Origin of the sequence: Enterococcus sp. DIV0187, from assembly GCF_051713785.1 — a bacterium.
In the GTDB taxonomy this organism is placed as follows: domain Bacteria; phylum Bacillota; class Bacilli; order Lactobacillales; family Enterococcaceae; genus Enterococcus_A; species Enterococcus_A avium.
Window position 1 is genome coordinate 922747 of sequence record NZ_JBIOQO010000002.1, and the last position, 57671, is coordinate 980417.

General features: G+C 39.8%; 55 protein-coding genes (2 of these 55 only partly in view). 46 read left to right on the forward strand and 9 right to left on the reverse strand.

Going from position 1 to position 57671, the window contains the following annotated elements; all coding sequences use genetic code 11:
- Together IGI52_RS24430 and IGI52_RS24435 are read right to left on the reverse strand one after the other, a co-directional pair.
- Positions 1-92, reverse strand: partial view of a helix-turn-helix domain-containing protein gene (locus IGI52_RS24430; protein WP_369905759.1) — the 5' portion only. Its footprint begins 88 nt before the window's first position; only the first 92 of its 180 coding nucleotides appear in the window; its start codon is at positions 90-92; the stop codon falls past the left edge of the window.
- Positions 89-976, reverse strand: coding sequence for an AraC family transcriptional regulator (locus tag IGI52_RS24435; RefSeq protein ID WP_438782622.1), 888 nt, complete (start codon positions 974-976; stop codon positions 89-91). Before IGI52_RS24435 ends, IGI52_RS24430 begins: the two co-directional genes overlap by 4 nt.
- Positions 977-1137: 161 nt before the next feature.
- On the opposite strand from IGI52_RS24435, the gene rhaB reads away from it, so the two are divergent.
- From rhaB to IGI52_RS24520, 17 genes are all read left to right on the forward strand, one after another.
- Positions 1138-2607, forward strand: coding sequence for a rhamnulokinase (gene rhaB, locus IGI52_RS24440; protein WP_438782623.1), 1470 nt, complete (start codon positions 1138-1140; stop codon positions 2605-2607).
- Positions 2600-3853: an L-rhamnose isomerase gene (gene rhaA / locus IGI52_RS24445; protein WP_438782624.1), complete on the forward strand. Its 1254-nt coding sequence runs from the start codon at positions 2600-2602 to the stop codon at positions 3851-3853. The genes rhaB and rhaA overlap by 8 nt, the downstream gene beginning before the upstream one ends.
- A gap of 10 nt (positions 3854-3863) precedes the next feature.
- Positions 3864-4688, forward strand: coding sequence for a rhamnulose-1-phosphate aldolase (rhaD, locus tag IGI52_RS24450; RefSeq protein WP_102866665.1), 825 nt, complete (start codon positions 3864-3866; stop codon positions 4686-4688).
- Positions 4689-4762: 74 nt separating this feature from the next.
- On the forward strand, positions 4763-5917 hold the full coding sequence (gene fucO / locus IGI52_RS24455) for a lactaldehyde reductase (RefSeq protein ID WP_438782625.1): 1155 nt from the start codon (positions 4763-4765) through the stop codon (positions 5915-5917).
- A gap of 538 nt (positions 5918-6455) precedes the next feature.
- Positions 6456-7238 (forward strand): glutamate 5-kinase, encoded by a 783-nt coding sequence (gene proB, locus IGI52_RS24460; protein WP_016178682.1) that lies wholly within the window; start codon positions 6456-6458, stop codon positions 7236-7238.
- A 12-nt stretch (positions 7239-7250) separates the two neighbouring features.
- Entirely contained in the window at positions 7251-10490 is a 3240-nt protein-coding gene (locus IGI52_RS24465; protein WP_438782626.1) for a M14 family metallopeptidase, read from the forward strand.
- Between the two features lie 126 nt (positions 10491-10616).
- Positions 10617-11297: a 5-oxoproline transporter, DUF969 family subunit gene (locus IGI52_RS24470; protein ID WP_137439081.1), complete on the forward strand. Its 681-nt coding sequence runs from the start codon at positions 10617-10619 to the stop codon at positions 11295-11297.
- A gap of 12 nt (positions 11298-11309) precedes the next feature.
- On the forward strand, positions 11310-12254 hold the full coding sequence (locus tag IGI52_RS24475) for a DUF979 domain-containing protein (protein ID WP_016178679.1): 945 nt from the start codon (positions 11310-11312) through the stop codon (positions 12252-12254).
- 23 nt (positions 12255-12277) lie between these two features.
- Entirely contained in the window at positions 12278-12922 is a 645-nt protein-coding gene (gene pcp, locus IGI52_RS24480) for a pyroglutamyl-peptidase I (RefSeq protein WP_016178678.1), read from the forward strand.
- A gap of 509 nt (positions 12923-13431) precedes the next feature.
- On the forward strand, positions 13432-15483 hold the full coding sequence (locus tag IGI52_RS24485) for a BglG family transcription antiterminator (RefSeq protein WP_438782627.1): 2052 nt from the start codon (positions 13432-13434) through the stop codon (positions 15481-15483).
- Positions 15483-15764 (forward strand): PTS sugar transporter subunit IIB, encoded by a 282-nt coding sequence (locus IGI52_RS24490; protein WP_438782701.1) that lies wholly within the window; start codon positions 15483-15485, stop codon positions 15762-15764. Before IGI52_RS24485 ends, IGI52_RS24490 begins: the two co-directional genes overlap by 1 nt.
- Positions 15765-15807: 43 nt before the next feature.
- Positions 15808-17172, forward strand: coding sequence for a PTS ascorbate transporter subunit IIC (locus IGI52_RS24495; protein WP_048719847.1), 1365 nt, complete (start codon positions 15808-15810; stop codon positions 17170-17172).
- An 18-nt stretch (positions 17173-17190) separates the two neighbouring features.
- A complete protein-coding gene (locus tag IGI52_RS24500) occupies positions 17191-18042 on the forward strand; it encodes a transketolase (RefSeq protein ID WP_438782628.1) in 852 nt (283 codons plus the stop codon).
- Positions 18043-18990: a transketolase family protein gene (locus IGI52_RS24505; RefSeq protein WP_438782629.1), complete on the forward strand. Its 948-nt coding sequence runs from the start codon at positions 18043-18045 to the stop codon at positions 18988-18990.
- 248 nt (positions 18991-19238) lie between these two features.
- Positions 19239-20027 (forward strand): DUF4931 domain-containing protein, encoded by a 789-nt coding sequence (locus tag IGI52_RS24510; RefSeq protein WP_438782630.1) that lies wholly within the window; start codon positions 19239-19241, stop codon positions 20025-20027.
- 334 nt (positions 20028-20361) lie between these two features.
- Positions 20362-20631 (forward strand): DUF2187 family protein, encoded by a 270-nt coding sequence (locus tag IGI52_RS24515; RefSeq protein WP_438782631.1) that lies wholly within the window; start codon positions 20362-20364, stop codon positions 20629-20631.
- Positions 20624-20839, forward strand: a complete 216-nt coding sequence (locus tag IGI52_RS24520; RefSeq protein ID WP_102872979.1) for a hypothetical protein — start codon at positions 20624-20626, stop codon at positions 20837-20839. The genes IGI52_RS24515 and IGI52_RS24520 overlap by 8 nt, the downstream gene beginning before the upstream one ends.
- Before the next feature lie 127 nt (positions 20840-20966).
- On the opposite strand, the gene IGI52_RS24525 is transcribed toward IGI52_RS24520, so the two are convergent.
- Positions 20967-21182 carry a DUF3955 domain-containing protein gene (locus tag IGI52_RS24525; RefSeq protein WP_438782632.1) on the reverse strand — a complete coding sequence of 72 codons (216 nt, stop codon included), beginning with the start codon at positions 21180-21182 and terminating at the stop codon, positions 20967-20969.
- A gap of 126 nt (positions 21183-21308) precedes the next feature.
- On the opposite strand from IGI52_RS24525, the gene IGI52_RS24530 reads away from it, so the two are divergent.
- The 9 genes from IGI52_RS24530 to IGI52_RS24570 all read left to right on the forward strand — a co-directional run bounded on the left by IGI52_RS24530 (position 21309) and on the right by IGI52_RS24570 (position 31557).
- Complete coding sequence (locus IGI52_RS24530; RefSeq protein WP_438782633.1) at positions 21309-21734, forward strand: PRD domain-containing protein; 426 nt, start codon at positions 21309-21311, stop codon at positions 21732-21734.
- 321 nt (positions 21735-22055) lie between these two features.
- Positions 22056-24674, forward strand: coding sequence for a sigma 54-interacting transcriptional regulator (locus IGI52_RS24535; protein ID WP_438782634.1), 2619 nt, complete (start codon positions 22056-22058; stop codon positions 24672-24674).
- 143 nt (positions 24675-24817) lie between these two features.
- Positions 24818-25240 carry a PTS sugar transporter subunit IIA gene (locus tag IGI52_RS24540; protein WP_227655675.1) on the forward strand — a complete coding sequence of 141 codons (423 nt, stop codon included), beginning with the start codon at positions 24818-24820 and terminating at the stop codon, positions 25238-25240.
- Positions 25241-25251: 11 nt separating this feature from the next.
- Positions 25252-25746, forward strand: a complete 495-nt coding sequence (locus tag IGI52_RS24545) for a PTS sugar transporter subunit IIB (RefSeq protein WP_102872976.1) — start codon at positions 25252-25254, stop codon at positions 25744-25746.
- Between the two features lie 20 nt (positions 25747-25766).
- On the forward strand, positions 25767-26576 hold the full coding sequence (locus IGI52_RS24550) for a PTS sugar transporter subunit IIC (protein ID WP_127979842.1): 810 nt from the start codon (positions 25767-25769) through the stop codon (positions 26574-26576).
- Positions 26573-27394 (forward strand): PTS system mannose/fructose/sorbose family transporter subunit IID, encoded by an 822-nt coding sequence (locus IGI52_RS24555; RefSeq protein ID WP_438782635.1) that lies wholly within the window; start codon positions 26573-26575, stop codon positions 27392-27394. The genes IGI52_RS24550 and IGI52_RS24555 overlap by 4 nt, the downstream gene beginning before the upstream one ends.
- A gap of 49 nt (positions 27395-27443) precedes the next feature.
- Positions 27444-29543: a glycoside hydrolase gene (locus IGI52_RS24560; protein ID WP_438782636.1), complete on the forward strand. Its 2100-nt coding sequence runs from the start codon at positions 27444-27446 to the stop codon at positions 29541-29543.
- Positions 29540-30658, forward strand: coding sequence for a glycoside hydrolase family 172 protein (locus tag IGI52_RS24565; RefSeq protein ID WP_002287020.1), 1119 nt, complete (start codon positions 29540-29542; stop codon positions 30656-30658). The genes IGI52_RS24560 and IGI52_RS24565 overlap by 4 nt, the downstream gene beginning before the upstream one ends.
- A gap of 38 nt (positions 30659-30696) precedes the next feature.
- Positions 30697-31557, forward strand: a complete 861-nt coding sequence (locus IGI52_RS24570) for an ROK family protein (protein WP_048719570.1) — start codon at positions 30697-30699, stop codon at positions 31555-31557.
- Positions 31558-31718: 161 nt separating this feature from the next.
- Here the strand turns inward: IGI52_RS24570 and IGI52_RS24575 are convergent, their stop codons facing one another.
- The gene (locus IGI52_RS24575) at positions 31719-32666 is read right to left on the reverse strand and encodes an alpha/beta hydrolase (protein WP_048719568.1); all 948 of its coding nucleotides are present in this window, start codon (positions 32664-32666) and stop codon (positions 31719-31721) included.
- Positions 32667-32862: 196 nt separating this feature from the next.
- Here IGI52_RS24575 and IGI52_RS24580 point away from each other — a divergent pair, with 196 nt between their 5' ends.
- Positions 32863-33582, forward strand: coding sequence for a hypothetical protein (locus IGI52_RS24580; RefSeq protein ID WP_438782637.1), 720 nt, complete (start codon positions 32863-32865; stop codon positions 33580-33582).
- A gap of 151 nt (positions 33583-33733) precedes the next feature.
- Positions 33734-35059: a replication-associated recombination protein A gene (locus tag IGI52_RS24585; protein ID WP_438782638.1), complete on the forward strand. Its 1326-nt coding sequence runs from the start codon at positions 33734-33736 to the stop codon at positions 35057-35059.
- A gap of 278 nt (positions 35060-35337) precedes the next feature.
- Here the strand turns inward: IGI52_RS24585 and IGI52_RS24590 are convergent, their stop codons facing one another.
- The 3 genes from IGI52_RS24590 to IGI52_RS24600 form a co-directional block, all read right to left on the reverse strand.
- Positions 35338-35973, reverse strand: a complete 636-nt coding sequence (locus IGI52_RS24590; protein WP_016178661.1) for a PepSY domain-containing protein — start codon at positions 35971-35973, stop codon at positions 35338-35340.
- A gap of 116 nt (positions 35974-36089) precedes the next feature.
- Positions 36090-37442, reverse strand: coding sequence for a sensor histidine kinase (locus IGI52_RS24595; RefSeq protein WP_016178660.1), 1353 nt, complete (start codon positions 37440-37442; stop codon positions 36090-36092).
- The gene (locus tag IGI52_RS24600) at positions 37432-38139 is read right to left on the reverse strand and encodes a response regulator transcription factor (protein ID WP_048719563.1); all 708 of its coding nucleotides are present in this window, start codon (positions 38137-38139) and stop codon (positions 37432-37434) included. The genes IGI52_RS24595 and IGI52_RS24600 overlap by 11 nt, the downstream gene beginning before the upstream one ends.
- A 330-nt stretch (positions 38140-38469) precedes the next feature.
- Here IGI52_RS24600 and cysK point away from each other — a divergent pair, with 330 nt between their 5' ends.
- The 4 genes from cysK to IGI52_RS24620 all read left to right on the forward strand — a co-directional run bounded on the left by cysK (position 38470) and on the right by IGI52_RS24620 (position 43497).
- Positions 38470-39399, forward strand: a complete 930-nt coding sequence (cysK, locus tag IGI52_RS24605) for a cysteine synthase A (RefSeq protein WP_438782639.1) — start codon at positions 38470-38472, stop codon at positions 39397-39399.
- 296 nt (positions 39400-39695) lie between these two features.
- Entirely contained in the window at positions 39696-41249 is a 1554-nt protein-coding gene (locus IGI52_RS24610) for a PTS transporter subunit EIIC (protein ID WP_438782640.1), read from the forward strand.
- A 35-nt stretch (positions 41250-41284) separates the two neighbouring features.
- Positions 41285-42622, forward strand: a complete 1338-nt coding sequence (locus IGI52_RS24615) for a 6-phospho-alpha-glucosidase (protein WP_438782641.1) — start codon at positions 41285-41287, stop codon at positions 42620-42622.
- 104 nt (positions 42623-42726) lie between these two features.
- Complete coding sequence (locus IGI52_RS24620) at positions 42727-43497, forward strand: MurR/RpiR family transcriptional regulator (RefSeq protein ID WP_016178655.1); 771 nt, start codon at positions 42727-42729, stop codon at positions 43495-43497.
- 156 nt (positions 43498-43653) lie between these two features.
- Here IGI52_RS24620 and IGI52_RS24625 read toward each other — a convergent pair whose 3' ends face one another.
- A complete protein-coding gene (locus IGI52_RS24625; RefSeq protein ID WP_438782642.1) occupies positions 43654-44412 on the reverse strand; it encodes a GntR family transcriptional regulator in 759 nt (252 codons plus the stop codon).
- A gap of 147 nt (positions 44413-44559) precedes the next feature.
- Between IGI52_RS24625 and IGI52_RS24630 the strand changes: the two genes are divergently transcribed.
- Both IGI52_RS24630 and IGI52_RS24635 read left to right on the forward strand, forming a co-directional pair.
- Positions 44560-45603 (forward strand): zinc-dependent alcohol dehydrogenase, encoded by a 1044-nt coding sequence (locus IGI52_RS24630; protein ID WP_438782643.1) that lies wholly within the window; start codon positions 44560-44562, stop codon positions 45601-45603.
- Positions 45600-46583, forward strand: coding sequence for a Gfo/Idh/MocA family protein (locus IGI52_RS24635; RefSeq protein ID WP_438782644.1), 984 nt, complete (start codon positions 45600-45602; stop codon positions 46581-46583). Before IGI52_RS24630 ends, IGI52_RS24635 begins: the two co-directional genes overlap by 4 nt.
- A 356-nt stretch (positions 46584-46939) precedes the next feature.
- Here IGI52_RS24635 and IGI52_RS24640 read toward each other — a convergent pair whose 3' ends face one another.
- Entirely contained in the window at positions 46940-47134 is a 195-nt protein-coding gene (locus IGI52_RS24640; protein ID WP_438782645.1) for a hypothetical protein, read from the reverse strand.
- Positions 47135-47678: 544 nt separating this feature from the next.
- On the opposite strand from IGI52_RS24640, the gene IGI52_RS24645 reads away from it, so the two are divergent.
- The 12 genes from IGI52_RS24645 to IGI52_RS24700 all read left to right on the forward strand — a co-directional run.
- Positions 47679-48524, forward strand: a complete 846-nt coding sequence (locus IGI52_RS24645; protein WP_127979827.1) for a MerR family transcriptional regulator — start codon at positions 47679-47681, stop codon at positions 48522-48524.
- Positions 48525-49079: 555 nt separating this feature from the next.
- Complete coding sequence (gene eutM, locus IGI52_RS24650; protein ID WP_016178649.1) at positions 49080-49364, forward strand: ethanolamine utilization microcompartment protein EutM; 285 nt, start codon at positions 49080-49082, stop codon at positions 49362-49364.
- A gap of 11 nt (positions 49365-49375) precedes the next feature.
- On the forward strand, positions 49376-50386 hold the full coding sequence (locus tag IGI52_RS24655; protein WP_102866471.1) for a DMT family transporter: 1011 nt from the start codon (positions 49376-49378) through the stop codon (positions 50384-50386).
- 1 nt (position 50387) lies between these two features.
- Positions 50388-50672 (forward strand): hypothetical protein, encoded by a 285-nt coding sequence (locus IGI52_RS24660; protein WP_016178647.1) that lies wholly within the window; start codon positions 50388-50390, stop codon positions 50670-50672.
- Between the two features lie 12 nt (positions 50673-50684).
- Entirely contained in the window at positions 50685-50981 is a 297-nt protein-coding gene (locus tag IGI52_RS24665) for a BMC domain-containing protein (RefSeq protein ID WP_016178646.1), read from the forward strand.
- Between the two features lie 15 nt (positions 50982-50996).
- Positions 50997-51302 carry a BMC domain-containing protein gene (locus IGI52_RS24670; protein ID WP_102866474.1) on the forward strand — a complete coding sequence of 102 codons (306 nt, stop codon included), beginning with the start codon at positions 50997-50999 and terminating at the stop codon, positions 51300-51302.
- 13 nt (positions 51303-51315) lie between these two features.
- A complete protein-coding gene (locus IGI52_RS24675; protein WP_438782646.1) occupies positions 51316-52734 on the forward strand; it encodes an aldehyde dehydrogenase family protein in 1419 nt (472 codons plus the stop codon).
- Between the two features lie 14 nt (positions 52735-52748).
- Entirely contained in the window at positions 52749-55289 is a 2541-nt protein-coding gene (gene cutC / locus IGI52_RS24680) for a choline trimethylamine-lyase (RefSeq protein WP_438782647.1), read from the forward strand.
- Positions 55290-55313: 24 nt separating this feature from the next.
- The gene (gene cutD, locus IGI52_RS24685) at positions 55314-56264 is read left to right on the forward strand and encodes a choline TMA-lyase-activating enzyme (protein WP_102872965.1); all 951 of its coding nucleotides are present in this window, start codon (positions 55314-55316) and stop codon (positions 56262-56264) included.
- Between the two features lie 12 nt (positions 56265-56276).
- The gene (locus tag IGI52_RS24690; protein ID WP_137439046.1) at positions 56277-56621 is read left to right on the forward strand and encodes a BMC domain-containing protein; all 345 of its coding nucleotides are present in this window, start codon (positions 56277-56279) and stop codon (positions 56619-56621) included.
- Positions 56618-57070, forward strand: coding sequence for a EutP/PduV family microcompartment system protein (locus tag IGI52_RS24695; protein ID WP_438782648.1), 453 nt, complete (start codon positions 56618-56620; stop codon positions 57068-57070). The genes IGI52_RS24690 and IGI52_RS24695 overlap by 4 nt, the downstream gene beginning before the upstream one ends.
- Positions 57057-57671 carry the 5' portion of a 1-propanol dehydrogenase PduQ gene (locus IGI52_RS24700; RefSeq protein ID WP_185937629.1) on the forward strand. Its footprint extends 525 nt past the window's final position, so the window shows 615 of its 1140 coding nt (coding positions 1-615); its start codon is at positions 57057-57059; the stop codon falls past the right edge of the window. Before IGI52_RS24695 ends, IGI52_RS24700 begins: the two co-directional genes overlap by 14 nt.

The window sequence follows — 57671 nt, forward strand, 5'->3', positions numbered from 1 at the left end:
ACCATCTCTGAAATCTCAGAGATGGTTTTTGAGGTTTCTGAGAGATATTTTTCTATTTTTGAAATGTATTTACAAATAACTTGCCAACCTATTCCTTAATAACTCGATCTGTTCGGCGGTATTCACTAGGCGAAATCCCGGTCTTTTTTTTGAAGAGGCGACTAAAGTAAGCAAAATTGTCCAGACCTGCTTCTAATGAGATCTCCTTAATTGAAAGATTGGAATACCGAAGCAAATCCTTCGCATAGGAAATTTTGCAGCTTATTTGATAATCCACTGGAGGCTGCCCCATGAATTTCGAAAAGTCTTTGACGATTTGATATTTATTTAGATGGAATTGTTTTTCTAAATCTTCCAGGGTAATGCCCTGGCGATAATTTTCGTCGATATAGCTTTTCACATGCAGGATGTATTCAGGAATTTCGCTGTCGGCAAAGTCCATTTGGTATTTTTGCAGAATCAGCTCATTTAATAATTCATGCACTAAAACGGAGGATTCAAAGTCTGTTTTGGCATTTGGTTCCTTTTGCAGCTGTAATAATTTCTCCATGAGTAAATGGATCTGGTTATTTCGCGCGTTTTCTGAGTTCGTGTGAAACACATTCGAGCCATTTTTGATGAATTCGTGATAGAAGTTTTCAGTGTTTCCACCAGAAAAGTGAACCCAATCCATCTCCCAGGGTTCGCTGCTGATGGTTTTGTAATACTGATAGTTCTTACAATCAATGAAAAAAATATCCCCCGCTTTTAGAGTATAGACCTCGTCTTGATAATGCAGCTCCCCAGTACCAGACAAGGTAAATTTCATCAAATAGGAGGGAAGGTTTTCTCGTTCGGTAAAATAAGGTTTATTTGCCTTGAAATATCCGATTTCTTGAATGTAATAAAATAAATCGCGGCTCTTTTGCTTTGGAGTAAGAATAAATCTAGTTGAATCAGCGGTCCATGAATGGTTGGCTTTTTCCCAATAAGTCATTGTAAGTTTCCTTTCGCCAAGATAATGCAAGTATACATCAAAATCGTGTAATGTAAAAGCTTACATGTGGTTGTAGAATAACATCGTAAGTTGAAAATACGAGATTGAGTCATCAATTCTCAGTTTTTAAAATACTATCAATAAAGTGAAAGGAGCAGGTGATGAAAACATATATTGCTATTGATATTGGCGCTTCTAGTGGTCGCTTGATGAAAAGTGAACTGATTGATGGACAGCTGACCTTGACCGAAGTTCATCGTTTCAAAAACGGGTTTAGAATGCTGAATGGTTTTCAACGTTGGGATATTAACTATTTGATTCAGGAGATCGTCGTTGGCTTAGAAAAAATAAAGCAAAACGGCATTGAACATTGCTACGTCGGCATTGATACTTGGGCAGTTGATTATTGTCTTGTGGATAAGGATGGCACTCTTTTAGGCGATCCGATTGCTTACCGAGACAGTCGAACGAAAAATGCGATCGAAAAGTTTCAAAAACTAATGAGCTTAGAAACGTTGTATGAGAAAACCGGGATACAAATCCAATCCTTTAATACAATTTTCCAGCTGCTGGTTGAACAAAGAGAACTGCTAGAGAAAACCGATAAATTGCTATTGATTCCAGATTACCTTGGTTATGCCTTTACCAATCAAGCCGTAACGGAGAAAACGAATGCTTCGACCATGCAACTGCTAAATCCCGCCAATGATACGTGGGATGAAGAGCTGTTAGATTTAGTCGGAATTCGTAAAGAGCAGCTGCCGCCGTTAGTGGACGCTGGAACCATTCTAGGCTCGCTTGTGAAGGAGAAATTTCCTGATTTTGATTTACCTGAGGCGACCTTTGTTTCCGTGGCTAGTCATGATACCGCCTCGGCGATTCTCGGAACACCGGGACAGGGTCGAGATTGGGGCTATATTTCAAGTGGGACTTGGTCGCTTTTAGGAGTCGAAACGAAAGTAGCGAACGTCAGTCGAGAAGCCTTTAATGAAAACTACACGAATGAATGGGGCGCTCATAACACGATTCGCTTTTTAAAAAATATTATGGGCATGTGGCTGATCCAAGAAGTCGCTCGAATGCAGAACTATCAATATAGTTTTCCTGAGCTAGCTGAAATGGCCGCAAAGGAAGCACCTTTTCAACAATTTATTGATGTGAATCATGAGAGCTTTTTAAATCCAGAAAACATGATCGTCGCTATTCAAGATTATTGTCAAAAAACCGGACAGACGATACCTGAAACACCAGGCGCGATTGCCCGCTGTATTTATGACAATTTAGCCCTCTGCTATGCCAGTGAATTAGAGAAGCTGGAAAAAATGACCGGAACCAATGGCAAGCTCAGTAAGCTGCACATCGTTGGTGGCGGCTCCAACAATAAGTTCCTTAATCAGCTTACCGCCGATGTCGCACAAATTGAAATCAGTGCAGGACCGGGAGAGGCGACAGCAATCGGAAATATTCTGATGCAGATGGTTGCTACAAAAGAATTTGAGTCGATTGAAGCTGGACGCCAATGTATCTTGGATTCCTTCACATTTAGCAAGCATTTACCACAAGCCTGTGATCACGAGATATTAGAAAAATATAAAAAATTTATCGAAAAAAGGAGCAAAGAAAATGAGTGAAGTAACTCAAAAATATCAAGCTGCTAAGGCGGCCTATGAAAAAGTGAACGTTGATACAGATGCGGTATTAAAGCAATTGGCCGAGGTAAAGATCTCGATGCACGTTTGGCAGGGAGACGATGTGAAAGGCTTTTTGAGCGATGATGAGCTTTCTGGCGGAATCTCAGTTACAGGAAATTATCCAGGGGGCGCTCGCACACCGGAAGAATTACGCTCAGACTTAGAAAAAGCTTACTCCTTAATTCCTGGTAATCATAAATTGAATCTGCATGCGATTTACTTAGATACAGATGAAAAAGTCGATCTAAATGAACTTGAGCCGAAGCATTTTGAAAAATGGGTTGATTGGGCTAAAAATCAAGGCTTAGGCTTAGATTTTAATCCGACCTTTTTCTCACATCCTATGTTTAAAGACGGTTTTACTTTGGCCTCACCGGATTCTGAGGTTCGCGAATTTTGGATCGAACACGGCAAGCGTTCTCGTAAGATCGCTGAATATTTCGGAAAGGAAACCGGTCAGGTATGTGTCAATAATTTTTGGGTACCAGATGGGTACAAAGACAATCCAATCGATCGCTATACACCGAGAGAACGCTTGATGACAGCATTGGATGAGATTTTTTCAGAGAAGCTGGATCCTAGCTACACATTAGATGCAGTGGAAAGTAAATTATTTGGACTTGGTGCCGAGGCATATACTGTTGGTTCCCATGAGTTCTATATGGGTTATGGATTGACTCGCGATAAATTGATTTGTTTAGACGCAGGTCATTTCCATCCAACCGAAGTCATTTCAAACAAATTATCTTCATTAGGCTTGTTCAGTGATGGGATTTTACTCCATGTTAGTCGCCCAGTTCGTTGGGATAGTGATCATGTGGTAATCATGGACGATGAATTACAGGAAATTGGACGTGAATTGGTTCGCAACGATTTGCTTAAGAAAACACATATTGGCTTGGACTTCTTTGACGCGACGATCAATCGTGTAGCCGCGTGGGTGATTGGTACTCGTAATACACAAAAGGCACTGTTAAAAGCAATGCTTGAACCAATTGATACGCTTAAGGAAATCGAATTGTCTGGCGATTACACGACTCGCCTAGCAATGATCGAGGAGCTGAAGGACTTTCCATTTGCGGATGTTTGGAATTACTTCTGCGAAATCAACAATGTACCGGTTGGTCTGGATTGGTTAACAGAGGTTAAGCACTATGAAAAAGATGTTTTAAGCTTAAGAAAGTAGGGAAAACGTGTTGAAAAAGAACAATATATTAAATGCAAACTATGTACAAGAAATGATCGAGGTAACCACTAATTTATACCGACTAGGCTGGGATGAGCGCAATGGCGGAAATATCAGCTATTTGTTGGAGGAAAATGAAGTATTGCCGTTTTTAAATCCGACTGAAGTCATTCGGGAAATTCCGATGATCTTTGATGCTGCTTCGTTAGCAGGGAAATATTTTATCGTGACCGGCTCTGGCAAGTACTTTAAAAATGTTCAAGCGAACCCAGCGGAAAATTTAGGAATCATCCGTGTAAAAGAGGATGGGAAAACCTTACAGCTGCTATGGGGATTGGAAAATGGCGCGGTTCCTACTAGCGAACTGCCAAGTCACTTCATGAGTCATATGGCACGACTAGAGGTTGATCCTGAAAATCGTATCATTATGCATAATCATGCGACACATTTATTGGCCATGAGCTTTACCCACGATTTAGATGAAAAAGCCTTTACTCGTACATTATGGCAAATGTGTACGGAATGCTTAGTGGTCTTTCCAGAGGGCGTCTCCATTCTTCCGTGGATTGTTCCTGGAACAACCGAAATAGGCGAGGCGACAGCTGCCAAAATGAAGGAAACTCGCTTAGTTTTATGGCCGCAGCATGGGATCTATGGTGCAGGAAAAGACATGGATGAGGTATTTGGTTTGATCGAAACGGCTGAAAAGGCGGCAGAAGTTTATACTTATGTGTGCGCTCAAGGCGGAATCAAGCAAACCATCAGCGATGAAAACTTACGTTTATTAGCCGACAGCTTTTGTGTAACCCCTAGAGAAGGTTATCTAAACAGCTAAATGAATCGGAGGGGCAACCCTCCAATTTGTTAAATAATATTGTGAAAATAAACACATTAGATGGAGGAAAACAAATGACAGTAAACAGAATGATCTTGAATGAAACATCTTATTTTGGCAAAGGTGCGATTGAAAACATCGTTCCTGAAATTGAAAAGCGCGGCTTTAAAAAAGTCGTTGTGGTTACAGATAAAGGATTAATTGATTTTAAAGTGGCAACCAAAGTAACTGAAATGCTGGATCAAGCGAATGTTTCTTATGACATTTATGATGGGATCGTTCCTAATCCAACAGTTCAAAATGTGAAGGATGGCGTAGCCTTCGTTGGAGCCTCAAATGCAGATGCGATTGTCGCAATCGGTGGTGGCTCACCGATTGATACGGCCAAAGCGATCGGCATCATTATGACAAATCCAGAATTTTCCGATGTAGTAAGCTTAGAAGGAACCGCAACGACAAAAAATCCTTCCTTGCCAATTCTAGCCGTACCTACAACTTCGGGAACAGCCGCAGAGGTAACGATCAACTATGTTATTACGGATGAAACGAATCATCGCAAGTTTGTCTGTGTGGACCCGAATGATATTCCAATTGTCGCTTTCGTTGATAGTGACATGATGATGGGCATGCCGAAAAATTTGGCTGCTTCGACGGGGATGGATGCCATGACTCATGCCATTGAAGGCTTCATTACCAAAGGTGCGTGGGAATTAACTGATATGCTGCATCTTAAAGCGATCGAAATCATTGGACGCTCATTGAGAGATTCAGTGAACAAAAAACAGTCAGCTCGTGAAGAAATGGCGTTAGGACAATACATTGCTGGGATGGGCTTTTCAAATGTTGGCTTAGGACTGGTTCATGGAATGGCTCACCCGTTGAGCGCTTGGTACAATATTCCTCATGGTGTAGCCTGTGCCGCACTTTTACCGACAGTAATGAAATTCAATAAGGATTTCACTGGAGAAAAATACCGGAAAATCTCCGAAGTATTACAGGTAGAAGCGATTGAAACAATGAGTATTGAAGAAGCTAGAACCGCGGCTTGTGAGGCGATCGATCAGTTGAGTAAGGATGTCGGGATTCCAGCGACTATTTCTGAGTTAGGTGTGAAATCAGAGGATCTTCCTAAAATCGCGGAAGATGCCTTCAAGGATGTTTGCACGCCTGGGAATCCTCGTGAAGCTAGTGTTTCTGAGATTATTGAGTTGTATCAAAGCTTAATGTAAGACGATTTAGAGTAGAGCTTTCTTTACGGAAGATACATGAATCGATTTTAATAATGGATCAACGAAATTTTTGCTTAGCAATTTTTTGTTGGTCCATTATTTGATCGTTTTCTTAGATGCCTTAAAAGAAGATTCCATCTTTTCTTTTAAATGATTTAATGTGTTTACCTTTTGGAAGAATGAAAATAATCTTGGACGTTTGATTATTTCGAATAGAAAATTTGAACAATTTACCTTATTAAATTATTTATTATAAATTTAGATGATATTTAATTGCTCTATTTTTATGAAAAAATATTTTATATTAAGCTTATAATATAACGTTCGTTTTGTAACAGGATATTCCAATCGCATAAAAACAAAGAAAAAACCGCTTTTATAAACTCAGAATGAATGAGATAAAAGTGGGCGATTAAAAATAAAATATTTTCATGTAGATATCTTTGTGATATGATTAGCACAAAATAAAAGAATTGTAATGGTCGGTTGATGTTTTATATAGTTTAATCGTCTGTTTTTTATAGTTAAGGTGTATTTGATGAGAGAAGATATAAAAAAGGCAGATATCATAGTTATAAAGGTTGGAACAAGTTTATTAGTGTCACCGGAAACAGGAATAATTGAATCAGCTATCTCAAAATTAGCCAGTGTCTTGGCCCAATTAATGAGATCAGGGAAGAAAATTATTTTAGTATCGTCAGGGGCTGTTGGTGCTGGGACAGTCCAATTAGGTGAAGTATCAAAATATGCAGCTGCGGCGGTTGGTCAAGGTATCCTAACCGGCTTATACGAAGCTGAATTTAAGAAGCACGATCAGAAAATCGGACAGCTATTATTAAGTAGAGATATTTTAACAGTTCCTGAAAATCGTCAGGCTTTTGATCAAACGATTCAGGAGCTTTTGGCCCGCCGAATTTTACCAATTGTGAATGAAAATGACGCGGTGACGGTCGATGAAGGAGAACACAGAACAAAATTTGAAGACAATGATGAATTATCTCTATTGATCGCTGAGGCAGTTGATGCTGATTTATTAATCATGTTGACCGATGTGAATGGCCTGTATTCGGAAAATCCAACAATCAACGAAGAAGCACAAATGATTCGACATTTAAGTAAAATTGATCAACGCTTATTTGAAGCCTCTGATCCCAGCTTAGGAAAATTAAGCCGCGGCGGGATTCGTAGTAAGCTGAAAACAGCGACTGGGGCTTTAACGGCGAATATCTCGATGGTTCTAGCAAATGGCAGAGATCCACATGTCTTATATGATATTTTAGCTGGACGTGAGATTGGGACATTGTTTAAAAAACAGCAGTAGGGAGGAAATGATGTGCTAAAAGTAGAAGGACAGTTGGCTTTTCTTGAACAACGGCAGACCATTCAAGCAGCTTTGATTTCAGGATTTATGTGCGAACATTCAACTTTTCCAATTGCTAGTACGAGTACGGGTGAGGCTACGCCAACTGAACAAGAGTTAATGAAACAGCTTGTACAAAAGCAGAAGCATGAAAGACCGCCAGAGGATTATCAAGCAACAAACCAATATGCTGAGAAGGTCATTGATTTTGAATGGCGAAAAGTGACCGGCTTAGAGAAATTATTCAGTACGGGCCCGCTTTTACAAGATCGAAACCATGATTTTTTACCTGATAAACTAGCAGCTAAGATGATCGTACCCGAAAAGTGCAGTGCTTCAATGATGGCTGCGGCCAGCAATATTGCTTTTCGTTTTGGCATGGAGACCACAGCAATAACGGATTGGCTGCTTAGCCAGAGCTATGAGAGTGGTCCAGCAATCTTATTCCGAGAAGCAGAAGAATGTCAAATTTTCAAACAGGGTGAACAAATTATTATAGAAGGAACTGGTACAGAGCTGGAGGAATTTTCGGCGATTTTGTGCGAACAGTTTCCAAAGCTTTCCGCTTTTGAGACTTGGAGCAGCTATCTTCAAAAGTTGGTAGATAGCTTTTCAATGAAAAACCTCGATGGTCAATTGGCTTATGCCGCGAGCTTGCCAGCTGAGGAGAAGCTGGTGTATGCATCACCTGAAATTACGCAACGACAGGAAGAAATTGAACAGGCATTTCCTGATTTAACCTTTGTCAATCATCGTTCTATGATCGAAGCCTACGAGAAGACCTTTGATTTAACCTGGGAGGTTGATGAGTTTTTAGAAAAAGTAGCTTCTGTTTATCCTAAAATTCATGAAGGTGATCGTGTAGAAATCACAGGTGTGCTTAGTGAGGATCGGCAAGTACGTGAGACGCTTCAACAAAGGATTCACAAGGAACTGACAGCTCGTCAGGCAGATGGAAAGATTGAACTGGTTTGCGCCCATAAGCAAGGGTATTCCTGGATCAATGACATCATCATACCTAAATTGAAAAGTCAGAAAATTGAGAATGTTACAATAGCTTTTAAGCCCTTTTTACCAGAAGGTGTAACGGAATGGACAGAGGAATCTGGTGCGACACCGACCTATAATAATGTAGATGGTCGTGATCCGGAAAAATGGAATGATCTGCCGATTCGTTATCTGCAAGAGCTTTATCCGATTCAAGATAATCTGATGAAGGCCTTCAATCTGTCGGCGGATCAGATAGCGTTTGCTACTTATTCCGGCTCAGAAGAGCTGACCTATGAATTGATAGTGAAAACAGAGACGGAGGAGAAACGCTGGACTTATCAAGCCAGCTATTCTGAAAGACCGTATCTAACTGCTTATCCAGGTATGGGAAAGGTTCATCCGCCAACTGGAAGACTGCGAGTGAAAATTAATGACGCGACTGTTTTAGAAGAGCGCGTTGAAACAGACATTGAAAAAATTTGGACACTTTATCAGGAAGAGGTGCTGCCAAGTTGCCGTTCATGGATTGAAGAACGGACAAATAGCAAGCCAACTAAGGCACAGCAGCCATTTTTCGCGCAGATGCAATTAGAGATTACTGCAAGTGAGCCAGATGAACGTTTGGCAAGCCGTAATGATCTTTTGTCCAGTTTAGATGCGTTGCATGAAGACCTCTATTTTGCAGGAGCAGATTATTTCAAAAATTATGGCTTGGACGTTCATGGTGAGATGTTTGAGGAGCCAGGGTTGATTTTACCGATTGTTCAGAAAAAAGCAGGAAAACCTCAATTTAAAGTCACACTTCTTGAACAAATGAAGAAAGAGCCTCAAATCGTGGTGAAGGGCAAACAAGCCGTCTATCCACCTGAACGCAGGAAAATCAATTGTTACCTTCAGTCCATTCATTATGGATCACAGAGGTTAGCTGCAACAATTCAGATCGAGGGTGTGCAGGCGGAGGTAGTAGAAGCATACGCAAGTCTCTTTGGTAAAGGATTAGTTGGTCAAGATTATGATTTTCATTTGTACAAACAATTAATCTTTCAAGCTGAGGGGCAGCGTTTTATGGTTGACGTCCCTCAAAAGACGCCAGAGGCAGTTCAGGATTTAACGATTGATCAGATTGATTTATATCCTGAGCAAGTCATTGGTTACGAAGAATATCTGTCGATTATTCAGCAGTTAAAACGCGTGCCGCAGATTTCAGTCTACAAGATCGCGACATCCTATTTAGGGCGAGAAATATATGCGATCGAATTATTACCAAAAGCTGCCGATTCTGGTTATTTGTCGAGAACCAAGCGTTTGACCAATTATCCATCAGAAATAATCAATGCGCGGCATCACGCGAATGAAGTGTCAGGTACCAACGGAGCTTTCCTACTATTGAAGGAATTGCTAACCGATCCGAAGTATCAGGATGTTGCAGAGCACCTGAATTTAGTGATCGTTCCCTTGGAAAATGTCGATGGCGCAGCCATTCACTACGAGCTGCAAAAAAAGACACCTGAATGGAAGCTTCATGTCGCTCGTTTTAACGGAGTAGGAAAAGAATTCTATTATGAATACTTCAATTTGGAAACACAGCATACCGAAGCGCTAGGAATGACGCGACTTTATGAACGATTTGTACCAGATGTCATGGTGGATAATCATGGTGTGCCTACTCATGAATGGGAGCAGCCGTTTTCTGGTTATACATCGCCTTCATATAAAGGCTTTTGGCTTCCACGTTCATTATTGTATGGCTATTTTTGGGTCCCTACAAATGAAGAATATCGTTCGAACATCGTCTTAAATAAAAAAATCGAAGATGTGATTGCAGAGGCGATTGGCTCTGTTCCAGAAATGAAAAAGTGGAATGAAGAGTGGGCACAGCAGTTTGAAACCTATGCACATAAATGGCTGCCTAAGCTATTTCCAGCAGAGTATTATAAGGAAATGATCAATTATTGGATCGGCTTTGCGGCAGATACAACGCATCGCTATCCGTCAATTCGTTTTCCGTGGTTGACTTCAGTCGCCTATACAAGTGAAGTGGCAGACGAAACGGCTCAAGGAGAATATTTAAGATTGTGCGCTCAAGCTCACGTTGTGCATGATCTGGCAACGATTGATTTATTGCTAGAGGCAACATCGCTTTACCAAACCTCTGCGGTGTTTACATCAGAGGAAATAAACATTAGCTATACTCGGCTTCGTCCGATTATTGCATCATCATAAGGATGTCAGTTGCGCGTTCTACTCATACGTTAATATTAGTAGAATCGTAGACCAATGGTGATAATAAGAAAATTTGTTTCAAACTTTTACATCATTTTGAAATGAATAAGGGAGGAAAAGTTTTACATGGAATTAGTTAAATTAATAGGAATTTTGATCGTTATTATTGGTTTTGCATTGAAGCTAGATTCAATTCTGATCATTTTAGTGGCGGCAATCGTTACAGCAATCACTGGTGGTCTAGGTGTTGAAGGCTTATTAACGACGTTAGGAACAAGCTTTGTTTCAAATCGTTCGATGGCTATTTTTATTCTGATCATGCTGGTTACAGGAACTTTGGAACGAAATGGTCTGAAGGAGTCTGCGGCAAAATTAATTGGGAAAATTAAGAATGCTTCCGCTGGTGCAGTCATTGGGGCCTACGGTGTCATGCGGTCAATCTTTGCGGCATTCAATATTAGCTTTGGCGGGGTAGCCGGTTTTGTCCGTCCGATCATTATGCCAATGGTGATTGGTTCAATTGAAGCAAAAGGAAAAGAACCAGAAGAAGATTATGTCGAAGAGCTTAAGGGAATGTCCTCAGGGATGGAAAATATTGCATGGTTTTTCTTCCAAGTATTATTTGTTGGTGGTCCTGGAGCCTTGCTAGTTCAAGCGACATTGAAGGATTTAGGTTACGAAACAAGCTTGCTTGATTTAGCGAAGGTTGAGATTCCAGTGGCGTTATTTGCGGTCATCGTAGCAATCGTATACTACTTCTTAAAAGACCGAAAATTATACAAAAAATACTACGGCAACGATAAATAGGGAGGAACATACATGTCATTTTTTCTAAGTCAAGATGTTTTATTATCTGAAAAGCTACTTGAAATTATTTATATTATTATGGGTGCAGTTGCTGTTTATACCGGGATTAAAAATGCCCGAGATAAAGCAAATCCAACACCGATCGGTACTGCAGTTTTCTGGTGTGCACTAGGTGTAGTCATGATGTTTGGTCGCTGGATTCCACCGATGGCTAATGGCGTGATCGTTATTATTATGACATTGCCGCCAATTTTCAAAAAGGTCAGCAAAGGCAAAGAAAGTGCACCGACTGAGGCTGTTACGAAGAAAATGGCTGATAAGATTGGGATGAAAATTTTTATCCCAGCGTTATCAATGGGGATTTTTGCAATTATTTTTGCCGTATTTACGCAATTAGGGGCATTAGTTGGTGTCGGAGTCGGCGTATTGGTTGCGATTATTGTATTAATGGTTTATTCTCATTCAAATAAGCCAAAAGTATTCTTGGATGATGCGGAACGTATGTTGTCTACGGTGGGCCCATTAAGTATGCTGCCGATGCTATTAGCTAGTTTAGGTGCGATTTTTACGGCCGCTGGAGTTGGAGAAGTAATCTCTGATCTGGTAGCGAAGGTGATTCCAAAAGGAAATGTCAACTTGGGAATTATCGTCTTTGCGATCGGCATGATGTTGTTTACGATGATCATGGGAAATGCCTTTGCTGCTATTACGGTAATGACTGTCGGAATTGGAGCACCGTTTGTTCTTGCTTACGGAGCTGATCCTGTCTTAATCGGTATGGTCGCATTAACCTGTGGCTACTGTGGAACCTTGTGTACACCAATGGCCGCAAACTTCAACATCGTTCCTGTGGCGATGCTGGAAATGAAGGATCGTTTTGGCGTAATCAAAAATCAAGCGGTCTTAGCAGTAATCTTTTTGGTTTTCCAAATCTGCTATATGATTTTATTTAAATAGAAAGAAAAGGAATGGTGAAAGAAATGAACGTTTTAATTACCGGTTTTGATCCCTTTGGCGGCGCAGCAATTAATCCTGCGTTTGAAGCAGTAAAATTATTACCTGATACAATTGAAGGCGCAAAAATCCATAAACTGGAAATCCCCACAGTCTTTAAAAAGGATGGCGAAGTTCTGGCAAAGGCGATTGAGGAACAAAATCCTGATATCGTCATTTGCGTCGGACAAGCGGGCGGACGTTCAGATATTTCTGTTGAAAAAGTTGCTATCAATCTGATGGAGGCTCGTATTCCAGATAATGAAGAACAACAGCCATTGAACCAAGTCATTTATGAAGATGGTGAAACAGCCTATTTTGCAACACTTCCAGTCAAAGCGATGGTCAGCAAAGTAAAAGAAGCGGGAATTCCATCCAGCGTTTCTTACACCGCTGGAACATTTGTTTGTAACGATATTATGTATCGTTTGCTGTATTTAGCAGATAAAGAAGGAAAGAATCTCAAAGGCGGATTCATCCATGTGCCTTACTTGCCTGAGCAAGTCATAGATTTACCTGTAGGAACACCGAGCTTATCTGTTGAAACAATCGCTAAAGGTTTAGAAGCAGCTGTTGCTGCTGCGGTCATCAATGATGAAGATCAAAACGTAGCAATGGGAACGATTATGTAATAGTTAAAAAGGAAGGATCGAGCATTTTTAGATGCTCGATTCTTTTTTTGCGTCGAATAGCGATAATTAACGATTGTTTATAGGATTTTTTGTTTCTGATAGAGCATTAGTAAAAAGGAGTTTGTATTTTTTGCGGACTCGATTTAGTCGTATCTAGGAACAATCGGCAATGGAGAATGGAATGTTGCTATAATGATTTGTAAGAGGATCGAACGGAATCAACTCTTATTTCAAGATAATTTTTTCGTTCAAAGGTGGAAAAATAACGAACGGAACAATTACATAAAAAGCCCGCTTAGTTTTTTATTAAGAATGTGTAAGTCTAGTAACTGAGTATAGAGGCTGTATTGGAAAGCTTTTGACTTAGAAAAACAAATCGTTGTTTTATGTTCTTTTTTCGCAGGGTAAAAACATCGGTACACTGTTTGGGAAAAAATGAAAACAGGTTGTGCCGAAGAATTGTAGCGCTTTCTTTGATCTGGATATATAGTATAAGTGGGGGTAGGGATATGATAGATTATCGGTTAAGTTATCTTATTGGAGATTCAAAAGAAAAATATTTGCTTGATCAAGCAGCTGAAATGACAAAAATGAGGAAAATGGACCTGCTTTTGGCAATCGAAAAGGTCAATGAAGTGGCGTCTGACTTATTTGAAACAGAAATTTTAATAACAGAAACAGAAATTGAAATTCCTAAAATGATTACGCGGAATTGGATTGATCTCTTTTTTAATCAAAAGCGGGAGGAAGTTGTTTTTCTTGAAGAAGAACGGCAGGCAATGATTTTCTTGCTGACTTTTGCACAATTTGAAGAACTATCTGTCTACTACTTCCAAGACTTCCTGTTCGTCAGTAAAAATACGATTTTAAAGGATTTGAAAAAGCTTCGAGCAGCACTTGCTGAACGTGGAGTAACCCTAGAATATTCTAGAAAAATTGGTTTTTTTCTTAATGGAGCTGAAGCTTCGATCCGCGGAGCCGCTTTTTATTTGCTAGGTATTTTAGCCGCCAGTCCCAATGGCAATCGTTTGTTGTATGAAGGTCTATCATTAAAATCCCCAAACCTGTATACAGATGTTCGCTTAAATTTTTCAATGACGATTGAAGAATTTGATCTAGTGTTTGTCCCTAGTCGTTTTGAAGAAATGGTGTATTTCATTTCCTATTTGATTTGCCGAACGGAAAACTATGAGATCGACTTTTCGCAAGAGGATCAAGCGCTTTTAGCGCCACTGATTGCACACAAGGCGAGCAATCAGTTCTTAGCGCATTTTTCGAAAATTAAAAACAGCAGCATGGAATCCTATTACTTCACAGTTATTTTCATGACGGTTCTTCAAGGGGAAATTCAAGATACTTCGCTAGAGTTTTTGTTGGAATGCTCCAGTGAGATCATTCATGAAATAGAACGCCTTTCTGCGATTGAATTCAAAAATTATCGCAAGCTGCTCCTGGATCTTTTCTATCATTTGGTTCCGGCTTATTTTCGAATCAAATTTGATTTTAAATTGAGCAATGTATTAATTGACGAAATAAAAATGCAATACCATGAGATTTTTGAATTGACCAAATTAGCGTTATTTCCATTAAGGAAGCTCGTTCAAAAGGACATTCCTGACGAAGAGATTGGCTACTTCACGATTCTCTTTGGCGGCGAAATCAGCAATCAACGACAAAAGAAGAGAAATGCCCAGTTAAGGGCGCTGATTCTTTGTCCTAGCGGTATTAGTTCATCTTTGATTATGAAGTCTGAGCTACAGGAATTGTTTCCTCAGATTGATTTTTCCGAAACAAGTTCCTTCGAACAATTCAATCATCAAGGGCTGGATAGTGCATTTGATCTTATTTTCTCTAGTGTTCCAGTGAAGACAGATAAGAAGCTCTATGTGATCAATCCAATCATGACACAACTAGAAAAGAACGCATTAATGAGAAGAGTTCAGGAAGATTTTCTCTTTCCGAAGGTGTTGATTCCATCGGTGAATGAAATTCTAGATATTTTAATCCCTCATATTGAATTAAAGAATGGTATTACAAAAGAAAAGCTCTACAACATTGTGCAAAAAAAAATGAACAAGGAAATGAAAAGAAGGGAAGATGATCGACCGATGTTATCAGAATTATTAACAGCTGACATGATTCAATTGACAGACCGTAAGATGGGCTGGGAAGAGGCGATTGATACAGCTGCTGACCCGTTAAAGAAGAAAGAAAAAATCAATCAAACCTATATAGAAGCAATGATTAACAAAGTGAAGGATTACGGACCATTTATCCATATTGGTAAAGGTGTGGCACTGCCTCACGCACGTCCAGAAGATGGGGTCAATGAGTTAGGAATGTCACTGCTGAAGGTGGATACGCCTGTGCTGCTTTCAGATGATGAAAAGCATCCGATTCAAATTTTTATTTGTCTAGCAGCCATTGATAATGAAATGCACTTAAAGGCGCTGGCGAGCTTAACAAGAATTTTGTCGAATAAAGAGAAATTAGATACTTTACTAAATGCTTCAACAAAAGAAGAAATTTTAGAAATTATGACTGAAGGAGAAGATGAATGATGAAATTTGCGGCGGTATGTGGATCAGGCTTGGGTTCAAGCTTTATGGTAGAAATGAATATTCAATCTGTACTTAAAGATTTAGGAGTAGAAGGCGTAGAGGTTGCTCATTATGATATGGGCAGTGCAGCCCCAGAATTAGCAGACACATTTTTTGTCGGCGGTGATTTAGCAGATAGCGCCCAGCATCTAGGCAATGTGATTGTGTTAAATAGCATCATTGATATGGACGAGCTAAAGGGAAAGGTTCAAGCAGAATGTGTGAAACAAGGACTGCTATAGGATGCGATGTCTGGAAGGAAAGAAAAAGTAGGAGGATTAAAAAATGAACGGTATTTTAAGTATATTAATTGATATTGCCAGTACGCCAGCGCTATTAGTAGCTCTGATTGCTATTTTAGGAAATATCTTACAAAAGAAAGATACGGCTTCAATCGTTAAAGGCGGAATTAAGACATTTGTGGGCTTCTTAGTAGTAACAGCTGGAGCAGGTGTAATTGAAGGCTCATTGGCACCTTTCGGAGAAATGTTCCAAGCGGCCTTCAATATGCAGGGCGTTGTTCCGAATAATGAAGCGATTGTTGCTTTGGCACTTAATAAATTTGGTACGTACACAGCACTTATTATGTTAGTCGGAATGGCCTTTAATATTTTGATCGCGCGGATTACTCGGTTTAAATACATTTATTTAACTGGACATGCCACACTTTACATGGCGTGTATGATCGCGGTGATTTTGAGCGTGACTGGTATGGGAACTGTTCCCTTGGTATTGTTTGGCGGCTTGGCATTGGGCTTAGCCAACACGATCTTCCCAGCTATCGCACAGCCATTTACTCGCCAAATTACGAAGAACGATACGGTTGCTTTAGGACATACAGGGAATTTTGGGTATGCGCTGAGCGGTCTGATCGGTAAATTTGTAGGAAATAAAGAAAAATCGACTGAAGATATCAACTTCCCGAAAGGTTTGTCCTTCTTACGCGATTCCACAGTTAGTATTACGATTACAATGGCAGTCGTTTATGTGATTGTTGCATTATTTGCGGGAAATACTTTTGTAGCAGAAAACTTAAGCGGTGGCACAAACTATATTATTTATTCGCTGCAGCAGGCTGGCTCATTTGCGGCGGGGGTATTCGTTATCTTGGCAGGTGTTCGTTTGATCTTAGCAGAAATTGTTCCGGCATTTAAAGGAATCTCGGAGAAATTAGTTCCAAATTCGATTCCAGCATTGGATTGTCCAATCGTTTTCCCTTATGCCCCCAATGCCGTATTGATCGGCTTTTTAACCAGCTTTGTTGGTGGAATTGTGAGCTTAGTGATCATGGTCTTAACCGGAACGACGGTAATTATTCCAGGGGTTGTGCCTCATTTCTTCTGTGGAGCAACTGCCGGTGTTTACGGAAACGCGACTGGCGGACTGCGAGGAGCGGTAGTCGGATCTTTTGTTCATGGTGTTATTATCAGCTTTATGCCGATTCTCTTAATGCCTGTTATGGGTGAACTAGGCTTCCAGGGTTCAACCTTCTCTGACACAGATTATGGAGTAACCGGAATTTTCTTAGGAAATCTTGCCAATTTTGGTGGACAGATCGCTGCGATTATTGGAATTTTAGCAGTATTAGGAATCTTGATCGTTTTGACAGCTGTTACCAAAGGGAAAAAATCACGTGCGGTTTCTGAATAATTCAAGGGAGAAGATAGTGTGGAAGAAGTAACGCTTAAAAAGTTAGAAGTTTTAGCCACGAACATTCGCATCGATACGATCGAGGCGATCAGGAAGGTTGGGGCCGGACATATCGGCGGCTCGTTATCCATTGTGGAATTATTAGCAGTGCTCTACGGAAAACAATTGAACTATGATCCAAAGAATCCTCAGTGGGAGGAGCGTGATCGAGTTGTTTTATCCAAGGGACATGCAGGAACTGCTTGGTATAGTGCGTTAGCAGAAGTTGGTTTCTTTGAGAAAAACTGGCTGATGACCTTGAATGAAGGCGGCACAAGACTGCCTTCTCATCCAGATCGGACAAAAACACCCGGAGTGGATGCAACGACAGGCTCTTTAGGTCAAGGAACCTCGGTCGCAGCTGGGATCGCTACGGGTTTGAAGCTGCAGAAAAAAGACAGTTACGTCTATTTAATTGTTGGTGACGGCGAATTAAATGAAGGACAATGCTGGGAGGCCTTTCAGTATTTGGCTCATTTCAAGCTGAATAATTGCATTGTAATCATTGATGAAAATAAAAAGCAGCTGGATGGAACAACAAAAGAAATTTTGAATCCTTTTAATATTGAGGAAAAGATGCGAGCATTTGGTTTTAAAACAGTGAAGGCCAAAGGAGATGATATATCAGCCATTGATCAGGCGATCACTGAGTGTAAAGCTATCAAAGATCAAGCGGTTTGTATCATTCTTGATTCTGTCAAAGGTCAAGGAGTACCTTTTTTTGAAGAAATGGCGGCTAATCACTCAGTAAAATTTGACAATGAGAAAACATTGGCACAGACAGAGAGTATCCTGGCTGATTTGCGAGAACGAATAAAGGAGTGTGGCTAGATGTTTACATTAGCAGATACTAGAGAAGTTGGAAAAGAACTTCGTGTTGCAGTGGTCGATGCTCTGAAAGAAACGATGGAAAACAACGAGAAGGTGATTGCTCTGGATGCCGACTTAGGCGCTGCCAGCAAATGGACGGATATAATCAAGACTAATCCCGATCGTTTCATCAATGTCGGAATCGCTGAAGCCAATATGGTGGGTGTCGCTGCAGGATTAAATCTTACTGGATACATTCCTTTCGTCCATACCTTCGGGCCATTCGCAACACGCCGCGTATTGGATCAAGTTTTTCTATCAGGTGCCTATTCTAAAAATACGATCAATATTTTTGGTTCAGATCCTGGATTTGCGGCTGGGCATAACGGCGGAACCCATACAACTTGGGAGGACGTGGCATTATTACGCGCGATACCTGATGTGGTCATCTGTGATGCAGCTGACGCCGTTCAAATGGAGTGGATCATTAAAGAATTTAGCCGATTGACTGGGGTGCATTATGTTCGGGGCAATCGTAAAGGCGTTCGCGATGTTTATGCTAAAGGATCAAGCTTTACGTTAGGTAAAGGCAACCTGTTGAAAGAAGGTTCAGATTATCTAATCGTTGCGGCCGGGCAATTAGTTTCGGAGGCTTTGGATGTGGCGGAGCATCTTGAAGAAAGAGGTATTACGGTAGATGTGATCGATATGTTTACGATTAAGCCGCTAGACAAGAATTTATTATTGGAGCGATTAATTGGTAAGAAAATGGTCATTACCATTGAAAATCACTCGATCACTGGCGGTCTAGGCAGTGCGGTAGCAGAAGTTTTAGCAGATAACGGCCTTGCTATTCCGCTGAAACGCATCGGTGTCGATGAACGTTTTGGACAGGTGGGAACGCCAGCCTTTTTACAGGAAGAATTTGGCTTGACTGCGGAAAAAATTATCGAACAAATCGACGGATGATCTAAAAAGAAAAAATAATTTATAGGTGTTCAAGGGATCTGTAAGGATCTTTTGGGCACCTTTTTTCAGCAGTTCATCTGAGCTACTGACCTATTTGATTGAAGAATTTGTTGTCATTTCTTATCCCAAATCATGCTATGATTGGATTAATCGGTTGAAAACTACGAAGTAAGTCTATTTTAGCAGACTTTACTGGGCACTATGTGTGTAATAGACCGTGATTTTTTTCAGATGGGAGCTACAGAGCTATGAAGCATAAGAAAGAAGCAGACTTAATTTTTTTACCGCTGGCTGCCAATGGAAAGCCGCAACATTTGGGATCAGAAAAGACGGGGTGTCCCTTCTGTGAGTACACAGAAAAAGAGAATATCTTGAGAAGAGAAGAAGACATGCTTTGGGTGCTCAATAAATATCAAACATTGCAGGACACCTTTCAAACGATCATTATAGAACATGCAGACCATAACAAGGATATTTCAACTTATACAATCGAAGAGAATCGAAAATTATTTACTTTCGCCTTTGATTGCTGGACAAAAACCAAAAAAGACCCACAATTTAAATCCGTCCTTTTTTATAAGAATCATGGCCCATTATCGGGCGGTAGTTTAAAGCATCCGCACATGCAAATCGTCGGATTAAAGGAAATTGACGGAGAGGCTCAAATCGAACCGGAGAATTTTAAGGGAATCACTGTTCTGTCTGAGAACAACGTTGTTATCAATTTTTCTAGTAGGCCGATTATGGGATTTTTAGAAATCAATATTATTGTTGATTCTCAGATCACAGAGGCGATTCATCGTTTGGCTGACTACGTGCAAAAGACGGTTAATTATATTTTAACTACGTATCACTATGGACGCTGCGAAAGCTATAATCTATTTTTCTTTGAGAAAGAAGGAAAGTACATCGTTAAGCTAACCCCACGTTTTATCGTTTCCCCATACTTCGTTGGTTATAAGCTGACCCAGAATTTTTCTGAAGAGCATTTGCTTTTACTAAGGGAGGAATTTCGGAAGAGTTTGTTGGAGAAATAAAAGAACATCAAAGCAGTTTATTTTTTTGAAAAAGTGTCCAAATGAGTTCGAAAGAAAATATGGATTGAACTTTTGAATAAGGCACGATTAATATATATAAATCAAATGTTAAGTACTTAGATTACCATTACAAAATGGCATTCGGGTACTTTTTTGTTTCCTAATTAACAAAAAGATGAAAGTCCCTCTATAAATATTAAATTTTAATTAAGAATATCCGAGTGTATAGGCTATAGTCAGCTAAAATAGGTAGTAAACAGGCTTCTTTACAAAAAAGTAACACAATATGGTTTGTTGTTTTACATGTGAAATAGGCCAAGGAGAGTGAAAATAATTGAATAACGGAAGTCATGCGATGCCAGGTTCTATGATGGAGCTTCGCGAGAATGCCTATAATTTGCAGTATTTGGTAGAAGATAGGATTGATTTTTTATTTCATGGGGGACAGCTTAATCTCTCGGGGATAGCGATAAAAAAGTACACTCACAGCTGTTTAGTCGATATTAGCCAAGATACTGGGCTTACTCGGGATGAAATTGATCTATATAATCAGAAGGTTGTTGTGAATTACAAACAAATCAAAGGGGTGGTTCATTGTGGATGATGCAGCATTCGAAGATTTAGAACTTCATGTATTGACGTTAGCTTTTCAAATAGAAGGATTAAAGAAAAATGCTACGACTAACAAGCAAAGGAACTCATTGAAAATGATTGAAGAGGATTATCGGTATTACAAAAGACAATATGACCAGCAGGTGAAAAAAATGGAGAAGGAAATTCCGAAAAAAGTTTCTTTTGGCGATTGGGATTAATTGTTGGTAACGAACAAAAAAAGGATGGCGATGCAGACGCTTGATGTCTACATCACCATCTTTTTTAATACTCGAAAGTTCGTTGTTGAAAAAACTAACTTTTCTTCAACAGAGGATTTACTGCGAATCAATCCGAGTATTTCTTCAATATTCTTTGTTTGACGAAACTGTATAAGGAAGTAAAGAAAGCAAGTCCTAATGTTAAGTAGCCCAACGGAACACAAAAGAACGCTGGTTCAATCAGCATTCCACTTGAATCGAGGTAAGAACCGACTAGGGCGGAAGTCGAAAATAACAAAATACTCAAGAAAAGAAATATACAAGGAATAATGAATTTTTTCATGGTGTCTCCTTCGTTGTTTTTCTAAATTATATAGAATAGAACTTAAGAAAAAATAAGTGTGACAAAATTGTTAGTTGTGAAAGGCATTGAGATATCAACCATCTTTGTCTTTTGGAGTATGCTATTGTGATTAATGAGATGGAGGATGTGGGACTGGATGAAACAGAATCAACGGCAATTGCTATGCATTTCATCAGTAGTGGAAGCAATTATGATTCGATTCAACAGGCGATGAACGTCACAAAAATTATTTCGGAGATCATTTCCATTATCCAATATCATTTTCAAATCAAAATCGACCAGAACTCGATAAATTTTTCTCGCTTAGTCTCCCACCTTCAATATTTCTTGATTCGCCAGGTAAAGGGGATCAAAATGATGGATATGAGTGAAGAAATGATACGCATTGTCCTCGATCAATATCAGTCTTCCTTTCAATGTGCAGAAAAAGTAATCAGTTATTTGAACAAGGTCCATAACGTGAAACCGCCTTTAGAGGAGGAAGTGTACTTGACGATGCACATAGAAAGAGTTCGTCAGGTGGAGATGTGAATATTTGTATGTAATAAGTGTTAATCTGAACTACCTTCAAATATTAGATTTTCTAGTATTTGAAGGTGGTTTTTTTATATTCGAAAGTAACTGTAAAAAAGATAAACAATCGGCAGTTATTCTTTCGCCTAAGTAGGTTGGATGCTGGTGAGAGAAGCTAGTCGTATGAGGGGGAGATTGTTAATCTAATTATGGTTTTATAATCAGTTTAAGCTCGCTTATTTGTGTTTCAACGTAAAAATAGGAATTCAAATATGGAATAGACACATTGGAACGGATAGTTTATTATGCTTTTAGACACATCGGATTGGTGGGGAGAAAATGAAAAAAAGTGCAAAAGATCGAGTTTTTGATGAGCTGATACGACTAGCCGGGAATAAATCTTCGGTCACTGCCGAGACAATTTCGAAGAATCTAGGCATCTCTCGTCAAAATGCCAGTCATTATTTGACGAGATTAGTGGAAGATAAAAAGGTCGAAAAATTACCGGGAAAGCCTGTTTTGTGGAAGCCTTTAGATGAATATGCGGTTGTAGATAATACGGAGCAAATAAATGAAGCCTTTCATTCTGTGGTTGGTCATGACGGAAGTCTGAGAGAGGTCATTCAAAAATGTATTGCAGCTGTCAAATATCCGCCTAACGGACTCAGTGTATTAATAAATGGGGCCACGGGTGTTGGGAAAAGTTTTTTAGCCACAAAAATTTTTGAATACGCTATCCATGAGCAAATTATTGAAGAAGATGCACCATTTGCTATTTTAAATTGTGCCGATTATGCGGACAATCCCGAACTGCTTTCGGCAACACTGTTTGGATACAAGAAGGGGGCTTTTACGGGGGCTGAAAAGGATACCGATGGATTATTGGCAACGGCCAACAACGGCTATCTTTTTCTTGATGAGGTCCATCGTCTATCGAAAGAAAATCAAGAAAAGCTCTTTCTATTTATTGATACTGGAAACTATCGTCCAGTCGGTGAAAATGTAAACTGGCATTCTGCCAAGGTTCGTTTTATCTTCGCCACGACGGAAAAGAGTGAAGATTATTTATTAGATACATTTGATCGACGTATTCAAATCAGTGTTATGTTGCCAACTTTTGAAGATCGCCCAATTCGAGAACGATTAGAGCTGATTCAACTATTCTTTCAAAATGAAGCGGATATTTTACAAAAAGATATTATTGTTTCAAGAGAAGCCTTGTCTTTAATGTTATCTCATCCCTTTAGTGGGAATATTGGTAGGCTGAAGAATATCATTAAAATCAGTTGTGCGGATGTTTACAGTCGAACACAAGAAGAACCATTAACGATTGGGAAAAATGAGATTTTGATTCAGTTAGATATGCTGGAATCCGAAGTAGAAAGCTTGCCAATTACTAGTTTATTGATAAAGAAAAATCAAAAGATAAAAACGGATCGAATCAAACCGTTTGATTATGATTCGATTTTGGAAAAAATTACTCAGCTGATAAATGAAGGTAATTTCAATGAAAATTTTTCTTCGTTAAAGAATGAAGTACAGCATTTGGTGCATCACGTTGATAAGGAGTCTTTTTTATCGATGAGTAGAAGGTTGATGATTCAGATGTTTAGAAAAGTTTGGGTATCCGTTTTAGGAAAAACGTACGGATTAACGACGAGTGGACCTGTTGCAGAAATTATCAGCAGATCCTATGTCATTTCCCCAAGCTATAAGACAGACTTAACTGGGATAAATCGTACATTAGCTGCAAATCTACCTCGGACGACTTATTTATGTAATCAGTTCTTGGAGCATTTACCACCGCTCTCAGAAAAGGACGAGAACTTTCTAAGACTGCTTATTGTCGTGACTTTATCTGATTATGTAGATGAATCCATTGAGCTGAAGGGCCTGTTGCTTGCTCACGGAGATAGTACGGCTAGCAGTATTCAAGCAGTAGTGAATCAATTATGCGGTAATTATGTTTTTGAAGCGTTGGATATGCCGGTAGAGAGTAATGTGTCAGAGATTGTCGAATCGACAAGGAATTTCGTGAAACGGCAAGTGAATACAGATAGTCTAGTGTTGATCGTAGATATGGGCTCTTTAAATCAAATCTACACACAGATCAAGAACGATTTAAAAGGAGAATTACTTCTTCTGAATAATTTGACGACCTCCATTGCACTTGATATTGGCCTGAAGCTGACGATGAATGCGCCATTTAAACAGATTGCGGAGGATGCAGCAGACAAATATTCAATCAATGTTCAATACTTTGAAGGCTTTTCTCAAAGTAGCAACATTATCATTTCTTGCATGTCGGGATTGGGGATTTCGGACAAACTGAAGGATGTTTTTCGCCATCATTTATCGGATGAATCTATCGAAGTTTTCACGAAGGACTACAGAGAACTACGTGAATTAATCGACCAAAATGATGAAACTTATTTTGACAAGACAAAATTGGTCATTACGACTTCGGATCTTCCGCGTTCCTTTTCAATTCCTAATATTAATATTTATGACATCTTAGATGGTGATGGAGCAGCTAATTTAGAAAATATTTTGAGTCCAGAAATGAAGCCGGCAGAATTTAACCGCTTGATTCAGGAGCTAGTAAAATTCTTTTCATTGGAAGGAATTGCGGACCGTTTAAACTTTCTGAACCCAACAATCGTGATGAGTGAAGTGGAAACAGTTATTTCTAAATATGAAAATTACTATCATTTCACTTTAAATGGCCGCGTAAAACTAAATCTTTATATGCATACGGCATTGATGATGGAACGTTTATTCTTGGCGCGGACAGAAAAATCTGAAGAACCGAATTATGATTTGAAACCAGATGAAGATGAATTTTATTATGTTTCTAGAAGTATTTTTCAATCAATGGAGATGAAATATAATTTTAAAGTCAATGCCTATGAGCTTTCTCTACTCTATGAATTATTAGGACCCTATATTCAAAAATAAAATGTCTAAAAAAGTGTCTAATCTTATTTTTTCAGGTTAGACACTTTTATTTAGTAGGAATTAAATTGATTGAACCAACGTTTATAAAAGTTGGCACAGGAATTGCTTATATAAAAGTGAACAGAAAGAAAGGAATTAACCATATGAAGAAAATTCTAATAGCGACTCACGGTCACTTGGCTTCAGGCTTTCTTAGTAGTATTCAATTACTAACGGGGCAGGTTCAAGAGATCACGGTGATTAATGCTTATGTGGATGAGTGTGATTTTGAACAGGAGTTGAATATATTTGTAAACCAGGTGAATGAGCAGGATCAAATTTTTGTTTTTACCGATTTATTTGGCGGAAGTGTCAATCAGAAGATTACCAAAACCTTTTTGGAGAAAGAGATTGCTGTAACTGTTTTGTCTGGTTTTAATCTGCCAATTTTGCTCGAAATAGTATTGGCAACCAAAGAACTAACAACAGAGGATATTCAGGAACTGGTAAATAAATGCCAACAGGAATTAAAGATGACCATTCTTGATGAGGTACATGTAGTAAATGAAGTGGAAGATTTTTTTTAGGAGGAAGAGAAATGATTAAAGCAGTGCGAATTGATGAACGATTAATTCATGGACAAGTAGCGATGACTTGGACAAAGAGTCTAAATTTGACCGGGTTAGTAGTAGCCAGCGATGAGGCGGCTACCAACGATATTCAAAAGATGACGTTAAAGATGGCTGCACCATCGAATGTCAAAGTCATTATTAAAACAGTTGATGATGCGATTCATTTGTTAAAGGATCCGCGGGCGAAGGACATGCGCTTGATGGTTTTAGTTCCTAATGTCAAAGATGCGGTAAAAGTTGCGAAAGCTTTCCCAACGGAAATCGAGTTAATGAATGTGGGAAATGCTGGGAAAATGACACCGCCATCGGAGGATAAGAAAACCTTATCGAAGGAAGTGATGTTAACGACGTCAGAAATTCAAGACTTAAAAGAATTAGTTGGACTTTATCCAGATACCGTTTTTCAGCCTACACCGGCGATGGAAAAACGTTCAGCTACTTCTATTTTGAGTGATTTTTAGAAAAAGGAAGGAGAAAAATTATGTATGATGCATTTGTAGTCGCTTTAGCCGTTTTTATTGGAGTAGCTGGACATGAAATGTTTGGAATGTCTATGTTGAGTCGTCCGATTGTTGTTGCTCCGTTAGCAGGAGCTTTGATGGGGGATTTACAGACGGGATTGATTGTCGGGGCGTCACTAGAAGCAATCTTTATGGGTGTCGTCAATATTGGAATCTCTAGTACGGCGGAGCCTTCTTTGGCTGCTGGGCTGGCTACAGCGTTCGCAATCAAAATGGGAGGAAACGTGGATGCGGTTATTCCAATCGTCTTTCCACTAGCAGTATTAGGATTACAGTTAATGAATATGATTTTTTCTTTTGTATGTGGACCGATGGCTGCTAAATTTTTCAAATTTGCAAAATCTGGTGATCAAAAAGGAATCATCAATCTGCACTTCTTTATGTGGTTTGTCCACTATGCGCTTTATGCTCTTATTCCATTCTTTGCCGTTTTATTTGGAGCAGATGTTGTCAAAAGCGTCTTGGATAATATTCCAGAGGTCATCATGAACGGATTAACAGTCGCTGGAAATCTGCTGCCGGCAGTTGGGATGGCGATGCTGTTACGGATGCTTTGGAGTAAAAATATTGCTGTGTGGTTTTTCTTTGGGGCCGTTGTTATGGCGTATCTCGAGTTACCATTGATTGCAATTGCCGCAGTTGGAACGATTATTGCAATTGTTATAGCCCAAAGAGATCTACAACTAAAAAATATATCTGTTCATGCAGTTCAAAGCGATGCTGCTGTAAATGCAACGCTTGACCAAGAAGAGGAGGATTTCTTTCAATGAAATTAGCTGATGGAATTTCTAAAGATGAGAAAAAATTGGTTCGGAAGATGTTTTGGCGCTCGATGACCATGTATGCTTCGGTGAATCCGGTGACGATGGGCGGCGGTGGTTTCGCCTATTCTATGATGCCCTTCATTAATCATTTCTACAAAAGTGAAGAAGATCGAGCTGCGGCGCTGGAGCGTCATACACAGTATTTTTCGACGACCATTCCTTGCGCGTCCTTTGTCATGGGGATTGCGGCATCGATGGAGAAGGAAAATTCTGAAAAAGCTGGTTTTGACGTGGAAAGTATCAACGCGATCAAAACGAGTTTGATGGGACCATTGGCTGGAATTGGCGATTCATTGTTCTGGGGAGTTTGGCGTGTCGTTACCGCGGGACTAGCGATCAACTTAGCCAATGCCGGAAATATTTTGGCACCAATTATCTTTTTAGTTATGTTCAATATACCTAATTACTTGATGCGATACTATGGCGGCGTTTTAGGCTATTCATTAGGCTCTAAATATATTGAAAAGCTGTATGCGAACGGGTTAATTGAAATTCTGACAGAAGCTGCTAGTATCTTGGGTCTGATCATGGTAGGCGCAATGACGATCAGTATGGTCAAATTCAATACCGTTTTGAGCTTTTCAATGAAGGGCGAAGAGCTAATGAATGTCCAAGAAATCCTCGATAGTATTTTTAAAGGAATTGTACCTTTATTGGTAACATTGGGCTGTTTCAAATTACTAGATAAAAAAGTCGGCGTCATCAAAATTATTTTTGGAATGGTCGTGTTGGGAATTTTATTGTCATTACTTGGAATCGCATAGTAGAAAGCTGCAGCTACTAGGCTGCAGTTTTTTAGCAAGGAGGGAAAAGATGACTATTAATGAAGTAATTCATTCTCCAAAGCATCCATTGTTTAATACCGAGTTAAACGACGGAATTGTGACTACCTCAAACGAATACAGCTACTATCGAAATATCCCTGATGTAAAGGGATTGACCTTTGATGTAAGTAATCAAAAGACATTAGCAAACCTTGATATTTGTGGGATGATTCAAACGTTGACTTTTTATCGAGAAAATTTACTAACTGAGGAAAAACCAGGTGTTTGGGTCAACAAACAGCTCTCTCAAACCAATTCGTTATCCTTAAAAGTTGAAGTAAATGGGATTGTCTACCATTTATCAGAACCGGATCATCGTATTGAAGTCGATGTGATTCAAGACTGTTTGCCTAGATATATCCATCATTATTCGACGTTTAAGGTCATTGTAGTATCCTTTGCTCCCATACTGACTAATAAGCGTTTAAGTATGCTTGTTCAACAGGTTTACATTGTGAATGAAACACACGAAAGCCTTCAAGTTTCAGTGAAAGATATGCCTTTGTATCAAGAGAAGTATTCGGATCAGCAAAATGTGTTGATTTCTCAAAAAGGAAATAAGGACACGATCGCACAACAGGAAATGGCAAGCTTCGCAATTGCGTTTGTAGACCCAAATGCATGTGAAGAAGTAATGGCTTTTCAGGAATCTGATATCGAAAAATGGCTGAAGGAAACAATGAACTATTTTGCTCAGCTATTTGGGCAGCTGTCAATGCCAGACGATAGAGTTGTCCATCTCTATCGTCGTGCACTTTATCAAAGTTTTTCTAGTTTTGGTATGAATCGACAGGGACAGGTCATCGGCAGTAATTGGGGCAGCTATCCTGCTACTAATAGAGTTTGGAATAAGGATATGTATTACGCATCATTGCCATTCACCATGTTTGAACCGGAGTTATGTCAAAAAACGGTTCTATGGTTTGATCAATATGGCGTTAAGTTTCCTGGTTCTAAATTTACCGGAGGGATCAATCATTCTCTGAGTAATTCGTTATCCAGTGCGTTACTCGCCAGTCTTTATTTTGAACATACAGGGGATACAAAATTCTTTGAGCGGCATCCGCAGGTTCTACTGAATGCTTCGAAGATTATTGAGGACATAGTAGCTCAACATCAGTCAGAGGAACCAATGCTTTTTCCATCTATCTGGTTATCAGATGCCTTTGCTCTTGGAAAGTATCATACCGGCAGCAATCATTGTCTTTGGAAGGCCTGTAGTGGACTTGCAGAAATTTTTGAAGCCCTAGAACAACTGAGTCTTAGCGAGCGATACAAAAACATCGCCTGTAAACTAAAGGAATCAATTTGTAAACAAATGACCATAGATGGTCCTTTTGGGGAGCAATTTTTGGAGGGGATCGGTGATGAGGAGAAAACAACCTATTCAGTGAAGCACTATCAAAAACCGATTCTTGAGCAAGGGTTAATCTTTTTAAGTGATGTGATTGTGGATGGGAAAATCAATTTATTGATGCATGATGGAGAAGAATCAGACACTACGTTGATGCCTTTTTATCAATTTTTAGATAATAAAGATCCTTTATATCAGAACACCATGACCTTTTCTGCTAGTTCTTTCAATCCAACCTATAGCGAGGAAATCAAAGGCATCACTTGGGGATTAGAATCCGGCGCCACTTTTCCTGGCTTTATCACTGTTTTAATGAGTGACCTGCACAACCATCAAGCCTTCGTAACCCGATTAGAGGAGCTGATTTGTTTGGCAGATTTAGACGGTTCATGGTGGTGGTGGCCGTATCGCTTAGAGGCTAAACAAGGAGAAGTTGTGCGAGACTTTGGCTGCGGAAAATGCGGCTGGGCATCGGGGCTTTTTGTCAGTCTAATGATCAGTCAATATTTCGGATTGAAATTCAAAAAAGGAGTATTGCAAATTGATCCTGTTGATAATTTAACGTTTTCTTGGAAAAATTTGAAGTTCGGTCAAGCCTTCATTTCGATTGAATGTACGCAATCCGAGTTGAGTATTTCAAATTTGTCAGAAAAGCCATTGGAAATAAGTGATACGAAAAAAATTCTTCACGTAGAAAAGGGAAAAACGATTCACATTCAAAGGAGAAAAAGATGAGTATACTAAAAAATATTACCCAATTTAAAAAAATCCAGAGTCGAGCAATCACTCCCGAAAATCCAACGGGCGAGAAAGGTAAAGCTGCGATGTTGCCAAGCGAGCTAGGACCAAGCCGCAAAGGTCGTGGCGCAATTCCGCTGACTTCTGGTGAAGAAACTGTGATTGCGGATATTACTGGAACGGGAATAATTCGTCATATGTGGATGACGATTCGTGATCGAACAGAATTTGGCAGTTTTGTTTTACGTGATTTAATCTTAAGAATTTATTGGGATGGGTCGGATAGCCCTGCTGTTGAAAGTCCTTTAGGGGATTTCTTTTGTAATGGGTTTGGAGAGCGTTGCGAGGTGAACTCGTTGCCGATAGTGGTTAATCCTACGGGGGGCTTTAATTCCTATTTCGAAATGCCTTTCCAAACATCCGCTAAAATTACGATCGAGAATTTACATCCGAAGGATATGTCCTCATTTTTTTATACGATAAATTACGCTTTGGTGGACGAATTGGAAGAAAATAGCCTATATTTTCACGCAAATTGGCATCGGGAACGCATTACCAAATTACAGGAGGATTATAAGTTAATTGATCGATTAAAGGGCCAAGGCTATTACGTGGGTACTTACCTTGCGCTTACCTGCCTAGAACGTTATTGGTGGGGCGAAGGCGAGTTTAAATTCTACATTGATGGGGATAGTGAGTATCCGACCGTAACCTCAACAGGTTCAGAAGATTATTTTGGCGGGGCGTGGGCCTTTCATGAGTACGATGAGTTCGGACGTCCACATGCGAAAAACTATTCAACAGCCTTTTTAGGGTATCCTTACCAATCAAATAGAGATGCCACAAGAGATCGTTTTGAAACGGGAAAATTGAATGCCGTTCATGCCTTTGGTGACGACGCAATGCCACGACATGGTCTTTATCGTTGGCATCTTCAAGACCCCATCTGTTTTACCGAAGATTTATCGGTCACTTTACAACAAATCGGCAACGATGATGTTCGCTTATTTGAGCGGCAAGACGATGTTGCTAGTGTCGCTTACTGGTATTCAACAGAAGCTTCAGGAAATACTAAACGTCATTTCACTGATCGAGAACGCTTGCCGCGTTAATGAAGTGTTTTTCACATATTCGAAGGGAGGAACCTATGATGATATATGGGGCAATTGAAGCTGGAGGGACTAAATTTGTCTGTGCAGTCGGTACTGAGGAATTAACGATTTTGGAAAGAGTCAGTTTTCCCACAACAACTCCAGTTGAAACAATGAAGCAGGTCATTGATTTTTTTAAACCTTTTAAGGAACAATTGGCAGGCATCGGGGTCGGCTGCTTTGGTCCAATTGATATTCAATGCAAATCAACGAGTTTCGGTCATATCACATCAACACCAAAACTTGCTTGGCAAAATTTCAATTTTGTAGGAACGCTAAAGCAACATTTCAATATTCCGATTGAATGGACAACAGATGTTAATGCGGCTTGCTATGGTGAATATGTTGCTGGTTCTGGCAAAGGGTTAGCAAGTGTTGCATATTTCACTGTGGGAACAGGTATAGGAGGTGGTGCCTTGCTCAATGGGACTTTCGTGGAGGGATTCAGTCATCCGGAAATGGGTCATATGTTGATCAAGCGACATCCAAAGGACAATTTTTCAGGAAACTGTCCCTTCCACCAAGATTGTTTAGAAGGGATGGCATCGGGACCGGCGATTGAAAAACGATTGGGTGTAAAAGGTCAGAATTTACTGGCTGACGATTCGTTTTGGCAAATTGAAGCCTTTTACCTTGCCCAATGTGCATACAATACAACACTGATGCTTTCGCCAGATAGAATTATTTTTGGCGGTGGTGTGATGAAACAAGAACACATGAAGAAAAAAGTTCAGGATAAATTCGTTGAGCTTATAAATGGATATGTTGAAATACCACCAATTGATAGCTACATTGTTATGCCCAAATTAGGCGATAATGCTGGAATAATTGGCGGATTAGCATTGGCTAGAAAGGCATGAAGAAATAAGCAACTGTAATTAATGAAGGTTTCATTGGTACTCATGTCAAAAGCATTCAACTGAGTAATCAAATGATCAAATGAAGTTGGATAAAGCGAAAATGAATTCAAATAAAAAAGGATCGAGCAAACAGCAACATTTGTCCGATCCTTTTTCACATTCTATTTATTTCGTTTATTCAACCAATCGGTAGAGACATCCATTGCAGCTCTTGTCGCGTGGCTTTGATCCATAGAATTGACCATTACGAAATCATGGATCATCCCTTGAAAGCGGACTTGTGTCACATCTACTCCGGCATCCCGCAAATGGCGAGCATATTCTTCACCTTCATCTCTTAACACATCGGCTTCGCCATTAAGAATCATAGCTGCTGGCAGTCCGGTCAACTCTTCTTTAGAAGCCTGAAGTGGTGAGATTGTTTTGATTGTTGCGTCTTGACCTTCTGGTAAATAATGATTCCAAAACCATTTCATTCCTTCTTTAGCTAAGAAATAATCAGTCGCAAATTGTTTATAGGAGTCCGTATCAAATGCGTGATTCGTTACAGGATAATATAATAATTGCTGATTGATTTTTGGTCCTTGGCGATCCTTAGCCAACATCGTAAGGACTGTCGCCATATTTCCGCCCACGCTGTCACCAGCAATCGTGATGCGATCAGTGTCATACTTTCCATCTGCATCCGCGACTAATTTCAACAGTGTGGCATAGCTTTGTTCGATCGCCACGGGATATTTTGCTTCAGGAGAACGATCATATTCAGGAACAAAAACAATGGAGTTGGTTCTTACGGCTAATTCGCGAACTAATTTGTCATGAGTCTGCGCACTGCCCAATACCCAACCAGCGCCATGAATATAAAGAATGACTGGCAGTTTCTCAGTGGTATCTCTTGGTTTTACGGTTCGAACGTTAATCGTTCCATATTTCCCTAGCTCCCATGTTTCATCTTGAATATCTGCGTCCAATTTTTCTACTGGAGAATCTTGAACTTCCTCTAAAAGTGCACGTGCTTCATCTATAGGTAATTGATAAATATAAGGTTCTTTTTCATTAGCGATACTAAATTCTAAGGCTGATTTTTCTAAAGAGATTCTTTCTGTCATATCATTTCCTTCTTTCTTGGTTCCCATTTATCATAATAGCAACCGCTATCATTTCAAAGGAATCGGCTTGTTAAACTATTCGCTAATAAAAACCGTGAAAATCTCAATTGTAAACTGGTTCTTGCTTTTTTCTCATTCTTTTTACTTTACTTAGTGGTAAAATTAAAAAAATCAGTTCATTTTTCGGGGGATTAAGATGAAAAAAATTAGTTTTATTATGTTAGGATTTTGTGTCGTATTTTTATTGTCAGGCTGCAATTCAACTAAGAAAGAAGAAGCAGAAACATCGAGAAGTGTTTCTTTAGCACCAGAAACCTCGTCAAGTCAAATATCTGAATCAACCGTATCATCAGCGTCGCAAAGCAGCAGTACGACTGAATCTAGTAGTAAGGCTCAACTTACTGATGCTCAGAAAGGACAAATGAATCAGGCGTTTCTTGATTGGGCGGGGGGACGTGCTGTAATAGGAAATATGGCGGTTAGTTATTGGTTTTTTGATCATGGAGCGGCAGGACGTGGTGATTGGTATGCCAATACCCCAGATGGTCAGGTGCAAGTTCAGAATAATGGCGTGCCAGGGGAAAATGCGTTTCCTATTCATGCTATCGGCGGATGCGTCTTTTATACATCAAAAGACGGGAGCGTTGGTAAGCAAGAGCTTATGGCAGGATCATTTGCGGCAAATTATTCTGTAAAAATGGATTATAGTAAACCTGTCAGTAAGTATTTATTAGGCGATAATGGTGTTGTTTATGAATTGAAAACAGGAAACGGTGAGCCTGTGAGTACGAACACAGGGTTTGGCGAATACGCGGATGATGGAAGCTTAGGCAGTTACACACCGAATAAAAGTTTTCAAATTTCTGAGGATCAGGCAGCACAGGAAAAGCTTAGAGAGCTAATGTATTCGTATTGACTCTTTTTGGTTAAGATTAATTAGAACGTGACCGTACAATCTGTTATAGGATTTGTACGGTTTTTTGTCGTTCAAAGTAAGTAGACAATTTTGTAAAAAAAGCTCAAAAGTGTTAAAATAGAACAAACGTTCGTTTTTAGGAGGGGATTGAATGAGACAAGGATCAATTTTTGAAAAGTCCAGAGAAGAGAGTGAACCATTAGCGACACGCGTTCGTCCTGAAACGCTAGACGATTTTGTGGGACAAAAACATTTACTAGGTAAAGGGAAGCTGTTGCGGGAAATCATTGAAAATGATCGCGTCTCGTCAATGATTTTTTGGGGACCGCCAGGAGTAGGCAAGACAACATTGGCCCGTATCATCGCAAATCAAACAAAATCTGAATTTATCAATTTCAGTGCGGTCACTAGCGGAATCAAAGAAATAAAAACGGTCATGAAGGATGCGGAGCATAATCGGACTTTTGGTACGAAAACGATCGTCTTTGTGGATGAAATCCATCGCTTTAACAAGGCGCAGCAGGATGCTTTCTTACCTTATGTTGAAAATGGCAGTATCATTCTGATTGGCGCCACTACAGAGAATCCATCCTTTGAGATTAATTCGGCATTGCTGTCGCGTAGTAAGGTATTTGTTTTAAATCAATTGGAAAGTGAAGATATTTTACAACTGTTGAAGCAGGCAATCGATAGTCCAAAGGGTTTTCCAAAACTAAAAATTGAACTGGACGATCAGGTACTTGATTCCATCGCGAAATACGCCAATGGTGATGCCAGAGTAGCGCTGAATACACTGGAAATGGCTGTTCTAAACGGAGAGAAAAAAGCGGATACGGTCACATTGAAGGAAGACAAGCTGCTAGATTTAATTGAGCGAAAATCATTTCTTTATGATAAAAAAGGCGAAGAGCACTACAATACAATTTCGGCTTTGCACAAATCAATGCGTAATAGTGATGTTGATGCAGCGATCTATTGGCTGGCTCGGATGGTAGAATCAGGCGAAGATCCATTGTTCATCGCTAGAAGACTGGTTCGATTTGCTAGTGAAGACATTGGTTTAGCAGATATTCGAGCATTAGAATTAGCGAATACAGTCTTTCAATCCTGCCAGTTCATCGGTTTGCCCGAGTGCAATGTCCACTTAACGCAAGCGGTGATCTATTTATCCTTGGCGCCCAAGTCAAATGCGGTGGATGCAGCCTATCAAAGGGCAAAAAAGGATGTCTACGAAACCATGAACGAACCTGTTCCTTTAGTTATTCGCAATGCGCCTACTAAGCTGATGAAAGAATTGCATTATGGTGAGGATTACCAATATGCCCATTCTACTGAAGCTAAATTAACTTCGATGAAGACGATGCCGCCCTCATTGGAAGGGCATCACTATTATTTACCAACGACACAGGGAAATGAAAAACGCTTCAAGGAACGAAAAGAAGCAATCGAAAAATGGCATGCAGAGTATGATGAGTAAAGAGAAAAACTTAAAGTGGAAACAACGTGCTACTTTTTGATTCTCGAAATAGGGAATTGGCAGTGTGGTGGGATTGATTTTAAATAATCCTGTCGTACTTTTTGTTTATAAAAAAATAAAAATATCGCAAAAGAGATAAGTGCAAATCACTTAGATCAAATCTAATTAGTAAAGCCGGACGCTGTAAAGCAATTTATTCATGCAAAAATTTTATCCTTTCCCTATAGTTAAAAAGCTGATCCCAACAATATCAAATAGTTGAGACCAGCTTTGTGTTTTTAGTCGTCCATTTCTACTTCCAATACATTTCCTGACTGAGCATCAATTGAGACATCAGATTGTTGACCATTATTAACAATTTTTACATCCCAGTAGGTTTTTGATAGTTCTCGTTCCAATGACCATTCTGTGATGTCGCCGTTGACTTCCTTTTTGGCGATGCTGTTGATTTGATCTAATGGCAATAGGTTTTTGAGATCAAGCTTTTCATTGTTTCGTTCGTTTCCATTCCGTTCATCCTCATCTAGCATTTCTTCTTCTTGATGTTGAAGCTCGCCAGTTTCTGTGAAGAAAAGTTTGTATTCCTTACTGTCATCCATTCCTTTTACCTCATAGACAAACTTACTCATTCGTGATTCAATTTCAATGCCGGTGATATCTGTATTTGGCTTATTTTTCTGGTAAAGAGCGATAATCTCATCTAGAGACATCTGTTTTGTTGCTGAATCAGTGTTTTTTGTTGAGCTAGAAGCAGTGGAGCTGTTCGTTTGTGTTGATTGACTTTCTTGGGCAACGCTCTGACTGCTCGCCTCCTGTTGAGTACCATTTTCAAGCTGAGCAGAATTGTCTCCACAACCAGCAAGTAGTAATAGAGCAGAACCAGTAATTAGTAAAAGTAATCCTTTTGTTTTCATTTGTTTTCTTCCTTTCGCAATTCATCTTTTTATATCTTTTCTATACTTAAAGTATAACTGGCTGAGGGTACTGAAAATTCAAGATGGGATGAAAGCTTCATGAAGAAATCTTCATTTTAGTTAGGAAACTTCAAAGTAAAGCACGCGCCACTTGGTTGATGATCAGTGACTATGATGCTCCCATGATAAAGCTCCGTCAATTGCTTCACGATTGCCAGACCAATCCCAGTTCCGGGAATTTTACTAGAGCGGGAGCGATCGATGCGATAAAAGCGTTCAAAAACCTTTTCTTTTTCGCTATCAGGGATACGTTCTCCTGTATTGGCAATTTTTAAAGTGATTTCTTTTTCAGCTGCAGTGAGAGAGATAGTAATTTCTCCTTCATTTGGTGTATACTTAATGGCATTTTCAACTAAATTACGAATAATTTGATAGAACTGTTCAGAATTGCCGATTATGCTGGCTGTTTCATCTAAATCTAATTTCAACTTCTGGGGCATCAGTGTCGTGTATTCTTCAAGCGTAGTACGGATGAGTGCTGCTAGAAATAGCTGCTGCACTTCTCCTTGCTGTCTCTCGCGGTCAAGAATTAGCAGTTGATTGGCTAATAATTCCATTCGTTGAGATTCCTTATCAATAAAGGGTAACGATTTTTCTAAAACTTCAGGGTGCTCTTTCCCGCGCCGCTTGATAAGATTGACGTGACCTCGAATTGCAGCCAATGGTGTCTTCAATTCATGGGAAGCATCTGAGATAAATTGCCGCTCTCGCTGCATCAGCTGTTCCTGCTGTTGAAGCAGCCGGTTGAAGGAGCTTGCAAGATTATCTGCTTCTTTGGGTGAAAGTGGTATTGATAATCGTTCGTTTGTTTGCGGATGCTTAGACAAATTCAAGACCTCTTGATTCATCTTTACTAGCGGAGCACTGATTTTTTTTGCAAATCTAGCGACGAAAAAGATTCCTAGCAGTATGATCAGCATGGATATTTCTAAAGACCACAGAAAGAGAGTCGCTAGAATTTCAAAATTATCTTCCATACTGGTGAGTACTGCCACGCTGGTATTTTTTACATAAAATTGTTGAAACAAATAGGGCGTATCCTCATCCCATAGAACATCTGATAAAAAGGGGAGCTGTCTCAGCTGTTGAAAGCTGTCATAAAGCTGATAGGCATCGCTGGAATATACTGTGCTGCCTTTTTCTAATGAAACACGGATAAAATACCTAGGATCATCTGCGGCGATATAAAGCTGCAGGGTATTTTTCCATTCCTGATTGGTCTGTGTCTCTACTTGAGACAGCGCATCCTTAATGGCTTCGGTTTCTTTCTTACTGGATTCATACAACTGCAGTGCAGTGACACTGAGGATTAGAAGATTGACTAGTAAGACTAATCCCAGCATGATCATACTAAAACGAGTAATCAGTTGATACTGCAGTGTTTTTCCTTGTTCTTTTTTATTTTTCATCATCAGCCCTCAAGACATAACCAACGCCTCGGACTGTTTGGATCAAGCGAGGGTGTTGGTCGTCATCTAATTTGTTACGCAGCGCTCGAACAAAAACGTCGACTGTATTGGTTTGACCAATATAATCATAGCCCCAGACCTCATTTAATAACTCATCTCTAGTAAAAACCTCCTCCGGCTTTTTCATTAGTTCATAAAGAAGGTCAAACTCCTTCTGTGTAAGCATAATAGTCTGGCCATCCCGTGTTACAGTTCTTTTCACCACATCCATGGTCAAGTCCTGATATTGGTTGATGATTGGCTCATTTTGTAAGGACTGTATCCGCTCCTCTCGTCGAAGAATCACACGAATGCGGGCCAACAATTCTTCAATATCAAAGGGCTTGGTGAGATAATCATCTACTCCAGCATCTAAGCCTGACACTTTGTCCACTACTTGATCTCTGGCAGTCATCATTAGGATAGGGACTTGACTACGTCGACGAATTTTTCGTGCAACAGTCAATCCATCTACCTTTGGCAGCATCCAATCCAGCAGCAGCAAATTGACCCTTTCTTCATTGACATCGAAAAGAGTCAACGCTTCTTGACCATCTGCGGCAATCAGTACCTCATAGTTTTCATATTTTAATTCTTCAGCGATAAAGCTGACTAAACTTTCTTCGTCTTCAACAATCAAAATTACTGGTTTTTTCATGCTTTTCTCCTTATCTAATGGGACAAATTTTCGTTAATAGGAAGATTGAACGAATACCTTTTTCTTTTAGAGTAGACGGCTTTTACGCGCAGGTCAATTATTTTATAATGAAGAAATTTTCATAAAGATGAGAGGATGGATGAATTTTTATAGCGCACTTATGTAAGTAATTTAAAAGGAACCTATGCCAGTAAAAAGATAAATCAAGTCACTATAACTAAAACCAATCGTCATCCATAAAAAATGTCAATTGGCTAAAAGCGGCGAATAACAGGTATAGTTGTTTTAAATTAATCAGAAGTAAACAAAAACTGATAGGAGGAAATCAACATGACAAAAATTTACCAATCAATTTTGGACACGATCGGTGAGACGCCCATTGTAAAATTAAATCAACTTGTACCCGAAAACAGCGCAGAGGTCTATCTGAAGCTTGAGTTTTTTAATCCGGGCGGCAGCGTGAAGGATCGCATTGCATTGAATATGCTTGTAGCAGCAGAAAAAGCTGGGGATTTGAAGCCGGGGGATACGATTATTGAACCAACTAGCGGAAATACAGGCGTTGGGTTAGCAATGGTTGGGGCAGCAAAAGGCTATCCCGTTATAATTGTAATGCCTGATACGATGAGCATTGAGCGTCGAAAGCTAATTCAAGCCTACGGTGCGACATTGATTTTGACTCCCGGAGCTGAAGGAATGAAAGGTGCTATCGCTAAAGCGCAAGAATTAGCTAGTCAGGACGGGTATTTTTTACCATTACAATTCAATAATGCAGCAAATTCAGCGGCTCATCGTGAAACGACTGCTAGAGAAATCCGAGAAGCTTTTGCTGATAGCGGTCTGGATGCCTTTGTTTCTGGAGTTGGAACGGGGGGAACAATTACTGGTGCAGGGCAAGAATTAAAGCGGACATTCCCGTCATTGAAGGTTTATGCAGTTGAGCCAGAGGAATCCTCAGTCTTAAAAGGTGGCGCCCATTCTCCTCATAAAATTCAAGGAATTGGAGCAGGGTTTGTGCCGGAGATATTAGATACAGAAATCTATGATCAGGTTCTTTCCGTTTCCAGCGAAAAAGCATTGGAAAGCGCTAGAGAGGTAGCCGCAAAAGAAGGGATTTTGGTTGGGATTTCGGCAGGAGCGGCTATCCATTCTGCTCTTCAGGTGGCTAAAGAGTTAGGAGCAGACAAAAAAGTTTTAGCCATCGTACCAGATAATGGAGAACGCTATTTATCGACTGTATTGTACGATTTTGACGATTAATGTATTCATTTAAAAAAAATAGTTTTAAAGCACGTATGCTCTCTTATGAACGAGTGTGCGTGCTTTTTTTTGTATGACTATTGTAGGTTCTAAGTTGTTAAAAGCTGGGGAGGGGAATCACAAACAATAATTATTAAATTGTTCAGAAAAGTGTTATTAAAAAAAAATATTTTTTTCATGGTTCCTACTTGTGGACTTAGGTCCAAAGAATCAAGGAAATATTGTAACGGGTTTCAAAAATTGTTAGTCTAAGGTCAAGAGATACGTATACTCAATAAAATGAATGGAGAGAAATGATGAAAAGTAAATTTTCTCAGACAATGCAGGACTTTTCTCGAGCAGTAATTGTTCCAGTTAAGTTTATGGCGGTAATGGGTTTATTCTTGGCGGTTTCTGTTATTTTACAATTAGAATTCATGCCGAACGTCGTCCAGACTTTTGGCGGATTGATCAAAACGATGATGGACAGCATGTTAAATAATTTGGCACTGATTTTCTGTGTGGGAATCACAGCATCCTTAGCGAAAAAGAAAAAGGTCGAGGCCGCTCTTATTTCATTAATCGCATTTTTATTCTTTTTGGCTGCCAATAATGCTTGGCTGACATTGACTGATCAATTAGCTGAAGCTGGTGAAATGGGGCTGTTCGGAACAGGACAAGCGGTGGTTTTAGGTTTTCAAGTAGTAGACATGAATGTCTTTTTAGGGATGCTAGTCGGCTGTCTTGTTGCTTTTATCCATAATCGTTTTTCTGATAAGGAGTTTGTGGATTTTTTAAGTATTTATGGTGGTTCGCGTTTTTCCTTCATGATTTTGATTCCGGTCATTTTAATAACTGCGATCGGTATGAGTTATATTTGGCCAGTAGCGAATAATTGGATTTCGTCATTATCTGTATTTATTTTGACCACTGGACTATTAGGAGTCTTCATTTATGCGTTCGGCAATCGTTTCTTGATTCCGACTGGCTTGCATCATCTGCTGTGGATGCCGTTTTGCTTCACTGCGTTAGGTGGAACCGCTGAAATTGGGGGACAGGTTTACAATGGTGCGGCCAATATATTCTATGCGGAAATGGCAAATGCCGGATCTATTACTAGCTTAGATCCATCTTTACGTTTTGCAACCTTTGGCTTTGTTAAAATATTCGGTTCGATTGCTGTTTCATTGGCACTGATTCATTGCGCGAAAAAGCAGCGTAAGGAAGAAGTAAAGGGAATGATTTTACCTTCGATGTTTGTTGCCGCGGTGGCTGGGATTACCGAGCCTTTGGACTTCTCTTTCCTATTTGCCTCTCCATTGCTATGGCTAGTTCATAGCTTATTGACCGCTATTTCAGAGACAATCCTTTGGGGGATTGGGGCTAGAACGTACATGCTGTATGGATTAATTGATACATTCGTTTCTAACTCAGTCTTCAGTCCTTCTGTCACGAAATTCTATTTGGTGATCATTGTCGGAATTGTCATGTCAGTCATTTGGTATTTCATTTTTGTGCTTTTGATCAATAAATTAAACATTAAAACACCTGGTAGAGAAGATGATCCAGAAGAAATAATTGTAGCAGATGCAGCAACTGGAGAACAGCTTGTCACTGCTAGCGCGAACGATTTTGATTTAGTTGTTGCTGGATTGGGTGGAAAAGAAAATATTGAAAGTATTTCTAATTGCTTCACTAGATTGCGAGTGACCGTGAAAGACGAAGAACTAGTAGATTCGGCTCAATTGGAAAAAATCTCTCAGCAAAAAGGGGTCGTTTTAAATGGAACGAATGTCCAAGTCATTATAGGAATGGGTGTTCAAAGCTTCAAGGATGATATTTGCGAAAAATTAGGGATGAGCGAAGGATAAAAATTAAAAGTTTTTAGTTTGAAAGGAAGAGAAAGATGAAGTTGGAAAAACAGTCAGTTGTTATTGCGGGCGGAGGAAGCACGTATACCGCCGGAATCGTTATGATGCTTATTGAAAATCAAGATAAATTTCCTTTACGCAAGTTAAAATTTTACGATAACGATGAGGAGCGTCAAAATATTGTTGCGAAAGCCTGTGAAGTGATCGTTAAGGAGCGCGCGCCAGAAATTGAATTTTTAGCAACAACAGATCCCGAAGAAGCTTTTAGCGATATTGATTTTGTGATGGCCCATATTCGAGTTGGTGGCTTGAAGATGCGTGAGCAGGATGAAAAAATCCCTTTAAAGTATGGGGTTCTTGGGCAAGAAACCTGCGGACCAGGTGGAATGGCGTATGGAATGCGCTCGATTCCTGGAGTGGTTGAATTGATTGATTATATGGAAAAATATTCGCCTGAGGCTTGGATGCTGAATTATTCAAATCCAGCGGCAATCGTAGCCGAAGCAACTCGGAGAATGCGTCCAAACGCGAAGATTATTAACATTTGTGATATGCCCGTGGCGATCAAAAAATCAATCGCAGATATTGTTGGTCTAGACAGTGAAAGTGAAATCGTCGATCGTTATTATGGATTGAATCATTTTGGCTGGTGGACCGAAATGACCGATAAGCAGGGCAATGATCTAATGCCGAAATTAAAAGAGCACGTGGCAAAATTTGGCTACGCAGCAGCTGAGGATGAAGGAAATCCTTTATTAGAAGAAACTAGCTGGATGGATACTTTCCAAAAGGTAAAGGATGTTTATGCCGTGGATCCAAACACGGTTCCGAATACCTATTTGAAGTATTATCTATATCCTGACTATGTCGTGGCTCATGCCGACCCAAATTATACTCGAGCCAATGAAGTAATGGACAATCGGGAAAAAAATATTTTTGCAGAATGTGAACGTATCGCAGCGGCTCAAACCGCCGAGGACACCACGATCGAAGCGGGAGAACATGCGGAATTTATCGTACAATTAGCGGGAGCGTTGGCCTACAACACCTATGAACGAATGCTTCTAATCGTCAAAAATGAAGGGGCGATCGCTAACTTAGACGATGATGCAATGGTCGAAGTACCATGTATTGTCAGCAAGCGCGGTTATGAACCATTATGTATGGGAAAAATCCCGCATTTCCAAAAAGGAATGATCGAACAACAGGTAGCCGTCGAAAAATTAGTGGTGGATGCCTTTGAGGAAAAATCATATCAAAAATTATGGCAGGCGATGACACTTTCAAAAACCGTTCCTTCCGCTTCTGTTGCGAAACAGATTCTGGATGAAATGATCGAGGCCAATGGGGATTGGTGGCCTGAATTAAAATAATTTCAGTAATAAAGCATTAGTGAGATAATCATTAATGCTTTTTTCTAGCTTGAATCTCTTGAGTAGGTTTTGTAAGATAAAATAAAAGACAAGGAGGGCTAGCGATGCTTTTTTCTGATATTGTCAATCAACATTACGAAACACTTAATGAAGTGGATATCCAAATGGTTAAATACATCCATGCGCATCCCAAGGAAGTCACAACGATGGGAACCAATGATTTTGCGAAGGTTTGTCATTCATCAAAATCCTCCGTGATTCGCTTTACCCAAAAGCTGGGCTTTACTGGATTTAGCGAGCTGCGTAATTTTTTGAAATGGCAAAACAATCCAAATGATATTGGAAAAGATGCTGCCTTTAAAAGAAGAATTTTTTCAGATGCCCAACGAACAATCCGATATCTTGAAGAGAATAACTGGGAAAAAATCTATCAGGCTTTGGAGAATAGTCGTAATGTTTACTTGCTGGGAACAGGAGTCACGCAACAAAACCAAGCAGCTGAGCTACAACGACTCTTGCTGTTGATTGGCAAGCCGGCCCAAATGATTCCTGCCTCTTCACAATCCAATGAGTTCAAACGAATCATGGAAAACATTACCGAAAACGACCTGATTTTTGTCCTATCACTATCTGGAGAAAACCAGCACCTTTTTAATGTACTGAATGTCCTTTCCACCTATCATTCTACGATCGTTTCCATCACAAATATGCAAAATAATCTTTTGTCTGGCAGAGCAGATTATTCGCTATATGCTTCTAGCAGCCGTAGTCCGAACCCCACCGATTGGTGGCTTCAAACCGCTTCTTCCTTTTTCCTATTGATCGAAGCCTTTGCGTTTGGTTATGTTGATTATTGCCGCAGTAAAGAAGATTAGTAATTAACTGAACATGAAAACCATTTCTAACAGATTATCCAGATATTGTTTGATTATCTGATTGCAAAACTATTTTAAAATCTTCATAACAGAGAAAAGGTGAACGCTTGTATTCCTATCGCTTTGATAGTCTACGAGCGTTCACTTTTTTCTTACTTAAAGCTCCTCAATGTTGATAACGTTATTAAATGAATGGGGTGCTGGTAGTAGAAGTTGATAGGCATACTTGCTTCCGATGTAATAGGTTTCTTCAAATTGGGCGGGACGTCCGTCACTTAATGTGCTGTATAATGACAGCTTAAGACACGGATCTTGGCTGGATATTTCTAGAAACTTGGCATTCTTTTCATTCAAATAACCAACCTCAAACTCTTGAGTAGCATTACCTAATTTGAAATCGTATTTGTTTTCTAATAGATCATAGAGGGATTCGTGTTCCATATCCTCAAGCGTCGTCCAATAAAAAATTTCAGGCATTAAATAAGCGATACTCAGACACAATAATTTGCCATCGACGATTCGCAATCGCTTCAACAGAATTACATTTTTATCTGAAGGCAGATTGAAAAAATTCGCCATCTTCACTGGCATAGTAACACTTGCAGTTTCTAGTACCCTAGTTTCTAACTTGAGCTTTTTTTCCTTCATTCTTTTTGTAAAGCTTGAAAGTTGAGATACACCTTCAGATAGCTGTTTTCCTTTGACGAAGGTCCCTTTACCTTGGATACGATAGAGATAATCTTCAGCGACTAATTCATTGATCGCTCTAGTTACAGTGATTCGGCTGACATTGTATTTTTTGCACAATTTAGCCTCAGATAAAATCTTATCATCAGTATTCAGTTGTTTTGTCTTGATCGCTTGTACAATGTCATTTTTGATCAGGGCATATTTAAAGGGTTGTGTCTTTTCCATCTAACCACCTACATCCGTTTTAGTATCAGATATAAGTCAACTTATTAAGTTGATATATCATTGTTAAGCTTATCATAGCAGATTGACTGTCTTCTAACAACGTGTTACGCTTTTTATATGGTATATCAACATGTCAACTTTGAAAGGGTGAGTATCATTTTAACTAAGAATGTTGTGATTAACGGAGTGGAGGATGTCCGTTTAATTGAAGAAACTGTCGATCCGAAGGCTGTTTCAGCGAAGGAATGCCTAATCGAAAGTGAAGTTTCGTTGATTAGTGCGGGAACAGAATTGTCACGAGTTTTTGGACTGAAGAAGGGAGCAGTTTATCCAGTTCGTCCAGGATATTGCTCAGTTGGGAAAATTCTGGCGATTGGAGACGATTTAGCAGGCTTTAATGTAGGTGACAGAGTCCTTTTTAATGGACCGCATAGTAGTTTGCAGTTCTATGATCCAAGTAAAAGTGATGGAGGAGTTCTTTTCAAGTTACGAGAGGAAACTAGCTCAATCGAAGGCTCTTTTCTGATGATGTGTTGGATCGCAATGAACGGGATTTTACCAGCAGATGTCAAGTTGGGAGATACTGTTGCGATTTTGGGTATGGGAACTTTAGGCTTGATTCTATCGACTTATTATCAGCAAATGGGTGTTGAGGTGATTGCTTTGGAACCTATTACCGATCGTGCAGAATTGGCAAAATCTATTGGAGTTAACCATGTAATTAATTGTGCGCCAAATGATCAATATGAGTCAGTCATGGAGATTACTGAGAAGAAGGGTGTGGATATTGTTGTTGATGCGACTGGTTTATCAGAGAGTATTGAGACAGCTATTAAAATTGCAGGCAAATATGGACAAGTAATCTTGATGGGCTCTCCGCGAACCGACTATACAACGAATGTTACAAATTCCTTTAACGCGATTCATACCAAAATGTTAACGGTGATCGGGGCATTTAATCGCAGATACCCTTATCAAGAAAAAGAAGGCTCGAGACTCTCTATCCACAGAAGCTTAAAATATATTGAATCCCTATTAAACAAAAAAATCATTGATGTCGATCGTTTTATCAGCCATGTGATCGCTCCCACCGAAGAAAATCTGATGGAAGCATATGACGGATTGATGAATAAGAAAAATGAGTACACAGGGGTTATTATTGATTGGAATAAAAAGGAGGATTTAGCGTGAAATTTGGTGTAATTGGAACGAACTTTGTGACAGACTTTTTTATGGCGGGCGCTGCTCAAGTAGCGGAATGTGAAGTTGTCGCGGTGTGCGGAACCTCGTTAGAAAAAGCGAAAGGTTTTGGCGAAAAATATGGAATTCCTCATGCTTTTAATTCTTATCAGGAGATGTCTGAATCTCAGTTGATCGAGGCAGTCTATATCGCTATCCCTAACAGTTTGCATCACCCGATCACGACTTATTTTTTAGAAAAAGGTATTCCAACTTTTTGTGAAAAACCTTTAGCTGCCAACCATGAACAAGTAAAAGAGCTGATTGATTGTGCGAAAAAAAATCACACCTATTTACAAGAAGGATTAATCCCATTATACAATCCTAATTTTCAAATTTTGCGTGACAATCTGAACCTAGTCGGAAGGATTCGCCAAGTAAACTTGAATTTTTCTAAGTATTCCTCTAGATACGATGCATATTTAAGCGGTGAAAACCCTACAACATTCAGAAATGAGTTAGCGAATGGGGCCACGATGGATTTAGGCGTATATGTCGTCGCTGATTGTGTGGGACTATTCGGCAAGCCCAATAAAATTCTCAGTACAGCTTCATTACTGGATACAGGTGCAGATGTTGCAGGCTCCAGTATTCTAAGCTACGATGATTTTAATGTGACTCTTAACTATTCGAAAGCCAGTGATACAGTCAACACTTGTGAAATTTGCGGAGAGCTGGGTCAGCTATTGATTGATCAGCCAAGTCAGCCGCAAAGAATCAGTTTCATTGAAAGAAAAACCGGCAAACGCACAGAACTAGGTATTGCACCAAAAGAGAATTTCTCTTACGAAATTGCTGAAATGATCAATCAAATCAAGAAGAATGAAATCGAATCAACAAAAGTTCCCTTTGATGTGAGCTTGGCTATCCATGAGACGCTGACTGAAATGAGAAGACAATCGGGAATTGTTTTTCCGATGGATAAATTTTAGAAAATCAAACCTCATCGTTCATGTGTGACTTTACTTACAAATAAAAAACAAAGAAATCCGAAAGGCCATGGTTATTAATATTGTTAGCCATGATCTTTCGGTTTTTCTTTTAAGTTATTTTATGCGATAAAAATGTTCAGGCTTTGATGTACCTTCAGCATTTGGTTTAGTTGTTGACATTTGAAAGCTGAGTTCATCGTCAGAAAGTAAGATCACACTATATTGTGTTTCTTCACTATTCATGGGTGACAGAAGCCAACGTTTTCTTGCAGGTTGTTGACTTGAAACACTTACGTTAACCTTTCTGTTCTCAGTAGGAAATGAAATCGTGATAATTTGCTTATGCTCACTGAACGTTAGTTTATTGGCCGCGTCGCCGTTTTCCATTCGCCAGAGAAGGTATTCAAAAAAGCTTGATTATCAGTAATCTGCTGATCGGATATGTTGTTTTTTTGCATTACATCATTCAATTCTCTCACTGAAAAACAGATGATAAAATAAATGAAAAATAACGATAAAAGAACTAATAGTTTACCTTTATAAGAGTTCATTTTCCCTCCAAAATGTTTGCCAAGCTGTTTAAGCGAAAAATGGGAAGATAGGTTTGCTTACTTTAAATAGTATAACACGAAAAAGCTTTCGCTTATTCGGGATGTTGGTCGGAGATAAACAGAAAAGTGAGGGTGTCTCGTAGATTATTATTTGCAAATATAGCGTACACTAATTTGATAAAAATTCTAGATTATATTTAGTATTAGATGCAGTAATTTTTGACTTTGGAGGATTAAAACCAAGATAGAATATCAATGAAGGGAAAATAAAATAACAGATTTTCTTTTAGATAACATCTGAAAGTGAAGAGAAATCCTTCTTTGCTAAAAAATAACAAAATAAGCTGGTTGTCTCTTGGTGAATAGCTAATTTTATTCAAAATTATTATAAGAAATAAATAAAAAAGTTTAAGGTAAATTCCATTGATATTAACACTTTTTTTCACAATTTGTGGTTATCTCGTTAGATACCAGGTCAGAAATTACCTTGACAACTATAACAGAACACCTCATAATTTTTGGAGAATTATCGGGAGGTGGAATGATGGTGACGAGAATAGATACGAAGAAACTGCATAGTATTGGTGAAGCGGCTGAGATTTGTCATGTTTCTAGAAAGACGTTACGCTTTTATGAAGAGCTAGGATTGCTTGTTCCTGACCATGTAAGTCCTAAAAATGGTTATCGCTATTACAGCGAAGATACAGTTATGCTGATTCCAGTTTTGAAGTATTACAAGCAAATAGGGTTTCGTTTACAGGAAATGACAAAAGTTTCGAATACAACGGATTATTTCTACCACCAAAGGAACTTTCTTAGTAAGCTTGATGAGCTAAAAAAGGAAGAGGAGCGAATTCAGAATTGTCATGAATCGGTTTCTGATTGGGTAGGGCTTTTAAATGAAGGCACAATGGCGATAGAAAATAACATCACCAGTATCAGCCTGAAGTACATCGATCGCGATCAGTATTATTTTTTAGAACAGGGTTTTGAATACGATTACAAAAAATCCATCATCAATATTGAATGGACAAACTTATTGGAAACTACAGAAAGTGAGATTACCGGACCTGTCATCTTGGGTTTTGCGGATTATAAAGCAAAAGCTCAAGGAATGATTAAGCAGGCAACGGTCACTCAAAAGCCTGTACGAAACAGCAAGTTTCTATTACCGAGGCAAGCATTTGGCGGACAAATGTTTGTTTGCATGTATCATTTTGGGGATCAAAAAGACAGTGCTGATAAGTATCCGTTATTGGAAAAATGGGCGAAAGAACATAACTATGAGATTGGACCAAATTGTTATGAGCGCTATGTCATAGATTATTGGTCTACACAAGATACAAATAAATTTGTCACCGAAATTATGATACCAGCTACGAAATTGTAACATGATAGAGCTAAGCCACTTAAGTCGCTTAGCTTTTTTTTGTGCAAAAATGAAAATGATAATGTAATTATTCTGAAAAATGTGTAAGAGAAATGATCCTTGTCTTTAAGGGGAAGGTTTGAAAAAGGAAAGATTTTCATTGTTAAAAGGGCATTTATTCTTTCTTCATCAATAATTGAAAAATTTTCTTACCTTGTCATTCTAACAATTTTCACTTGTTTCGAGGTAAAAAAATGTGATAGTTCTTTTTATTTTCATTCAATTTTTTTTAATTCTGTATTAATCGGAAAGAAAATAGCAGCGGCACTTCTATGAAATTATTTTAATTTAAAAAGAGATATTACTTAAATAGAATCAAGCGATTAAAAGATTTTATTCTGAAGATTCTCGATTAATACAGTTAATTGAGAATCGAAACTGTTTTATAACAATACAATTGTGTTATACTTCACAAATTTTTAAAAATTTGGGGTTGACTCCTACCGTAAGGGAACAATCTACAGTGAAAATGCATAAAAAATGTATGCGATTCAATCGCGAATAGGAGGAACAATAGTGAAGTACGATGCATTAGGAATGGTAGAAACAAAGGGTCTAGTAGGATCAATCGAAGCAGCAGACGCAATGGTGAAAGCCGCAAATGTTTCCTTGATCGGAAAAGAGCTCGTTGGCGGTGGAATCGTCACTGTAATGGTACGTGGGGATGTTGGTGCAGTAAAAGCAGCTACCGATGCTGGAGCAGCAGCAGCCCAACGAGTGGGTGAACTATTATCTGTGCATGTCATTCCGCGTCCGCATGGTGAAGTAGAAACTATTCTCCCACATACAACGAATGAGTAAGGGGAATCAGTATGAATAGTGAAAAGAGTGTCATGCAAACAACGGTTTCTGCAGAATCGAAAATGAAAGCGGTTGGGAAAAAATTTCGAATCGCTGGACTCGGAAATGGTTTGTTTTCTGGGTTGACTTATGGGATTTATTCAACTTTGGTTATGGTGGCTAGCGGATATGATCCTTTAGTCAGTGCAGCGGGGTTCTTAGCAGCTCCTTTTGTTAGCTCGGGCTTAAACGATTTATTTGCTGGGATCTGGTTATTATTTTATAACGCAAAACATGGACGATTGAAGGAATTATCGCGGACATTGAAGACAAAACCTGGACAAATGCTGGTAGTTGGCTTTCTTCTAGGTGGTCCTGTGGCCAATGGAGCCTACCTGATCGGTTTAGCAATGGCAGGAGCTTACGCAATTCCAATCTCGGCAACGTGTAGTCTATTCGGTTCTTTATTTGCTTGGATTTTCTTAAAGCAACGCCCTACAAAGCGTGTTGTTTTTGGGATGTTGCTATGTGTTGCAGGAGCAATCGTCATCAACTGGGCAAAACCTGAGGGGGCACCGAATTTTACACTAGGAATTATTTGTGCATTGATTGCAGCAGTTTGCTGGGGGCTTGAAGGTGTCTTTTCAAGTTTCGGCGGGGCAATGATTGATACCGATGTTGCAGTGAACTTACGCGAGTTAATTTCTGGCTTAGTTGTCTTGATTTTGATTGTACCGCTTGTTGGCGGATTGAAACTGCTTGGTGGAACATTGACAGCAGGTATTCCGATTCTGTGGCTGGTTTTATCTGGATTAAGTGCTGCGGCATCATTTGTTTGTTGGTATAAAGCCAACTCAATGGTGGGTTGTGCAATCGGGATGTCTCTAAACGTGACCTACGCTTTCTGGGGCGTATTATTCTGCGTTCTGTTCTTAGGTCAAACCCTGACATCAACAATTGTTATTGGTTCAATCGTAATCGTATTAGGAGCCATCATTGTAACGATGAATCCTTTAGATTTATTCAGAAAAGGAGATGCATAGAATGGCGCTACCAACCAGAATGGCTGTTTTGAACTACATGTTTGATCATAACGAAGTAGATGTAAAAGAAGTCATGTCCGCTTTGAAAAAGGATTATGGCAGTGAAAAACAGTTCAACGATAAAATGTATCTCGATCATTTGTTGGCCCTTGAAGCAAATGGCTTATGTGAAATGACGAGTTACGATTTGGATAAGAATAGTGAATTAGTGATGCGCTATATGATCACGGAAGATGGGCGGCAAACTGTTTCTAAGTATGTAGATGCTGCTTATCGCAAAAGCTAAGGAGGTCTGTTAGTGAGATACAGAGGTGAAGAAGCACTAGGATTGGTCGAGACAGTCGGACTGGTTCCAGCATTAAAAGCTTGTGATGAAATGCTAAAGGCGGCCAATGTTGAGCTGATCTCGTATGAAAATATTGGATCAACACTGGTGACGATCATGATCAAAGGAGATGTTGCAGCTGTCGAAGCTTCTGTGGCTGCAGGAGCTAAGGCAGCAGAAGGAATCGGTACTCTGACCGCACAAAATGTTATGCCCAGGCCAATTCGGGCTGTAGGTGACATTGTTTCTGTTCATGATATTGACCAGTAGTTTAGGAGGGACAAAATGGAAAGATACGAAGCGATCGGGGCAATCGAAACATTTGGATTAGTTTTTGTTTTGGAAGCAGCTGATGCTATGTGTAAAGCGGCGGACGTTGAGTTGGTCGGTTATGAAAATGTGGCCTCTGGTTACATTTCCGTCATCGTAAGAGGAGATGTTGCAGCATGTAAGACAGCTGTTGAAACAGGTATTGCGGCAGTTGAAGAAATGGGTGCGGAGGTATACAGCTCCGTTGTGATTCCAAGTCCGCATATTGATTTAGGAAAGATCATTGATCGGTATTCGTTGGAGCAATTACTACCAGCATAAGGGAGTGGAAGTCATGCAGTTTGTGGATAAAGATCTAAAATCGATCCAAGAAGCCCGCATCTTGGTTGAATCCGCTCGCGATGCACATTTTTTACTAAGGGAATATGACCAAGAAACACTTGATCGCATGATTCAACGAATGATCACTGAGGTGCACCAGCTATTGCCAGAGCTAGCTGCTTTCGAAGTATCAGTTACGGGAAAAGGCAATGAACAAGATAAGACACAGCTATACCAAAGCTTTTTAGCTCAGTTTAATGATTCGTTGCAAGAGCAGGTGATCGGTGTTTTGAATACTAATGGAGTTCCCTTGAGTAAAATCGGGATACCATTTGGTGTTGTTGCAGTTATTTTACCAGCAGAAAATATTGTTTTAAATGCGCTATTTGCTACATTAAGTGCCTTAAAAGCAGGAAATACAGTGATTTTTATTCCGCCGAATAAAACGGAAGAGGCAGCGGCTAAATTAGTCGAAATTCTTAATCAGGCTAATTCTGGCTTGCCAAAATCCAGTTTCAGCCATATGGAAAATACTACAATCGAAGGAGTCAAAGCATTAATAGAGCAAGAAGCTGTCGATTTAGTGATTAATATCGGAATGGCGGATTATTTTGATTTACGGGCGTATCCTAAACCGATTATCTATGGCGGCTGTGGTTCAGTACCGGTTTTTGTCGAGCGAACAGCCAATGTCAGCCAGGCTGCTCAAGCGATTGTTTCTAGTCGTGCTTTTGATAATGGCTTATTGCCCTCAGCAGAGCAATTTGTTATTGCTGAAAGTGTGATTGCAAAGGAAGTAAAGGAGCAGATGATCGAGGCTGGTGCTCATTTCATGAGTGTTGCGGAAGAAAAACAGCTTTTGACTAAATTATTTTTAAGCAATGAAATAAATCCCAGTATCGTCGGAAAAGATGCACAAACGATTGCTGGAATCGCTGGATTTACTGTGTCAGAGAAGACAAAGGTCTTAGTATCGGAGCAACCGTATATTTTTGACGAGAATCCCTTTACCACAGCACTAAAATGTCCGATCCTAACCTTTTATTTAGAGTCTGATTGGATTCATGCCTGTGATAAATGTATTCAGTTGTTAAAGGAAAAGCGTAACGGACATACGTTAGCGATCCATTCGAATAATCAATGTATTATCAAAGAATTCGCTTTGAAGAAACCTGTTGGCCGCATGATTGTAAATGCAGGAGCAAGTTTAGCGGGAATTGGAATCGATTCCAGTTTGCCAGTCTCGCTGATTTTGGGTGGAATGACAACGGGACGCGGGTTCAAAGCCAAGAATATTACAGCAAAGGATTTAACCTATGTTCGTGAAATTGGCTACACGACGGTTAAGGAGCCGAGTAAAGGAGTTAACAAGCGAGTTTCAGATGAACAATTACTTATTGAGAAATTTTTACAAAAAATAATTGAGCAGTAAAGTGAGGGAAACAGATGGACATCAAAGAATTTTCAGCAAAATTAGCTGAAGCGACAAAAGAATTAAGCTCAGAAGAAAGACAGGCCTTGATGAAAATGTTTGCTTCTGTTTCAGACGAGGTCAAAAAGGACGACGTCGTAACAGAAATACTGGTCTCGGATGAGGGAACAGAGATTCCTAATGGAATTACGAAACGTTTGCAGGCATTGAAGGACAACTATTTAGAGCAAGTACCTTCAATTACTACTTATCGTGCCCGAGCGATTACAAAAATTGCCAAGGAAAATCCAGGCATGCCAAAGATTGTTTTGCGGGCAAAATGCTTCCGTTATTGCTGTGAAACAGCGCCGCTGGTGATACAAGATCACGAACTGATTGTTGGAGCACCCAACGGCAAGCCGCGTGCAGGCGCATTCTCTCCAGATATCGCATGGCGTTGGATGGAGGACGAAATCGATACGATCGGCAGTCGTCCACAGGACCCGTTCTACATTTCTGATGAAGACAAAAAAATCATGCGTGAAGAGCTTTTCCCATTCTGGAAAGGTAAATCTGTCGATGAATATTGTGAGGATCAATACCGTGAAGCAGGTGTTTGGGAGTTATCTGGCGAATCTTTCGTTTCCGATTGTTCGTATCATGCACTAAATGGCGGCGGCGATTCCAATCCTGGGTATGATGTCATTTTGATGAAAAAAGGCATGATTGATATTCAGAATGAAGCCAAGGCGCATCTGGAAGAATTAGATTATGAAAATCCTGAGGATATTGAAAAAATCTATTTCTATAAATCAATCATTGATACAACTGAAGGCGTCATGATTTATGCCCGTCGGATGGCGGATTATGCTGCAGAGTTGGCGGCGAAGGAAACCAATCCAAAACGCAAGGCTGAGCTTTTGAAAATTTCTGAAGTAAACCGTAAAGTCCCTGCCCATAAACCGGATACCTTCTGGGAAGCGATTCAAGCCGTTTGGACAATTGAATCATTGTTAGTCGTTGAAGAAAACCAAACAGGGATGTCAATTGGACGTGTGGATCAATATATGTATCCATACTTCAAGGCTGATTTAGAAGAAGGACGAATGAATGAATTCCAAGCCTTTGAATTGGCTGGCTGTATGTTGATTAAGATGTCTGAAATGATGTGGATCACTAGTGAAGGAGGTTCGAAGTTCTTTGCTGGCTACCAGCCGTTTGTCAATATGTGTGTTGGTGGTGTGACCCGTCAAGGGCGCGATGCTACCAATGAGTTGACCTATTTATTGATGGATGCTGTTCGTCATGTCAAGGTGTATCAACCTTCGCTTGCCTGTCGCATTCACAACCACTCACCAAGAGAATATCTGAAAAAAATCGTGGATGTTGTTAGAGCCGGTATGGGCTTTCCTGCTTGTCACTTTGATGATACACACATCAAGATGATGCTGGCAAAGGGTGTCTCAATTGAAGATGCGAGGGATTATTGTTTGATGGGTTGTGTGGAGCCGCAAAAATCAGGTCGTTTGTATCAATGGACCTCTACTGCCTATACGCAATGGCCGATTTGTATTGAACTAGTCTTGAATCATGGCGTTCCTCTGTGGTACGGCAAGCAGGTTTGCCCAGATATGGGTGATTTGTCTCGCTTCAAGACCTACGAAGAGTTTGAGGCAGCGGTTAAGGAAGAAATCAAATACATTACGAAATGGACAGATGTAGCTACCGTTATTTCTCAACGTGTCCATCGTGATCTAGCGCCAAAACCATTGATGTCAATCATGTACGAGGGTTGTATGGAGAACGGAAAAGACGTTTCTTCTGGTGGCGCAATGTACAATTTTGGACCGGGTGTTGTTTGGTCTGGCCTAGCAACTTATGCTGATTCAATGGCCGCAATTAAGAAACTGGTCTTTGATGAGAAAAAATACACATTGCAGGAATTGAATGAAGGATTAAAAGCTGATTTTGCGAATAATGATCGTATGAGAACGGATTGTTTGAATGCGCCGAAATATGGAAATGACGATGATTATGCCGATTTGATCGCGGCGGATCTGATCAACTTTACTGAAGCTGAGCACCGTAAGTATAAAACATTGTATTCAGTGTTGAGTCACGGAACCTTGTCGATTTCCAACAATACACCGTTTGGTCAAATGACTGGAGCTTCTGCGAATGGACGTAAAGCGTGGACTCCGCTATCTGATGGAATCAGCCCAACGCAAGGCGCTGATTTCAAAGGACCGACTGCAATTATCAAATCAATCTCGAAAATGTCCAACGACAGCATGAACATCGGGATGGTGCATAACTTTAAGATCATGACTGGTTTATTGGATACACCAGAGGGTGAAGAAAGTCTGATTACGTTGCTTAAAACGGCTTGTCATTTAGGTAATGGAGAAATGCAATTTAACTATTTAGACAACAATACCTTAATTGAGGCACAAAAACATCCAGAGCAATACCGCGATTTGATTGTTCGGGTAGCTGGTTACAGTGCTTTCTTCGTAGAGCTATGTAAGGATGTTCAGGATGAGATTATCTCACGAACAATGCTGACAAAAATTTAAAAAATAAGCTGGAGCTTGGAATGGATGGTAAATGTGAAAGAGGAACGGATAGAACGGCAAGCGATGATTTTCAATGTACAAAAATACAGCCTGTATGACGGTCCTGGGATCAGAACTATCGTCTTCTTCAAGGGATGTCCATTGCGCTGTCAGTGGTGCGCCAATCCAGAAGGGATCAAGCGTCGGTTTGAAGTCATGTTTAAGGAAAGTGTTTGTACGAATTGTGGTGCATGTGTGGATGCCTGTCCTTTAGGTATCCACTACATTGATGAACATGGGAAACATCAGGTGCGACGCGATATTTCCTGTAATGGCTGTCAAGAATGTGTAAATGCCTGTCCAATGAAAGCACTCAATATCACAGGTTCCATTATGACGATCTCAGAATTAATGGAAGTGATTCATGAAGATGATGCCTTTTATGAAATGTCTGGTGGCGGGGTAACCTTTAGCGGTGGGGAATGTACCGCGCAGCCTGAAGCAGCATTGGCGCTTTTAAAAGCATGCAAAGCGGATGGATTAAATACTGCGATTGAAACCTGCGGCCATAGTCACATGAGTAAACTGCTAGAAATGGCTGATTATATCGATCTCTTTCTATACGACATGAAGCACATGGACCCTGTGCGCCACAATGAATTAACCGGTATCAGCAATGAGAAAATCCTAGCTAATTTAAAGGAATTGTTGGTACGGGGCTATAAGGTCCAGATCAGGATGCCGATGCTGAAGCTGATCAATGACAGTCATGAAGAAATCAAAGAAATTGTGGAGTTCCTGCTACCGTACAAAGATTTTCCGAATTTTAAAGGGATCGATTTACTGCCTTACCACAAATTGGGTGTCAACAAATACGGACAATTAGGCATGGAATATCCGGTAGAAGGCGATCCGAGCTTGTCTGATGCTGATTTGGATCAGATTGAGTCTTGGATTGCTGAGTATGATTTTCCAGTACGAGTGGTGCGGCATTAAGGAGGCGGAACAATGTCAGAATTATTAGCTCAGCGAGTGATTGAAGAGTCTGTGCCTGGAAAACAGATTACGTTGGCGCATGTCATAGCAGCACCTATCGCGAGTGTTTATCAATCATTAGGAATCGACGAAGCAGGAGCGATTGGTATCTTGACCTTGTCTCCTTTTGAGACTGCAATGATCGCAGCAGATACAGCAGCGAAAGTAGCAGATGTTGAAATTGGATTTCTAGATCGCTTTACTGGTTCGGTAGTTATTACAGGAGATGTCGAAAGTGTTGAAACAAGCTTGACCGAAGTGCTACGGGTTTTTAAAGAGGTATTGCACTTCAGCGTAGTGGATGTGACTCGAACGTGAGAATCCTTTTGGTTGGACCAAGAGAAAGCGGCAAACTGAAAATCGCGAATTATCTGGAAAAAACAAACGCGCAACCATTAAAGAAAGTCGCCAATATCATGTATTATCGACGGACAATCCTTGTTCCAGACAGCTATTTGGAAAGTCCTTGGATGCATAAGCATGTGATTGCTTTACAGCAAACGGCGTCTTGTGGAATCTTTTTACAGCCAGTTACTGCAAAACGCCGCAGCTATCCGCCAAATTTTGCGAAGGTTTTTCGAATTCCTATTTATGGAATCGTCACCTATCACAAATCTTATGAAGAGTCTGCCTTGCAGCAAGCCAAAGCGCAACTTCTGGCTTGTGGACTTGAGCAGGTTGATCTGGTTCTTGACTTGGAAAAAGAAGAGCAGCATCAAATAGAACAAATAATTTTAGGAAGGGGGCGAGAGAATGGGGAGTTTTAAAATGGCAACAAAAATATATTCCGGCAGCAACGCCACAACTTATCTGAAAGATTGCCGATGCCAACGGGCCTTAGTTATTTGTGACCCTTTCATGGTAATAAGCGGGATGATAAATAAGGTCACGTCTATTTTGTCGGAAGCGAACAGCTCGTATCAAATTTTTTCTGAAATCGTTCCTGATCCTACGATTGAAGTAGTAACCAAAGGTGTTGCCTATGCAGCGGATTTTCAACCGGATACAATTATTGCTTTAGGTGGTGGTTCTGCCTTAGATACGGCAAAAGCGGTTCGACAAATCTATCAACAGGCAGGGATCGAATCAGCTGTGCAATTAATCTGTATACCAACAACGAGTGGTACTGGTAGTGAGGTCACTTCTTTTGCGGTTATTTCCGATCCATCCGTTAATGGCAAATATGCTTTGGTGGATGATGCGATGATTCCTGATATTGCAATTTTAGATCCAGTTTTTACCCTAACGGTTCCTAGCAGTGTGACTGCGGATACCGGTATCGATGTTTTGACTCACACCTTAGAGGCATATGTTTCAACAAATGCCACAGACTTTACGGATGCTTGTGGGGAAAAAGCGATGAGGATT

Excerpts from the sequence above, each read along its gene's own strand:
- cutD (WP_102872965.1), top strand. The coding sequence starts at position 55,314 with ATGGTAAATGTGAAAGAGGAACGGATAGAACGGCAAGCGATGATTTTC.
- IGI52_RS24565 (WP_002287020.1), top strand. The coding sequence starts at position 29,540 with ATGAGTATACTAAAAAATATTACCCAATTTAAAAAAATCCAGAGTCGA.
- IGI52_RS24655 (WP_102866471.1), top strand. The coding sequence starts at position 49,376 with ATGAATAGTGAAAAGAGTGTCATGCAAACAACGGTTTCTGCAGAATCG.
- IGI52_RS24550 (WP_127979842.1), top strand. The coding sequence starts at position 25,767 with ATGTATGATGCATTTGTAGTCGCTTTAGCCGTTTTTATTGGAGTAGCT.
- IGI52_RS24585 (WP_438782638.1), top strand. The coding sequence starts at position 33,734 with ATGAGACAAGGATCAATTTTTGAAAAGTCCAGAGAAGAGAGTGAACCA.
- IGI52_RS24540 (WP_227655675.1), top strand. The coding sequence starts at position 24,818 with ATGAAGAAAATTCTAATAGCGACTCACGGTCACTTGGCTTCAGGCTTT.
- IGI52_RS24610 (WP_438782640.1), top strand. The coding sequence starts at position 39,696 with ATGAAAAGTAAATTTTCTCAGACAATGCAGGACTTTTCTCGAGCAGTA.
- IGI52_RS24615 (WP_438782641.1), top strand. The coding sequence starts at position 41,285 with ATGAAGTTGGAAAAACAGTCAGTTGTTATTGCGGGCGGAGGAAGCACG.
- IGI52_RS24690 (WP_137439046.1), top strand. The coding sequence starts at position 56,277 with ATGTCAGAATTATTAGCTCAGCGAGTGATTGAAGAGTCTGTGCCTGGA.
- IGI52_RS24560 (WP_438782636.1), top strand. The coding sequence starts at position 27,444 with ATGACTATTAATGAAGTAATTCATTCTCCAAAGCATCCATTGTTTAAT.
- IGI52_RS24620 (WP_016178655.1), top strand. The coding sequence starts at position 42,727 with ATGCTTTTTTCTGATATTGTCAATCAACATTACGAAACACTTAATGAA.
- IGI52_RS24555 (WP_438782635.1), top strand. The coding sequence starts at position 26,573 with ATGAAATTAGCTGATGGAATTTCTAAAGATGAGAAAAAATTGGTTCGG.
- fucO (WP_438782625.1), top strand. The coding sequence starts at position 4,763 with ATGACAGTAAACAGAATGATCTTGAATGAAACATCTTATTTTGGCAAA.
- IGI52_RS24470 (WP_137439081.1), top strand. The coding sequence starts at position 10,617 with ATGGAATTAGTTAAATTAATAGGAATTTTGATCGTTATTATTGGTTTT.
- IGI52_RS24525 (WP_438782632.1), bottom strand. The coding sequence starts at position 21,182 with ATGAAAAAATTCATTATTCCTTGTATATTTCTTTTCTTGAGTATTTTG.
- IGI52_RS24435 (WP_438782622.1), bottom strand. The coding sequence starts at position 976 with ATGACTTATTGGGAAAAAGCCAACCATTCATGGACCGCTGATTCAACT.
- rhaB (WP_438782623.1), top strand. The coding sequence starts at position 1,138 with ATGAAAACATATATTGCTATTGATATTGGCGCTTCTAGTGGTCGCTTG.
- IGI52_RS24675 (WP_438782646.1), top strand. The coding sequence starts at position 51,316 with ATGCAGTTTGTGGATAAAGATCTAAAATCGATCCAAGAAGCCCGCATC.
- proB (WP_016178682.1), top strand. The coding sequence starts at position 6,456 with ATGAGAGAAGATATAAAAAAGGCAGATATCATAGTTATAAAGGTTGGA.
- pcp (WP_016178678.1), top strand. The coding sequence starts at position 12,278 with ATGAACGTTTTAATTACCGGTTTTGATCCCTTTGGCGGCGCAGCAATT.
- IGI52_RS24595 (WP_016178660.1), bottom strand. The coding sequence starts at position 37,442 with ATGAAAAATAAAAAAGAACAAGGAAAAACACTGCAGTATCAACTGATT.
- IGI52_RS24575 (WP_048719568.1), bottom strand. The coding sequence starts at position 32,666 with ATGACAGAAAGAATCTCTTTAGAAAAATCAGCCTTAGAATTTAGTATC.
- IGI52_RS24510 (WP_438782630.1), top strand. The coding sequence starts at position 19,239 with ATGAAGCATAAGAAAGAAGCAGACTTAATTTTTTTACCGCTGGCTGCC.
- IGI52_RS24645 (WP_127979827.1), top strand. The coding sequence starts at position 47,679 with ATGGTGACGAGAATAGATACGAAGAAACTGCATAGTATTGGTGAAGCG.
- IGI52_RS24490 (WP_438782701.1), top strand. The coding sequence starts at position 15,483 with ATGAAATTTGCGGCGGTATGTGGATCAGGCTTGGGTTCAAGCTTTATG.
- IGI52_RS24640 (WP_438782645.1), bottom strand. The coding sequence starts at position 47,134 with ATGAACTCTTATAAAGGTAAACTATTAGTTCTTTTATCGTTATTTTTC.
- IGI52_RS24625 (WP_438782642.1), bottom strand. The coding sequence starts at position 44,412 with ATGGAAAAGACACAACCCTTTAAATATGCCCTGATCAAAAATGACATT.
- IGI52_RS24545 (WP_102872976.1), top strand. The coding sequence starts at position 25,252 with ATGATTAAAGCAGTGCGAATTGATGAACGATTAATTCATGGACAAGTA.
- IGI52_RS24505 (WP_438782629.1), top strand. The coding sequence starts at position 18,043 with ATGTTTACATTAGCAGATACTAGAGAAGTTGGAAAAGAACTTCGTGTT.
- IGI52_RS24475 (WP_016178679.1), top strand. The coding sequence starts at position 11,310 with ATGTCATTTTTTCTAAGTCAAGATGTTTTATTATCTGAAAAGCTACTT.
- IGI52_RS24600 (WP_048719563.1), bottom strand. The coding sequence starts at position 38,139 with ATGAAAAAACCAGTAATTTTGATTGTTGAAGACGAAGAAAGTTTAGTC.
- IGI52_RS24590 (WP_016178661.1), bottom strand. The coding sequence starts at position 35,973 with ATGAAAACAAAAGGATTACTTTTACTAATTACTGGTTCTGCTCTATTA.
- IGI52_RS24660 (WP_016178647.1), top strand. The coding sequence starts at position 50,388 with ATGGCGCTACCAACCAGAATGGCTGTTTTGAACTACATGTTTGATCAT.
- IGI52_RS24570 (WP_048719570.1), top strand. The coding sequence starts at position 30,697 with ATGATATATGGGGCAATTGAAGCTGGAGGGACTAAATTTGTCTGTGCA.
- IGI52_RS24670 (WP_102866474.1), top strand. The coding sequence starts at position 50,997 with ATGGAAAGATACGAAGCGATCGGGGCAATCGAAACATTTGGATTAGTT.
- cutC (WP_438782647.1), top strand. The coding sequence starts at position 52,749 with ATGGACATCAAAGAATTTTCAGCAAAATTAGCTGAAGCGACAAAAGAA.
- IGI52_RS24535 (WP_438782634.1), top strand. The coding sequence starts at position 22,056 with ATGAAAAAAAGTGCAAAAGATCGAGTTTTTGATGAGCTGATACGACTA.
- IGI52_RS24485 (WP_438782627.1), top strand. The coding sequence starts at position 13,432 with ATGATAGATTATCGGTTAAGTTATCTTATTGGAGATTCAAAAGAAAAA.
- IGI52_RS24495 (WP_048719847.1), top strand. The coding sequence starts at position 15,808 with ATGAACGGTATTTTAAGTATATTAATTGATATTGCCAGTACGCCAGCG.
- rhaA (WP_438782624.1), top strand. The coding sequence starts at position 2,600 with ATGAGTGAAGTAACTCAAAAATATCAAGCTGCTAAGGCGGCCTATGAA.
- IGI52_RS24580 (WP_438782637.1), top strand. The coding sequence starts at position 32,863 with ATGAAAAAAATTAGTTTTATTATGTTAGGATTTTGTGTCGTATTTTTA.
- cysK (WP_438782639.1), top strand. The coding sequence starts at position 38,470 with ATGACAAAAATTTACCAATCAATTTTGGACACGATCGGTGAGACGCCC.